Source organism: Terrabacter sp. Soil811, assembly GCF_001429655.1.
Classification (GTDB): Bacteria; Actinomycetota; Actinomycetes; order Actinomycetales; family Dermatophilaceae; genus Terrabacter.
Genome location: NZ_LMSX01000010.1, coordinates 319984 through 372277 on the forward strand (window position 1 = coordinate 319984; position 52294 = coordinate 372277).

Sequence of the window (52294 nt, forward strand, 5' to 3'; positions counted from 1 at the left end):
CGCACGACCTCGGACGGGCCGAGCTCGACGGCGTGGCCGCTGTCCATGAGCTCGGAGACGAGGTCGGAGACGGTCACCTTGCTCATCCCGAGGCGACGAGCGAGGTCGGCCCGGCTCATCGCGCCGACGGAGTAGAGCATCTGCAGCACGAGCGAGAGGTTGTGCCGCCGGCCGTGCGCAGGCAGTACGGCGGTGCGGGGGGAGACGCGGCGGGCTCGCGGCAGTGCGGTGGTCACGAGAGTTAGTAAAGTTTACTAACTCTCGATGTGGCAACCCCTTCGTCGAGAAAAGTTCACCGGCCCTCCGGCCGATCGAGGTGATGCTGACACGGAGGTGGGTAGCGCCATCACCTCGAACGAGGCGGTCTGGAGGGGCCCTGCGTGGGTGCCGCGACATACAGTCGAGGCATGTGCCGCAACATCCGACAGCTTCACAACTTCGAGCCCGCCGCGACGAGCGACGAGGTCCGTGCCGCCGCGCTGCAGTACGTCCGCAAGGTCAGCGGGAGCACCAAGCCCAGCCAGGCCAACCAGGCCGCGTTCGACGAGGCGGTCGAGGCGATCGCCCACGCGACGGCCCACCTCCTCGAGCACCTGACGACGACCGCGCCGCCCAAGGACCGCGAGATGGAGCGCCAGAAGGCGCGCGAGCGCAACGCCGTCCGCTTCGGCACCCCCGCCTGACCCGCGCCGGCTGACCTCCTTGTCGTTCTTCGTCGCTGCCGTCGCGGCGCTCCTCGCGCTGCTCACCCTCATCCTCCACCGTCGCCTCGCCGTCGCACCCGGCTGGCCCACGGCCGCCCGACGCGGCATCGCCGTCGTGCTGACGCTCGGTTGGGCCGCGACCCTCTGCGCCTTCGCCGTCCAGAGCGGCGTCATCGACCCGCGCGGCACCCGGTGGCTCGCCTGGGTGGGCATGACCTGGCTCGCGTTCGCGTGGTACCTCCTGCTCGGTGCGCTCGTCCTCGGGATCCTTGCTCTCGCAACGAGACTCGCCCACCGCCCGGACGCGCGCCGGTCGATCCTGCGCGGGGGCACGCCGCTGGTCGTCGTCGCGGCACTCGGCACGACGGCCTTCCGGAGTGATGTGCCGGAACTCGCAAGCTCGTGACGCCACATCCCCGGCTCCAGCCTCCACGAGGCGTCGGAGCCCACGGTCTCGACGGTCACGGTCACCGACGCCGACCTCCCGGCCGAGCTCGACGGCCTGCGCGTCGCGCTCGTCACCGACCTGCACGTCGGCCCGATCCGTGACGCGGGCTTCACCCGCCGCGTCGTCGACCAGGTCAACGCGCAGCACCCCGACGTCGTCGTGCTGGGCGGCGACCTCATCGACGGCAAGGTGAGCCAGGTGTCCGACGCACTCGCTCCGCTCGCCGACCTCGAGGCCCCGCTCGGGGTCTTCGCCGTCAGCGGCAACCACGAGTTCATCTCGCAGGAGGCCGATGCGTGGATGGACCACTGGGAGACCCTCGGCATCGACGTCCTGCGCAACGAGAACGTCACGCTGACAAGGGGATCCGCGACCATCCGGATGGCCGGCATCCACGACGAGACCGGCCGCGGACCCGACTCCCCCAACATCGACGACGCGCTCGCCGGCGTCCCCGCTGACACCTTCACGATGCTCGCCGCGCACCAGCCCAAGGCCGCCGAGTCGGGTCAGGGCAAGGGCGTCGACCTCCAGCTCTCCGGCCACACCCACGGCGGCCAGCTGTGGCCCTTCCGGTATGCCGTCCTGCTCCAGCAGCCGGTCGTCGACGGCCTCGGTGCGGTCGGCGACGTGCCGGTCCTGACGAGCCGCGGCGCCGGCGCCTGGGGTCCCCCAGTCCGGGTCCTCGCGCCGCCGGAGATCCCGGTCATCACCCTGCGCGCCGGCTGAGTCCCGCCCTAAGGTGGCCGCATGGGCATCTGGGCGACCCAGGTCACTCCGCGGCTCGTCGCGGCCGGCGGCGAGGACGAGAGGATCCGCGCCCTCCGGGCCCGGGCTTGCGAGGGGCTCCGTGGGGAGGTCGTCGAGCTGGGCTTCGGCAGCGGTCTCAACGTCGGTCTCTACCCCGCTGCCGTGACGCGCATCGTCGCCGTCGAGCCGTCCGACGTCGCGTGGGAGCTGGGGGCCCAGCGCCGCGCACGCAGCCCGATCCCCATCGACCGCGGCGACCTCGACGGCCAGTGGCTGAGCCTGCCGGACTCGAGCGCCGACGCCGTCCTGTCGACCTTCACGCTGTGCACCATCCCCGATGTCGACCGCGCGCTGGCCGAGGTCCGGCGGGTCCTGCGCCCGGGCGGCGCCCTCCACTTCCTCGAGCACGGCATCGCGCCGGAGGAGGGCGTGCAGCGGTGGCAGCGCCTCATCGAGCCCGTGCAGAAGCGGGTCTTCGACGGGTGCCACCTGACCCGCCCGATCGACCGTCTCGTCGAGCAGGCGGGTCTCTTCATCGAGGACATCGAGCGGGCCTACGCGCCGATGCCGAAGGTCATGAGGCCGTGGGTCTTCGGCTACCTCGGCCGGGCCGTGCGGCCGGCCTGACGGCGAGCGCGACCCAAACGTCCGGCACACCCCCTCGTCAAGGCAGAGACGGACGCTTCGGCGACGATCCACACGGACAGGGGACGGTGCAGCGGGCGGACGAGGTCCTCGCCGACCCCGCTCTCGACGTCGTGGTGCTCGACGGCTGACGGTCCCGTCCGCGGCGCCGACTACGGTTGGCACATGTCGATCGGCCCGCACCCCGACCTCGTGTCGGAGGTGCGGGCCGCTCTCGTCGCCCGGGCCGACCCGGAGCGGGCAGCCGGCCAGCAGCGCTACATGAAGTCGGCGATGCCGTACGTCGGCCTCACGTCCCCGCAGCTCAAGGCGGCCCTCGCTCCCCTGCTCCGCGACCCCGGCCTCGCCATGGAGTCACGGGAGCAGTGGGAGGCGACGATCCGGGCCCTGTGGGACGGTGCCACCCACCGGGAGCAGTGGTATGCCGCCATCGCCTTCGCGCGTCACCGCCCCTACCGCGCGTGGGTCGACAGCGACGCGATGCCCTTGTGGGAGAGCCTGATCCGGGCCGGTGCGTGGTGGGACGACATCGCGACCCACCTCGTCCGCGACACGGTGCTCGCCCACCCGACGGTCGAGGGGCTACGGATGCGCGACTGGGCCGGATCGGACTCGCTGTGGGTGCGCCGAGCGGCGATCATCTGCCAGGTCGGCGCGCGTGACCGACTCGACCAGTCGTTGCTCACCGACGTCGTCGGGCCCAACATCGACGACCCGGACTTCTTCAGCCGCAAGGCGATCGGCTGGGCGCTGCGCGACCATGCCCGCGTCGACCCGCAGTGGGTGCGCTCGTTCGTCGCCGCCCACCCCGACCTGTCCGGCCTGTCGCGACGCGAGGCGCTCAAGCACCTCGGACCGCTGTCGTGAGGCCGTCGTGAGCAACACCGCCCCCCTGCCCACGAACCACCGCCGCGAGATCGTCCGCCTGGCGGTCCCGGCCTTCCTCGCGCTCATCGCCGAGCCGCTCTTCCTCCTCGCCGACTCGGCGATCATCGGCCACCTCGGCACCGCCGAGCTCGCCGGGCTCGGGGTCGCGAGCGCGTCCCTCGTGACGGCAGCCGGCATCTTCGTCTTCCTCGCCTACGGCACGACGAGCGTCGTCGCGCGCCACCTCGGCGCCGGCGACGAGCGCTCCGCGGTGAGCGCCGGCCTCGACGGCTTCTGGCTGGCCCTCGGCCTCGGCGCCGTCACGGCCGCCGCGGTGGCTGTGTGGGCCAGACCGATCAGCGCTGCCTTCGGCGCCTCCCCCGCCGTCATCGAGCAGGCGACGACCTATCTGCGCATCTCCGCCCTCGGCATCCCCGCGATGCTCGTCATCCTGGCGGTCACGGGAGTGCTGCGTGGCCTCCAGGACACGACCACGCCCCTCGTCGCCTCGGTCGTGGGCTTCGGCGCCAACATCGTGCTCAACCTCGTCTTCGTCTACGGGTTGCACTGGGGCATCGCCGGATCCGCGTGGGGCACCGTCATCGCCCAGACCGGCATGGGCCTCGCGCTCGTCACCGTGCTGCTCGTCAAGGCCCGGGCCCGGCAGGCCCGGCTGCGCCCGCACCCGGCGCGCGTCCTCGCAGCCGCGCGGACCGGCATACCCCTGCTCGTGCGCACCGTCGCCCTGCGCGCGATCCTCATCGTCACGACGTGGGTCGCGGCCTCGCTCGGCGACGTGACCCTCGCGGCCCATCAGGTGGCGATGACGGTCTGGTCGTTCCTCGCCTTCGCGCTCGACGCCCTCGCGATCGCGGCGCAGGCCATCACCGGTCGCGCCCTCGGCGCCGGCGACCGGACGGCGGTTCGGGAGGCCATGGGCACGATGATCCGCTGGGGGGTGTGGGGTGGGCTGGCCCTCGGGCTCGTCATCGCCGGGCTCCACTCGGTCGTGCCGCCGCTCTTCACCCCGGACCCGGCCGTCCAGCAGGCGCTCGGTGCGGCCCTCGTCGTCGTCGGGCTCGGGCAGGCGGTCGCGGGCTACGTCTTCGTCCTCGACGGCGTGCTCATCGGTGCGGGCGACGGCCGGTGGCTCGCGTGGGGCATGGTCGTCACGTTCGTCGCCTACCTGCCGCTCATCCTCGCGGTGCGCGCCGCGGGGTCCAGCGGCTCCGCGACCCGGGACGTCGTCGTGCTCTGGCTCGCCTTCACCGGGTTCATGGTCATCCGCGGCGTCCTGCTCGGTTGGCGGGCCCGCCGTGACGACTGGATGGTCGTCGGCGCCCGCTGAGCGTCAGCCCGCCCGGACGGCACCGGCCACGAGGAGCCCCGCGGAGGCCAGCGACAGCGCGGCCCGCACGTGGTTCATCGCGACCCAGCCCGGCGCATACCCCTGCCAGGCCGCCGCCGCGGCGGCGGAGCCGGCGTCCACCCGGCCCAGCGCGTCGTTGCGCGGCACGTGGTAGGCCGCGGTGACCCCGAGGGCGACGACGCCGGTGAGCGCCCCGGCCACGAGCAGGGCCCGAGCGCTGCCGCTCGAGCGGGCGAACGCCCAGCCGCCGACGGCGAGCGACCCGAGACCCGAGACGACGAGGGGCACGGCGAGGCCGCGTGGCGCCGTGACGTTGATGGCCTGCATGGCGCGCACGGCGTCGCTCGCCGCCAACCGGTCGAGGCCAGGCATGACGAAGGTCGAGAAGCCGACGAAGACGCCCCCGAGCACGCCGGTGCCGAGGGCGGTCGCGAGGGTGACGGTGCGCATGAGAGTCGTGTCCATGCCTCCATGACACTGCGCCGGGGTGAGCAGATGAATGTCCTTTCGGCTCATCAACCTCAGCGATCGTCTCATCGGCGTACCGTGTGGCGATGGACACCCTCAGCGCCGTCATGGACGGCCACCGGGCCCGCGGCGCCTCGCTGCTGCGGTGCGAGATGCGTGCGCCGTGGGCTCTGCGGATCGAGGACGAGGCCGCCCTCGGGCTCGTCGTCATGGTGGCGGGGACGGCTGAGCTCCTGCCCCAGCGGGGCGAGGCGATCGCCCTCGGCACCGGCGACCTCGCGCTCGTCAAGGGCACCCACCCGTGGGTCTTCGCCGACGACGTCGCGACCGAGCCCGGCGTCGTCATCGAGCCCGGCAACGTCTGCCGGTCCCTGACGGGCGAGCACCTGGCCGTGTCGCTCGGGCTCGGCACACGCACGTGGGGCAACGCGGGTGACGAGCCGGGAGACACGACCTTCCTCACGGCGTCGTGGGAGCTCGCGAGCCAGGTGACGGGCCGGTTGCTCGACGCCCTGCCCGACGTGGCAGTCGTCCGTGCCGACGAGGCCGACCCGACCCTCTCGGGGCTGCTCGCCCGTGAGGTGCAGCGCGACCTCCCCGGCCAGGACGTCGTGCTCGACCGCCTCGTCGACCTCGTGCTCATCGGGGCCGTCCGCCAGTGGTTCTCGCGCGCCGAGGACTCGGCGCCCTCCTGGTGGCGGGCCGGGTCCGACCCGCTCGTCGGCCGCGCGCTCGCGGCGCTGCACGACGAGCCGGGGCAGCCCTGGACCCTCGACGTCCTCGCCGCCCACGTCCACGTGTCGCGCGCGACCCTCTCGCGCCGGTTCACCGAGCTCGTCGGCCAGTCGCCGATGGCCTACCTCACCCACTGGCGGCTGGCCCGCGCCGCCGACCTGCTGCGCACGGGCAGCCTCAGCGTCGAGCAGGTCGCACACGCCGTGGGCTATGCCAACGCGTTCGCCTTCAGCGCCGCCTTCAAGCGTGAGCACGGGTCGGCGCCGCGCGCCTTCCGGTCCGCGCCCGTCGTCCCGGGAGCCTCGAGCCCCGTCCCCGGCTGACCTTCCGGCGCCTCGGACAGCGCACCTATGCCGTCCCGCAGCGTCCCAGCGACCCTGACCGACGCGTGGGCTCGGTCAGGGCCAACTGCTACGGGTTTCCCAGAGTTCTTTAAGGTCGGGCGCTCATAGTCGATGTCGTGAGTTGCTCCTGTGCGACTCGGTGATCTCCTCCCCCTGTCGGATCACCGGGTCAAGGGCACCCGCCCCTGCTGGTCGAGTTCGGCGACGTGACCAGCAGGGGCGGGTTTTTCTCGTTTCCGGGCCTGCTCGCGCGCTCTCGACGGCACCCTCACACGGCGCCCTCACATGGCGCCGTCGGCGACCTCGACATCGGACAGCAGGGCCTGGACCTCGGCCGTCGTCGGCATCGCCGTCGAGCACCCGAGCCTGCCGGCGACGAGAGCACCGGCGACGTTGGCGAAGTGCAGGACGCGCTCGAGGTCCCACCCCTCGAGCAGGCCGTGCACGAGCGCCCCACCGAACGCGTCGCCCGCACCGAGGCCGTTGACGACCCTCACGGGGAAGGCGCCGACCCTCACCTGCTCGGAGGGCGTCATGGCGAGCACGCCGCGTGGTCCCTGCGTGACGACGGCGAGCTCGACGCCCGCCGCCAGGAGCGCGCGGGCCGCCCGCTCGGGGTCGGCCTCCCCCGTCGCGACCTCGCACTCCTCGATGTTGCCGACGGCGACGGTCGCGTGACCGACGGCCTCGCGCACCCGCCGACGGGCCTCGTCGGGGTCGCTCCAGAAGGCGGGCCGGTAGCCGAGGTCGAGGACGGTGAGCGGCGCCCGGCGGCGCTCCTCCCAGGCAGCGTGGTGGGCCGCTCGGCTCGGCTCCTGGCTGAGCCCGGTGACGGTCGACCAGTAGACCCGCGCCTCCCGGATCGCTTGCAGGGGAAGGGAGTCCGCCGTGATGAGAAGGTCTGGCGCGATCGGGTAGCGATAGGACCAGATCGGGAAGTGGTCAGGCGGGAACACCTCGCAGAAGGTGACCGGGGTCGGCGGCCCAGCGGTGATGGTCTGCACGTGGGCGTCGTCGACGCCGAGCTGCAGCAGCTCGCGATGGACGAAGCGTCCGAAGGCGTCGTCGGCCGTGGCGCTGACGAGCGTGGCGCGCCGACCGTGGCGGGCCGCGGCGACCGTGACGTTGGCCGCGCTGCCGCCGAGGAACTTCTCGAAGGTGCGCACCTCGTCGAGCGTGACGCCGTGCTGGAGGGGGTAGAGGTCGACGCCCACCCGACCCATCGCGACGAGGTCGTAGACGGTCATGGGAGCCTCCCACCGGTGCCGGGCCCACGCCGGCGTCTGGACCTCCACGCTAGCCGCGATCAGGTCACGGAATGGTCACGGCTCTTGACCGATGCCCTCCGGCACCCCCATTCTCCTCGTGAGAGCGCTCTCACGGCCACGTCTCACGCACGGAGAGCGCTCCCACACCCACACTGGGGATGAGACCAAAGGAGCTCTCCATGACATCCCGTTCCACCCGGATCGGCGCGCCCTCCGTGCGCTCACGCCACGCCGTACTCGCCACCCTCACCGTCGGCCTGCTGGCCCTCTCGGCCTGCAGCTCGGGTTCGGGTGCCGACAGCCCCTCCACCCAGGCCGGCAGCACCGGTGGCGGCGGACCCGTCACCCTGACGCTCGCCACCTTCAACCAGTTCGGCTACGAGGAGCTCATCCCCGAGTTCGAGAAGTCGCACCCGAACATCAAGGTCACCCACAAGAAGGCCGCGACCTCCAACGAGGCCCGCGACAACTTCTTCACCCGCCTCTCGGCCGGCAGCGGCATGGCCGACGTCGAGGCCGTCGAGGTCGACTGGCTCCCGGAGATGCTCCAGTACTCCGACAAGTTCACCGACCTCAACTCCGCCGACGTCCAGGGCCGCTGGCTCGACTGGAAGGCCAAGGCCGCCACGGATGCCGAGGGCCACCTCATCGGCTACGGCACGGACTCCGGCCCCGAGGCCATCTGCTACCGCAGCGACCTCTTCAAGGCCGCCGGCCTGCCGAGCGACCGCGAGTCGGTCGCCAAGATGTTCGGCAACACCTGGGAGAGCTACTTCGCCGCCGGCAAGCAGTTCAAGGCCAAGTCGAAGGTCCCCTTCTTCGACAGCATCGGCGCCACCTACCAGGGCATGGTCAACCAGCTGGAGGCCGCCTACGAGAACCCGAGCGACGACGCGATCACCGCGACGGACAACGCCGCCGTCAAGAAGATCTACGACCAGGTCATCCAGGCCGGCATCACCGACGGTCTCTCGGCCAAGCTCCAGCAGTGGGGCGACGACTGGACCGCGAGCTACCAGAAGAACGGCTTCGCGACGATGCTCTGCCCCGGCTGGATGGTCGGAGTCATCGAGGGCAACGCCAAGGGCGTCAAGGGCTGGGACGTCGCCAACACCTTCCCCGGTGGCGGTGGCAACTGGGGCGGTTCGTACCTGACCGTGCCGAAGCAGAGCGCCCACCCGAAGGAGGCCCAGGAGCTCGCCGCGTGGCTGACCGCGCCCGAGCAGCAGATCAAGGCCTTCAAGAAGGTCGGTGCCTTCCCGAGCCAGAAGCAGGCCCTCGAGAGCCAGGACCTGCTCTCCTTCACGGTCGCGTCCTTCAACAACGCGCCGACCGGCCAGATCTTCGCCGACCGCGCCAAGGCCGTCACCATCACGCCGTACAAGGGCACCCACTACTTCGCGATCAACGACGCCATGCAGCAGGCCCTGACCCGCGTCGAGCAGGGCAGCTCCCCGCAGGAGTCGTGGGACAAGTGGGTCGGCGACGTCAAGGCCCTCGGCTGACCTGATCCCGCCGGTCGACGGGTCGAACGCCCGACCCGTCGACCAGCCGACCGCGGACGGCCCGGTGCACCCCTCACCGTTCACCCGGGCACCGGGCCGTCCGCCCGACCATCGGAAGCGCCATGACCGTTCAGTCCCCCACCCGCACGACGCAGCCGGACCCGCCCGGCGCCGCGGCGATCGTGCAGCGCACGCCCCTGCCGCCCCGCTCGGGATGGCGGCGCCGCCTGACGAAGCTCGACGAGAAGGCCGCGCCCTACGCATACGTCTCGCCGTTCTTCATCCTCTTCGGCATCGTCGGGCTCTTCCCGCTGCTCTACACCGCGTGGGTCTCGCTCCACAAGTGGAGCCTCATCGGGGGCCAGGGCGACTTCGTCGGGCTCAAGAACTACGCGGACGTGCTCGCGCAGCCCTACTTCTGGAACGCGCTGAAGAACACCGTCAGCATCTTCCTGCTCTCGAGCGTGCCGCAGGTCATCGCCGCGCTGCTCATCGCGGCCGCCCTCGACAGCGGGCTGCGGGCCCGCACGTTCTGGCGGATGGGGGTGCTGCTGCCCTACGTCGTGGCCCCCGTGGCCGTCGCCCTCATCTTCAGCGACCTCTTCGGCGACAAGTTCGGCCTCGTCAACCACCTGCTCGGCCTCGTCGGCATCGACCCGATCCAGTGGCACAAGGAGGTCCTGCCCAGCCACGTGGCCATCGCGACGATGGTCAACTTCCGGTGGACCGGCTACAACGCCCTGATCTTCCTCGCCGCCATGCAGGCCATCCCCCGCGACTACTACGAGGCGGCCATGATCGACGGCGCGGGCCGCATCCGCACCTTCTTCTCGATCACCATCCCGCAGCTTCGCGCGACGATCATCTTCGTCGTCATCACCTCGACGATCGGCGGCCTGCAGATCTTCGACGAGCCGCGGATGTACGACCAGTACGGCCTCGGCGGCGCCGACCGCCAGTGGCAGACGCTGACCCTCTACCTCTACCAGCTCGGCTGGACGCAGAAGAACTTCGGCCGCGCGGCCGCCGTGGCGTGGATGCTCTTCCTCATCGTCATCGTCTTCGCGGTCGTCAACTTCCTCGTCACCCGCCGGATCGCCTCGAAGGGACAGCGATGACCGCCCCGACCCTGACCCCTGCGCCCGTGGTCAAGCCCCGACGGGGCACGAAGCTCGTGCGCCGCACCCAGGCCAGCCCGACGGCATACGTCTTCCTCGCGATCGTCCTCGTCGGCTCGGCGTTCCCGCTCTGGTGGTCCTACGTCATCGGCAGCAAGGACTCCGCGGCCATCGTGCAGGACCCGTTCTCGTTCGTCCCCGGCGGGCACTTCCTGCAGAACGCGAGCACCGTCGTCACGACGATCCCGTTCTGGAAGGCCCTCGGCAACAGCATCCTCGTCAGCTCCACGGTGGCCGTGCTCGTCGTGCTCTTCTCGGCGATGGCCGGCTTCGCCTTCGCCAAGCTGCGCTTCCGGGGTCGCAACGGTCTGCTCGTCTTCGTCATCGCGACGATGGCCGTGCCGACCCAGCTCGGCATCGTGCCGCTCTTCATCGTCATGAGCAAGCTCGGCTGGATCGGCAGCCTCTGGGCCGTCATCCTGCCCAGCGCCGTCAGCGCGTTCGGCGTCTTCTGGATGACGCAGTACCTCCAGGAGGCGCTGCCCGACGAGCTCATCGAGGCCTCGCGCGTCGACGGCGCGTCGACGCTGCGGACGTTCTGGTCCATCGCGCTGCCTGCCGCCCGCCCGGGTGCGGCGATGCTCGGCCTGTTCACCTTCATCGCGACGTGGACGAACTTCTTCTGGCCGTTCATCATCCTCGACCCCGGCAACCCGACGCTGCCCGTCGCCCTGCAGCAGCTGCAGGCCGCCTACTTCGTCGACTACTCCCTCGTGCTCAACGGGGTCGTGCTCATGGCGCTGCCCCTCATCGTCCTGTTCGTCTTCGCCGGGAGGCAGCTCGTCTCCGGCATCATGCAAGGAGCCGTCAAGGGATGACCGCCCAGACGCGTACCCACCAGACCCTCATCACGCCGGGCACGACGCCCGCGACTAATCTCCTCGTCGCACAAGGACGCCCGGTGCCGCAGGACTTCCGCCTCGGCGCCGCGACCGCGGCCTTCCAGATCGAAGGGGCCCGTCACGAGGACGGCCGCACCGACTCGATCTGGGACACCTTCTCGCACACCCCCGGCGCCGTCGTCGACGGTGACACCGGTGACGTCGCGTGCGAGCACTACCACCGGTATGCCGCCGACGTGGATCTCATGAGGTCGCTCGGCCTGCAGTCCTACCGCTTCTCGACGTCCTGGGGACGCATCTGCCCCGACGGCGGACCGGTCAACGCGAAGGGGCTCGACTTCTACGAGCGGCTCGTCGACTCGCTCATCGAGTCGGGCATCGCGCCGTGGCTCACGCTCTACCACTGGGACCTGCCGCAGACCCTCGAGGACCGCGGCGGCTGGACCTCGCGCGAGACCGTCGACCGCTTCGTCGACTACGCGCTGGCCGTGCACGACCGGCTCGGCGACCGGGTGCGCACGTGGACGACCCTCAACGAGCCGTTCTGCTCGGCCTTCCTCGGCTACACCGCCGGCATGCACGCGCCGGGCCGCACCTCACCCGCCGACGGTCTCGCCGCCGCGCACCACCTCCTGCTCGGCCACGGCCGGGTCGTGCAGGAGCTGCGGGCCCGCGACGCCTCGCTCGAGCTGGGGCTGACCCTCAACTTCACCGTCGCCGACCCGCTCGACCCCTCGGACCCGCGCGACGTCGACGCCGCGCGCCGGGTCGACGCGCAGATGAACCGGATCTTCCTCGACCCGATCTTCCGCCGAGAGTACCCCGCCGACCTCCTCGAGGACGTCCGCCACCTGGGACTGACCGACCACGTCATGGACGGCGACCTCGAGGTGATCTCCACGCCCATCGACGTGCTCGGCGTCAACTACTACAACGGCGAGGCCATCGGCCACGAGGCGCCTGCCGACGCCCTCGACGACAGCGTGAACGGCGGCCGCACCACCCGATCGCCGTTCCCCGCCGCCGATGACGCCCACCGCCACCCGCGCGGGCTCCCCGTCACCGCGATGGACTGGGAGATCCAGCCCGAGGGGCTGACCCGCCTGCTCGTCCGGCTCCACGAGGAGTATGCCGGCCCGGCCGGGGTCGCCCTGCACGTGACGGAGAACGGCGCCGCCTTCGACGACACCCCCGACGAGGACGGCTTCGTCGACGACCGCGGCCGGACGGCATACGTCCGCTCGCACCTCGGTGCGATCCTCGACGCCGTCGACGCGGGGGTCCCCGTGCGCGGCTACTTCTACTGGTCGCTGCTCGACAACTTCGAGTGGGCGTGGGGCTACGCCAAGCGCTTCGGTATCGTCCGAGTCGACTACGACACCCAGGTGCGCACGCCCAAGGCGAGCGCGCTCGACTTCGCCCGCATCATCTCGACGCGGAGGCTGCCCAGCCCGTGGGACGCCCCGGCCACGAGCGGTGACGGCGACGACCCTGCAGGAGAATCGACACCATGAGCGACGGGACGCTGGCCACCCCCGTCGGACGACCCACCCTCGAGGAGGTCGCCCGGGTGGCCGGCGTGTCCCGGGCCACGGTCTCGCGCGTCATCAACGGCTCGCCCCGGGTCAGCCCGGACGTGCTCGTCGTCGTCGAGAAGGCCATCGCCGAGCTCGACTACGTGCCCAACCGGGCCGCACGGTCACTCGTCGCCCGCGCGACGATGTCGATCGCGCTCGTCGTGCCCGAGGACACGCACCGCTTCTTCGGCGACCCGTACTTCGCGGACGTCGTCCAGGGCATCAGCGACCGGCTCGACGACAGCGACTACGTGCTCAACCTCCAGCTGACGCACCCGAGCTCGCCGTCGGAGAAGACGAAGCGCTACCTGCTCGGCGGCAACGTCGACGGCGCCATCGTCGTCTCGCACCACTCCGGCGACCACTTCCTCACCTCGCTCAGCCGGTCGCTGCCCGTGGTCTTCGGCGGCCGACCGATCGGCGAGGCCAAGGACCGCGACTACTACATCGACGTCGACAACCGGCTCGGCGGCGTCCGGGGCACCCGGCACCTCATCGACCGGGGGCGCACCGCCATCGCGACGATCACCGGACCGGCCGACATGCCGGCCTCGGTCGACCGCGAACAGGGCTGGCGCGACGCCCTCGCCGAGGCCGGGCTGTCCGACCACCGCCTCGCGCGTGGCGACTTCACCGAGGCCGGCGGCATCCGCGCCGCGCTCGCCCTCATCGACGAGCACCCCGACCTCGACGCGCTCTTCGTCGCGAGCGACCTCATGGCGAGCGGGGCGCTGCTCGCGCTCGACGAGCGCGGGCTGCGGGTGCCTGACGACGTCGCGATCGTCGGTTTCGACAACAGCAAGTACGCCACGCGCGGCAAGGTGGGGCTGACCACCGTGGCCCAGCCCGCCCAGGAGATGGGCGTCGTCATGGCCGACACGCTGCTGCGCCTGCTCGCGGGCGAGTCCCCGCCCCGGGTCACGACGCTCGACACGGAGCTCGTCGTCCGCGACTCGAGCTGACGGGCAGCGGAAGTGCGGGGAACTCGTGTGCCCCCCGTGACAACCTCCCGCGGCACGCGAGCGTCCTGATCTGCATCGGCTCGACGAGCGAGCCCACCAGACAGGGGATCCGTCACATGTCCGTCAGGCGTACCCTCACCGCCATCGCCCTCGCCACCGCGACGACCATCGGCACGACCGCCCTCGTCGTCGCTCCGGCGCGGGCCGGGGGCGCACCCGATCTCGGCACCGTGGACGTCGACCGCCAGGCCCGCCTGCACGACGGCGTCGTCACCCTTCGAGGCACCTACACGTGCACCCTGCCCGACTCGCCGGCGCTCTCCGGTCCGGGGACGCTGGGCCTCGAGCTCGTGTCGCGGTCGGGGGCAGCCGCCACGACACCGCTCACGGTCTCGGTCCCGGTCACGTGCGACGGGACCGAGCGCAGCTGGACCGTCTCCACCGCCGCGGGTTCGCTGCGCCAGGGCCGGGCCCGGGTGCACGGCCACCTCGAGGTGCCCGATGCCGCCGGCAGCACGCCCTGGGAGCTCTTCGACACGACGGTCGCGGTGGTCGGCCGCCGCTGAAGGGCCCGCCTCACCGCGAGCCGGCGGCACACCTTGGGGTCAACGACAGCTTGGTGTCAGCGGCTCAAGGAGGACGGCGTGGGTCGACCCGAGCGTGTGCGCGCCGCCGCTCGGGGAGGTATGACGAAGGGCCGGGCTCCGCCTGTGCGGAGCCCGGCCCTTCGACGTGTCAGACCTCGACGGTCAGGCGGGGACGACCTCGAACTTGAGGGTCGCCGCGACCTCGGGGTGCAGACGGACGGTCGCCTCGTAGGAGCCGAGCGTCTTGATGGCCTGCTTGACCTCGATCTTGCGCTTGTCGAGCTCCGGGCCACCGGCAGCCTGGACGGCCGCGGCGATGTCGCCGTTGCTGACGGCACCGAAGAGGCGACCGGACTGGCCGGACTTGGCCGGGACCTTGACCGACGTGGCCTCGAGCTGGCCCTTGACACCCTTGGCGGTGTCGAGGTCCTTGATCTCGCGGACCGCACGGCCCTTGGTCAGGGCGTCGACCTGCTTCTGGCCGCCCTTGGTCCACGGGGTCGCGAGACCGCGCGGCATGAGGAAGTTCCGGCCGTAGCCGTCCTTGACCTCGACGATGTCACCAGCAGCACCGAGGCCGGTGACCTCGTGCGTGAGAATGAGCTTCATGGTGTTCTCCTCGTTCCCGAAACCGGCTCAGCGAGCCGAGCTCGAGTAGGGCAGCAGGGCCATCTCACGGGCGTTCTTGACGGCCGTGGCGATGAGACGCTGCTCCTGGGTGGACACACCGGTCACGCGACGCGCGCGGATCTTGCCGCGGTCGGAGATGAACTTGCGCAGGAGCGCAGTGTCCTTGTAGTCGATGTTCTCGACCTTCGCCGCCTTCAGCGGGTTGGCCTTCTTCTTGGGCTTGCGCACAACGGGCTTTGCCATCGTGGTGCTCTCCTTCTTGATGAGAGCCCGGGGTTTGGTGCCCCGGGATGGGTTAAAAGAACTACTGGGGTATGCCGTCCGGCTGCGTCACCGGACGGCGGTGCTGACCTGCTCGATCAGAAGGGGGGCTCGTCGTAGCTGGGGGCCGCGCCCCAACCACCACCCTGCTGGCCACCGGCAGCCGGCTGACCGCCACCGGAGCCACCGCTCCAGCCGCCGCCCTGCTGACCACCTGCGGCCGGGGCACCCTGGGCACCGCCGGCAGAGCCGCCGGTCGCCCACGGGTCCTCGGCCTGGCCGCCGCCGGAGCCACCGCTCCAGCCGCCACCCTGGCCCTGGCCGCCGCCGAAGCCGCCACCACCGCCGCCGGCACCGCGCTGGGTCTTGTTGACCTTGGCGGTGGCGCTGCGCAGGGACGGGCCGATCTCGTCGACGTCCATCTCCACGACGGTGCGCTTCTCGCCTTCCTTCGTCTCGTAGGAACGAGACTTCAGCCGGCCGGACACGATCACGCGCATGCCCCGCTGGCACGACTCGGCGACGTTCTCCGCCGCGTCGCGCCACACCGAGCAGCGCATGAACAGCGTCTCGCCGTCCTTCCACTCATTGCTCTGGCGGTCGAACTGCCGCGGCGTCGAGGCCACGGTGAAGTTCGCGACCGCAGCCCCGGACGGCGTGAAACGCAGCTCGGGGTCGGCGGTCAGGTTGCCGATGATCGTGATGACGGTGTCGCCTGCCATGGACCAGTCCTTCGTCGGTTGATCGAGCGGATCAGTAACTTCGCTGAATCAGGCGCCGGGGCGCAGCAGCTTGGTGCGCATGACCGACTCGCTGAGGTTCAGCTGGCGGTCGAGCTCCTGGGCGGTGGCCGGCTCGGTCGTCATGTTGACGACGACGTAGATGCCCTCGGACTTCTTCTTGATGTCGTAGGCAAGACGGCGGCGGCCCCAGATGTCGACGTTCTCGACGGTGCCCCCGTCGTTCTTCACGACGGTGAGGAACTTGTCCATCGTCTTGTCGACGGTGCGCTCTTCGGTCTCCGGGTCGAGGATGACCATGAGTTCGTACTGACGCATGCTTCTAACCCACCTCCTCTGGTCTCGGCGGTCACGAGTCTCTCTCGTGACAGGAGGGTTGCATTCGTCCCGCCGCGAGCCTGGGGCCCGGCCTGATCTTCCAGCCGGGTTCAGCCTCGCAGACCTCACCGACATCGGTCGGTTCGATCCACAGGCCACCGGGCACACGGCGAACTGGGCAAGACTACCGGCCCGGACGGCATACTCCGAAATCGGAGGGCCCTCGCCCGACCACGGCTCAGGAGAAGCGGACGATGAGCCGGTCCTCGGCGCCGCTCATCGGGCCCGCGAGGTCGTCGGGCTCACCCTTCGACCGGCTCCACCGGTCGCGGGCCCGCAGCCACACGACGGCCACGAGCCACAGCACGGCCACGACGCGCAGCATCGAGAAGAAGGCGTACCACGACGCCGGCAGACCACGATCGGGCACGGTCGTCGCCGCGATCGTCAGCCACACCGCGACGAAGTTGAGCGTCTCGGCGCCGGCCCAGATGAGGTGGTCGCGCCACTGGAGGGCGCACCACGCGATGAGCGGCAGCAGCCACAGCGAGCTCTGCACGGTGAACGACTTGCCGGTGACGAGCACGATGCCGACCATGACGAGCGACACCTCGGCGATCGTCGGGCGTCGGGCCGACGACAGCGCGAGCACCGCCCCGACCACGAGGGCGACGAGCCAGCCGACGACGGCGAGCGCCGTGACGGCCCCCGTGGGCAGGGGGTGCCCGGCGAGCTGCGGCAGCAGCCACGGTGAGCCGTAGCCGGCTCCGGCCGACGCCCACCCCTGGTAGGGGGAGGCGGCCGCCTCGCGGTTGAGCAGCCAGAGCCCGGAGAGCAGCGCGCCGAACGTCAGCAGCGCGTAGCCGACGACGCGACCCATCTCGCGCAGCCGACCGGACCGGACGCAGAGCAGCGCGATCGCGACGAGGATGAGCACGGGATAGGTCCGCGCCCCGATGGCGAGCCCGAGCAGAACTCCGGCGAGCGTCGGGTTGCGCCGCGACCACGCCCACATGCCGGCGCTGGCCAGCGCCACCCCGAGCAGGTCGGCCGAGATGAACCCGGCCAGCACGACGACGGGGGACAGCGCGACGTGCGCCGCCGAGATGGGTCGAGCGGCCGACGACGCGACGAGCCACACGATGACGAGCAGCAGCAGGGTCAGCAGCACCGACCACAGTGCGAAGTACCACGCGGCCCGCGTCTTGAGCGATCCGTCGTCGGGGCCGAGGCTCGCGACGGCCGTGAGCACGAGCCCGGTCAGGGGCGGCTGCCCGGTGACCGGCGCGCCGTCGCCGCCCTGGAGGTATGCCGCGAGGCCGGCCTTGAGGTTCGCGTCGCGGTACGCCGTGGGCAGGTCGGCGTAGCAGGCGCTCCAGAACTGGGTGTCGCCCGTGAAGCCGGTGCGCAGGCAGGGGGCGCGCAGCAGGATCGCGAGCCCGGCGGTGACGGCCGTCAGGGCCGACAGCAGCGCGGCCGTGAGCACCCACGGGAGCTCACGGGCTGCGGCATACCGTCCGCGGGGGCCTCCGATGATCTCGGAGGCCGCCCGCACGACGGGGTCGTCGACCTTCTCGGTCACCGGACGGTCACCCCGTCACCCCGTCACGGTCCCCGGCCCGCGCGCGCGTCATGGGGCGTTGCCGGGTTTGGTCGAGGTGGGCGACGGCCCTCCTCCCCCGGGCAGGGGAATCGTGATCGTCGGCTGCGTCGTCGTCGGCTGGGGCTTCCCGGTGCCGTTCGTCTTCGTCGGCTGCTGCGTCGTCGTCGGCGGTGCCGTCGTGGTGGTCGGCGCCTGTGTCGTCGTCGTCGCGGGCGCCTGGGTCGTCGTCTGCGGCGGCGGCGTGAACGTCGTCGTCGGGGTCGGGATCTTGTCGTCGCCGACACCAGCGCGGTTCGGGAAGTCCTGGACCTCCATGTTGTCCGTCACGACCTTCATGAAGTCGTAGAAGACGTCGGCCGGGATCGTGCCACCCGTGAGGTTGGTGTCCTCGGAGCTCGTCAGCGTCTGCGGGTTCCCGTTCGCGTCGGGCTTGTACATGCCGATGGACACCGCGAGCTGCGGGATGAACCCGGAGAACCAGATCGACTTCGCCTCTGAGGAGGTGCCCGTCTTGCCCGCGACCGGGCGGTTCAGGCGCTGGAGCTTCGTCGCGGTGCCGCCGTCCTTGACGGTGTAGGTCATGGCGTCGGTGGCGTCGGCGGTCACGTCCTTGTCGAAGGCGCGCTTCGTCTGCGGCTTGGCGTCGTAGGTGAAGTCACCGGTCGTCGAGGTGACCTTCTTGACGAAGTACGGCTTGGCCCGCACCCCCTGCGAGGCGATGGTCGAGTAGGCCGTGGCCATGTCGATGACGTGCGGCGAGGCGGTGCCGAGGACGTTGGTGAGGGTCTCGTCGAGACCCGGCGTCCGTGCCGGGATGCCGGCGTCGATCGCCGCCTGCCGGGTCAGGGCGGGCGTGATCGTGTTGTTGAGGTTGACGAAGGCCGTGTTGATCGAGCGACCGATCATCCGGCGCATGTCGACCATGCCGTAGGAGCGGTCGCCGAAGTTCGTGATCTTCGTGCCGTCGATCTCCTGGGGCTGGTCGCCGTCGAACTTCGTCTTCGTGGACACGCCGTCGCGGACCGCAGCGAGGACGGCGAACGGCTTGAAGTTCGAGGCGCCCTGCATGATCGCCTGGGTCGAGGTGTTGAACTGCGACTTGGCGTAGTCGGCGCCGCCGTACATCGCGACCACGGCACCGTCGCCGGGCCGGACCGCGACGAGTCCGCCCTGCACCTTCTTGGGCAGGTTGTCCTGCATCGCCGCGATCGCCGCGGTCTGGGCCTTCTTGTCGATCGTCGTGACGATGCGCAGGCCGCCGTTGTCGATGTCCTGCTCCGAGAGGCCGGTCGAGACGAGCTCGCGCTTGACCTGGGCGGTGATGAAGCCGTTGGGGCCCGACGAGAACTTGTTGCCCTTGTAGGCCTGGATCTTCGGCAGCTCGGTGTACTTGGCCCGCTCGGCCGCGCTGAGCCAGCCCTCCTGCACCATCCCGTCGAGGACGTACGCGTAGCGCTTGGTGAGGTTGGCCTCGGCCGTGTCACCGTTGGCCGGGTCGTAGAGGGAGGGCGCGTTGATGACGGACGCGAGCACGGCGCCCTCGCCGACGCTGAGCTTGGAGACGTCCTTGCCGAAGTACGCCTTGGCCGCGCTCTGGATGCCGTAGGCACCGCGGCCGTAGTAGATGGTGTTGAGGTACTTCTCGAGGATCTCGGCCTTGGAGAGCTGGCCGTCGATCTTGACCGCGATGAGGATCTCCTTGGCCTTGCGGGAGATCGTGCGGTCCTGGGTCAGGAAGTAGTTCTTGACGTACTGCTGGGTGATCGTGGAGCCACCGACCTGGGTCTCACCGGTGACGCTCGTCTTGACGGCGCGCAGGATGCCGCCGACCGAGATGCCGTTGTTCTGGTAGAACGTGCGGTCCTCGGCGGCGATGTGGGCGTCCTGGACGAACTTGGGCACCTGCTTGAGCTTGACCGACTCGCGGTTGCCGTCCTGGACGGCGATGCGGTCGAGCTCGGTCTTGCCGTCGCTGTAGTAGACGATCGAGACCTGCTTGTTGGCCAGCTCGTTGGGCTGCGGGATGGCGGTCTGGTTGTAGGCGATGACGACGCCGACGACGCCGAGCACGAGCAGCACCGCGGCGGCGATCGAGCCCCACTTGAGCGTGCCGATGGCCCACTTCTTCCAGCCGGTGCGGCCCTCGCCCTCACCGTCGGCGAAGCCGGCGGTCCCTGCGGACCGGCCGTTGCCGTTGCCATTCCCTGCGCGCTGGGGCCGGCCCTTGTCGGCCGCCAGCTGGGCAGCGCGGATGTCGCGCCTGCTCTGCGTCACAACCTGCTCCATTCACTGATCAGGCCCGAGAAACCGTCCCGGGCCGCCACTCAGTATGACCTGACCGGCGCCGTGACGACGAAACGACGGAGGCGGCTCACACGAGCGGCACAAGCACCCCACAGACTGTTTTCACATACCCGGGGGCGGCGTGCAACCTTTCTCCGGCCCCAGACGGTCCTGCAGGATGTGACGACAGTGACAGGCACCGACGCCGGGGCGAGCAGCCTCTCCGCCGGGCCGCTGACAGGGGGACGAGCCGTGGACCGAGGGTCCTTCGACGACTTCGTGGCGACGCGCTCGACCCGACTGCTGCGGACGGCATACCTGCTCACGCACGACCGCGCGCTCGCCGAGGACCTCGTGCAGACCTCGCTCGCCAAGGCGTGGTTCGCCTGGGGGCGCATCGACGGCCAGCCCGACGCGTACGTCCGCCGGGTCATGGTCAACACGTACTCGAGCTGGTGGCGGCGCCGCTGGAACGGCGAGGTGGCGACGGCTGAGCTGCCCGAGCGTGCTGCCGCTGCCGGTCACCGCCCCGAGGACGTACGCGTCGACGACCGCACCGACCTCTGGCGAGCCCTCGCTCGGCTGCCGAGGCGCCAGCGGGCCGTCGTCGTGCTCCGCTTCTACGAGGACCTGTCCGAGATCGAGACCGCCGAGATCCTGCAGTGCTCCGTCGGCACCGTGAAGAGCCAGGCGAGCCGCGCGCTGGCCAAGCTCCGCCTCGACCCCACCCTGAGCCCGACCTCCGACGAGGAGCGTGTCCGATGAACCTCACCGACCTGCGCGACGAGCTGACCACCCACGCCGACGACCTCGGCACCGCCCCTGACTTCACGGCCGGCGTCGCCGGCCGGGTGCGCACGACGAAGCGCCGTCGCGCCGTCGCCGCAGGCTCGGTCGCGACGCTCGCCGTCGCCGCCCTCGCCGTCGGGGTCGTGACCTCGCTCGGCCGTCCCGCGCCGACCGTCCCGGCCGGGCCGCCGTCGAGCGCTGCTCCGATGATCGGGGCCGACGGCATGCCGTTCCGGTCCGTCCCCGACGCGCCCGGCGACGTCGTCAAGGACGGCCTGCGCTACCGGGCCCGGGTCGGCGACGACACCCTCGTCGCCGGTTTCATCGGTGACCGCGGCCAGGGTCAGTTCTCGCTCGTCTGGGAGCCCACGACGACCCACGTCTCCATCGGCGCCGAGTGCTACCTGCCCGGCCTGACCGACGCCGAGGCCGCGACGTACATGGTCACGGTCAGCTTCGGGGGGACCGCGGGCTTCTTCGGCAGCTCGTGCGCGGCCGGCCGGCCCGCGGAGCGCGACCTCCCGGCTGGGGGAACCGTCCCCGGCGAGCCGGGCCAGGGCTGGACGGAGCTGACGGTCGGGCGCACCGCCTCGGTCCGCATCCAGCTCGTCGACGCGAAGACGCGCAAGCCGGCCTCGGTCGACGGCGCCCAGCTGACCGGAGCCATCTACGCGCAGGGCGCACGGAGCCTGATCAGGGACCTGTCCGGCACGCCGGTCGCGGCGCTCCCCGACGTCATCGAGCGTGAGGGCTACCGCTACCGCCTCACGGCTTCGATCGCCGGTCCGGTCGACGTCGCCGGTACGCCACTGGAGACGGCAGCCCCGCAGAGCGGGCCGTTCCTCGTCACGTCCGGCACGGTTGTCACCGGCTCCCCTCGCCGCGAGCCAGCCTATTTCCAGCTCGAGGGCCTGGTCGGGGAGCAGACGCAGTGGATGGAAGGCGGCTCGCAGACCGCACCCCAGCCGTCCGGCGACGGTCGGCCGCTGCAGCTCGTCGTCGCCGAGGGGTCGGCGCCGCCGCACGGCACGGGCTTCATCGCCATCTACACCCCAGAGCCCTGAGCCGCCCACGCGTCGCGTCGCCCAGCCGCTGAGCGCGACCGCAGGCCCGGGTCAACCAACAGGCACGAACCACCAGGACGTAGAACAGACGCCGAAACCTGGGTTCGGTCCTGTTGGTTGACCCGGCGTCGAGGGACGTGTCACACGATGCGTCGGCGTGATGTATCGCAGCGATATATCTGGGTGTACCGTAGTCACGTGCCGAAGTCCGAACGTCCTCAGAGCCGCCGCGCTGCGCTGCTCGAGTTCGCGGTCCTCGGCCTGCTCCACGACGGCCCGCTGCACGGCTACGAGCTGCGCAAGCGCCTCACCACCGCGCTCGGCATCTTCCGGGCGCTGTCCTACGGCTCGCTCTACCCGGCGCTGCGCCACCTCGTCGACTCGGGCTGGATCCACGAGACGACCGAGGCGGCGACGGGCAGCAGCAAGCGGCCCCGGATCACCTACGAGCTGACCGCCGACGGCAAGGAGCACTTCCAGGACCTCGTCGCGGCCAGCGGCCCCGACGCCTGGGACGACGACGACTTCGACGTCCGGTTCGCCTTCTTCTCGCGCACCGAGGCGCAGGTGCGCCTGCGCATCCTCGAGGGCCGGCGCTCCCGGCTCGAGGAGCGGCTCGCGAACATCCGCGACGCCTCCCAGGCCCGCCGCGAGCGGATGGACAGCTACACCCTGGCCCTCCAGCAGCACGGCGAGGAGCGCGCCGAGCGCGAGGTGCGCTGGCTCGAGGAGCTCATCGTCGCCGAACGCCGCGCGGCCCTCGACCCGGGCCCGGCGGCCTACGACGAGCCCGGCCTGGCCACCACAGACATCACCACCCCCCAGAGCACGACCACCAACAACAAGGAGTGATCCATGGGATCCGTACGCGTCGCCATCGTCGGCGTCGGCAACTGCGCGAGCTCGCTCGTGCAGGGCGTCGAGTACTACAAGGACGCTGACGCCACCACCGGCGTCCCCGGCCTCATGCACGTCAAGTTCGGCGAGTACCACGTCTCTGACGTCGAGTTCGTCGCCGCCTTCGACGTCGACGACAAGAAGGTCGGCAAGGACCTCTCCGAGGCCATCAACGCCTCCGAGAACAACACCATCAAGATCGCCGACGTCCCCACCACGGGTGTCGAGGTCCAGCGCGGCCACACGCTCGACGGTCTCGGCAAGTACTACCGCCAGACGATCGACGAGTCCGGCGCCGAGCCGGTCGACGTCGTGCAGATCCTCAAGGACCGCAAGGTCGACGTCCTCGTCTCCTACCTCCCGGTGGGCTCCGAGCAGGCCGACAAGTTCTACGCCCAGTGCGCCATCGACGCGAAGGTCGCCTTCGTCAACGCGCTCCCGGTCTTCATCGCCTCCGACCCCGAGTGGGCCGCGAAGTTCGAGGCCGCCGGCGTGCCGATCATCGGTGACGACATCAAGAGCCAGGTCGGCGCGACCATCACGCACCGCGTCATGGCCAAGCTCTTCGAGGACCGCGGCGTCGTGCTCGACCGGACGTACCAGCTCAACGTCGGCGGCAACATGGACTTCAAGAACATGCTCGAGCGCGAGCGCCTCGAGTCCAAGAAGGTCTCCAAGACCCAGGCCGTCACGAGCAACCTCACCGGTCCGCTCTCGGGTCTCGTCGACAGCAAGAACGTCCACATCGGCCCGTCCGACTACGTCGCGTGGCTCGACGACCGCAAGTGGGCCTATGTCCGCCTCGAGGGTCGCGCCTTCGGCGACGTGCCGCTGAACCTCGAGTACAAGCTCGAGGTGTGGGACTCCCCCAACTCGGCCGGCATCATCATCGACGCCATCCGTGCGGCGAAGATCGCCAAGGACCGTGGCATCGGCGGCGCCCTGCTGTCCGCCTCGTCCTACCTCATGAAGTCCCCGCCGGAGCAGCGTCCGGACGACCTCGGTCGCGCCAAGCTCGAGGCCTTCATCGCAGGCACCGAGGAGCGCTGACCCAACCGGTCAGTCCCGAGCCCGTATGCCATGAGGCCCCTCCCAGCCGGGAGGGGCCTCATGGCTGTCGCTCCTCGAGGGTCACTCCTGGCGCCGGACGCGGCTGGACTGGATGACTGCCGTGACTCCCAGGGCCACGAGCACCAGGGCCGGCAGCAGCGCCGGTGACCGCCAGGGCGTGAACTGCGGGTACGAGGCGACGGCGACGGCGGCACTGACGGCGCACACCAGCCCGGCGAGCACCTCGAGGAGGCCGAGCGCGCGCGAGAGGCCGGCGGCTCGGTGCGGGTGGTGGGGCGTGGAGCGAACGACGTTGACCGCGACCGCACCGAAGACCAGAGCGACGCCGCAGACCGCCACGCCGATGGGGGTGTAGAGCGTCTCCAGCTCGGCACCAGACCGCGTGCCAGCCACGACGAGGACGATCCCCGTGCCCAGTGCCGCCGTGGCGACGACGACGTGCCCCACCGCGATGGCCATGGCCTGAGCGGACGGTGCACGCCTGCGTGAACCGAGGTGCGTGGAGGTTGTCATGCTCCAGCACAGCACCGATCCGGCCGCTGCGGACGAGTATGTCGACTCAGTCGGAGCCGGTGACCAGGGCGCAGCGCTCGGGTCGCGGTGGAGACGAAGGCCGAGGAGCGACCCCGACGTGCGCGCTCAGCCCGCTGACGGCATACGCGAGGGGTTCTCGCCGCCCTCCGCGTCGGCACCTTCGGCAACCCCCGCACCCTCGGCACCCCCTGCGCCCTCGGCGCCCTCGGTGCCCTCGGCACGGTGGCGGCGCACCTGCCAGACGACGAGGGCCACCACGACGACGACACCCACGGCGACGGCGGCGCCGCGCCCGAGCCACGTCTCGACCCGGGCGTAGGAGCGGCCCGCGAGGTAGCCGGCCGTGACGACGACGCTCCCCCAGGCGATGCCGCCGGCGGCGTTCCAGACGAGGAAGGTCGGGTAGTGCATCTTCGACATCCCGGCCAGGGCCGGCATGACGGCGCGCAGGAACGCGGTCCAGCGGCCGAGGAAGACGGCGGCACCGCCGCGGCGGCCGAGGAAGCCCTGCGCCTGGTCGATGCGCCCGCGGTGCCGGTCGAAGGCGCGCAGGGCCACGACCCGGCCACCGAGATGACGGCCGACCTCGAAACCGACCGTGTCGCCGACGATCGCGGCCACGACGACGACGACGAGGACCGCGGCGAGCGGCACGTGCCCGAGCGAGGCGGCCACGCCACCGAGGATGGCGACGGTCTCACCGGGCACGACGAAGCCGACGAAGAGCGCGTCCTCGACGAAGACGATCCCACCGACGACGAGGAGCACGAGCCACACCGGTGCGTGGAGGACCTGGGTGGTGATGGTGTCGAGCAGGGCGCTCACGTCGGGGGCTCCTATGGGTGGCGACAGATTCCACGCGCAGTCTCGGTGAGTCGGCTGGGAGTCCACTGGATGCGCGTCACAACATTTGGACACCCATAACGTGATGCATGGTTCTGTGGTCAGAATGGCACGCAGACCGGGGCGCGCCGTGCGCCCGACCGCGAGAGGACGAGCCAATGGCAACACCGCGACTGGGCGAGATCGCCCCCGACTTCGAGGCCACGACGACCGAGGGCCCGATCCGCTTCCACGACTGGAAGGACGCCAGCTGGGCCGTCCTCTTCAGCCACCCGGCCGACTTCACGCCGGTCTGCACCACCGAGCTCGGCCGCGTCGCCGCCCTCGACGACGAGTGGAACAAGCGCGGCGTCAAGGTGCTCGCCGTCTCGGTCGACCCGATCGAGCAGCACGAGGAGTGGAAGGGCGACATCGAGGAGGTCAGCGGTGCGACGGTCGGCTACCCGATCATCGCCGACGACTCCCGCCAGGTCTCCGAGCTCTACGACATGATCCACCCCGGCGAGGGCGACACCTCGGGCGTGCGCTCCGTCTTCATCATCGACCCGGCCAACAAGGTCCGCCTGTCGCTGACCTACCCCAAGAGCGTCGGCCGCAACTTCGACGAGATCCTCCGCGCCGTCGACGCGCTCCAGCTCACCGACAGCGGCCCGTTCTCCACGCCGGCCGACTGGCGCGAGGGCCAGAAGGTCATCGTGGCCCCGACCGTGTCGACCGCCGACGCCCGCGAGCGCTTCGGTGCCGACGCCGTCGACGAGGTCAAGCCCTACCTTCGCTTCACGACGGCTCCGGCCTGAGCGGCGAGGGAGCGCCCGGGGTCACGTCCGCACCAACGTGACCCCGTGCGTCCTGCTGTCTGCACTTCCGGTCAGGGAGTTCAGCCGGCCGGCGGGTTGACGCCCCGGTCGGCATCACCGGGGCGCAGCGTGGCGAGGCCGTAGGGTGCCTGCGTTGCTGCGACGGCGCTCAGCGCCTCCCACGCCTGCCGGGGACTCTCTCCCGTCCACGACATGCGAGACGCGACGAGCCCGGCGACGAGCGGCGTCGCGAAGGACGTCCCGCTCCATTCGGCCAGTCCCGTCGTGAACTGGACCGTCTCGTCGGTCCGCGGGGACTCCTTGTACGTGTACGGCCCGTCGGGATAGGCGTTGACGACCTTCGAGCCGCGGGCGTAGACGTCGACCCACGTCCCCCGGTTGCTGTACTTCGCGAGTCGCCCCTGCTTCTTGAGAGCGCCGACGGCCACCTTGCACCGCGGGTCGTGGGTGTGCGGCAGCCGGATGCTGGCCGGCTCGAACGGCCCCTGCGTGCCGTCGTTGCCGGCCGCGCACACGAGCAGGGTCTTCGTCGGCTCGAGCGTGGCGACGAACTGCCGGAGCGCGAAGGCGGGTTCGGTCGAGGCCGCTGCCCGCCGCCGTCCGGCCGGCGGCTCCGCAACCGGGGTCGTGCCGCTCGCGCCTCCCGTGCCCGCCGACATGCTGATGATGTCCGGCTCCGTCTCGAGCACCCGCTGGAGGATCGGAGCGAGCTCGCTCTCGATCTGGCCGTACGTCGTCGGACCCCAGGCGTGCAGGGTCACCTGCGCGGCCGGCGCCATGGCGCGGACCACGCCCGCGACGAAGATCCCGTGGCCGCGGTAGTGCCCGTGCTCCACGGCTTGGACCGTCGTACCCGGGCGAGCGGTCTCGAGCTCGTCGTGGGTGATCCCGTCGAGCCAGGACCACCGGACGTCGCGCGCGGGGGTCGGTTCGACGTCCCGGTCCGTCGCGGCGAGCGGCCAGCCCGAGTCGATGACCGCGACCCGCACGCCCTGCCCCAGGGTGGCATCCGGGCGCAGGGCGGGGTCGGGACCGGTTGACGCCGGGACCGGCTCGGTCGCCGGGCAGCCGCTGTTGGACGTGAGGTGGACGACGCGGTCGAAGCCCGCGAGGTCGGCGCGGCCCGTCGCCGCCTCGATGGCGAGCAGCGCGGTCTCGGCCGGGGTCCCGGAGACGTCGTCCCCGGCCCACGGCTGACCCGGGGGCAGCGGCAGCACCCGGAGCCAGCCGACGGGCGGGGGTACGCGCCCGTCGTCGGCGTCGGACGGTGCCAGGCTGAGCCCCCCGAGCGCCTCGGAGATGCGGGCGAGGTCGTCGTCGTCGGTGCTGACGAGGATGGTGTCGGCGCGGTAGAGGAACTCGGTCGTCTCGAGGTTGTCAGGATCGGGGTAGGCGGTCACCAGGGCGGCATCGCCTCGTCCCTCGGCCTGAAGCGATGCGTTCAGCCCCTGGATCATGAGGCGCAGCTGGTCGGTGTAGCGGGCCTGCTGGGCCGGGTTGGGCAGTGCAGGTCGCCACCATCGAACGTCCGGCGCGTCGGGGGTGGGGCTGCCATCATCGTTGTTGGACATCGTCAACCTCCTGGCTGGTGTGGGGGTGGTTCATGAAGCCAGACGCACAACCCCTGCGCTCGGATACACGACCTCGCGCGCGCAGCGCTCCGCGTCGTCCACGAGACCCCCGCCCGACCGGCACCGAACTCGTGGACTCACTGCTCCCTCTTGCACTATCCCAGCCCGCTCGGGCTATGGACCTCGCCTCACGCATCCTTTCCGACTCGACCGACCCCCACGACCGGTCCGTCGCACACCAGACATCGGCGATCGTGCTCCGGGACAGTGGGCGGACCGACGAGGCCGTGGCCCACGGGTTCGCCGCCCTGCGCAACGCTCGACGCGTCGACGCCACCCGCCAGGCGGACGTCCTCGGGACCCTGGGGATCGTGCTGGCCTTCGCGGGACGCACCAGGGACGGGCTGCTCCGCTTCGACGAGGCCGTGCCACTGACGCCTCCAGCCATGCTGCCGCGCCTGCTCCATCGCCGGGCACACGTGCTGCACATGCTCGCCCGCAACGCCGAGGCGCTCGAGGACCTCGACCGCGCGATCGCCGGGAGCCGCCGCCTCGGAGACGACCTGTGGGAGGGACGCTCGCTCAACACGAGGTGCGACGTCCACCTGGCCCTGGGTCACGCCGACGCCGCGGAGGCCGACGCGCGTCGAGCCGAGGTGCTGCTCGACCGGGTGGGGCAGGAGTTCGAGGCGGTCCAGGCCGTGCACAACCGCGGACTCGCAGCCAATCTCCGAGGAGACGTCCCGACGGCCCTGCGACTGCTCGACGAGGCATCGGTCCGCGCTCACCGCCTGGGCAACGAACGGCACGACCTCGTCATCGAGCGGACCCAGGTCCTGCTCGGGGCAGGGCTCATCGACGAGGTGCGACACCTCTGCGCAGTCACGCTCCCGGGCACGGTCGGCGCGCCTGTGCGACGCGCCGAGCTGCTCCTCACGGACGCGCAGGCGGCCCTCGCCCAAGCCGACCTCGCCGCCGCGGAGGCGAGTGCGGCGGATGCCCAGCGGCTCTTCCGGTCGCAACGCCGCCCGGGGTGGGCCGACCGCGCCCGGCTGTTGCGGCTGCGTGCCGCGTACGTCTCCGTGCGACCCGAGCTGCGACCCTGGATGGTCGACGGCGAGGGGGCTGCCCCGCCTCCCGTCCCGGGTCGTTCGGCGACGGACCTGCTCGCCGAGGCCACCTCGCTCGTCGGATCGATGCAGGCCCGGCACGCGGTCGAGCTGCCCGTCGCGCTCGTGCTGCTCGGCCGGATCGCACACGACGCGGGCCGCGACGACACCGCGCGCCTGGCTCTGAGCGATGCTGCGCGAACGCGCTGGACCGGGCCGCCACTGGGGCGGGCGGCAGGTTGGCTCGCCGGCGCTTTGCTCGCCCAGCAGCTCGGCGACCGACGCGCGCTCCTGCTGGCCTGCCGGCACGGTCTCGACGCGGTCGACGAGCACCGCAACCTGCTCGGGGACGTCGAGCTGCGGGCTCTGGCCAGCGGGCACGGCATCGAGTTCACCCGGCTCGCCGTGGACGCCGCAGTGCGTGCGCGTCGGCCTCGTCGGCTGCTGTGGTGGGCCGAGCGCTGGCGGGCCATGGCCCTGGACGCGCCCCGCGCGAGCGTCACCGACCCGCTGCTCGTCGGTGACCTCGCGGCGCTCCGCGACGTGACGCGCCGTCTCGACGCCGTGGGCGCCGACGACCCCGGGTCGGTCGCCCTGACCCGGGACCGGGCCCGAATCGAGGCCGCCATCCGCCGCACCCACCGCCACCTCCGGTCCGGGGACGGCACGCCGCAGAAGGAGCCAGCAGATCGCCGCAGTTCCGACCGCACGGTTGGTGCCGACGGCGGGCCCCAGCTCGACCTCGACGCCGTGTTCGAGACCGTGGCCGACGAGGGTGCCGTCGTCAGCATCGTCCGCGACGGCGACACCCTGCACCGCCTCACCGTCCACCGAGGGGTCGTGCGGCACGTCGTCGTCGGTTCGTCTGTCCGGGCCGGGAGGGAAGCTGACTTCGCGCGACTCGCGTTGCGTCGCGCTGCTCTCGGTCGCCGGGTCGAGCTCGCCGCTGCGGGACGGCTGCTCCAGTCGGCTCTGCTGGGCGACGGTGCCGACCTGCCGGAGGGGTGTCGTCGCGTCGTCGTCGTGCCGCCCGCCGACCTGCTCACAGCGCCGTGGGGACTCCTCCCGTGCTTCGCCGACCGGCACCTCAGTGTCAGTCCGTCCATCGCCCAGTGGCTTCGGGCGACCCGGCGACTCGGCAGGGGAGCGGGTTCGCACGTGGCTCTCGTGACCGGGCCCGGCCTCAGCACCCGGGAGGCGGAGGTTGCGAGCCTGAGCCGGATCCACCGCCACGCCAAGGTGCTTCGTCCCGAGGACGCGACGGCAACGGCCGCTCTCGAAGCCGTCGACGGAGCGTCACTGGCCCACATCGCGGCTCACGGGACGTTCCGTGGCGACGCCCCGCTCTTCTCCGCCCTCCACCTGGCCGACGGACCGCTCACCGTCCACGACCTGCTGGGCCTGCACCGCTCGCCGGGTGCCATCGTCCTGTCCGCGTGCGACTCCGGAGGCGCGGCGCCCATCGGTCCGTTCGAAGCCCTCGGCCTCGTCTCGAGCCTGCTCGGGATGGGCACGGCGACCGTCCTCGCCAGCGTCGTCCCCGTCAACGACGCGGCCTGCCTCGGCGTGATGCGCGACGTCCACACCGCCGTGGCGAGAGACAGCAGCACGCTTTCCGAAGGGTGGCTGGCCGCACGTCGCGGTGCGCTGGGTGATGACCTCGCACTGGCGACCGCGGCCTCGTTCACGGCGTGGGGAGCGTGAGGCTAACCATCAACCCACGTCGAACCACGGCGTCACCAGCAGTCGGCTCCCGGCTCGCTCGAGGACGATGCGGGCGAGTCCGAGAGGCACGCGTTCGACGGTGAAACGTCCGCCGTCGAGGTCGACCGTGGTCGACGAGGACGTCGTCTCGACGCTGACGTGGGCTCCGGAGAGATCGACCCCGGAACCGTCGTCGACGATGCCGACCGCCCGCGCGAACTCGCCCCGCACGGTCACCTCGACCTCGATCGAGACCTCGCCGTGCTCGAACACGTGCAGCCGGCTCGAGCCCTGCTCGTCGGGCACGGCCCGGAGCTCGGCACCCGAGACCGCCTCGTCGGCCATGGTCATGACGACGGCGTCGGCGTGGCGCAGCTCGAAGGCGGCCCGGCCGAGCTCGATGACGGCATCGGGCACGGGGTCGACGACCGCCGCGATCCGTCCCAGACGGTCGAGGAGCTCGAGGTCGTCCGGGTGCAGCTCCTGGTCAGACATCAGGGCCTCCCCCTCGGGTCGAAGACGTAGCCGGAGGCGCCGATGAGGTCGCGCAGCTTGTCGAGGCACCGCATCCGGGTCGGCCCGATCGAGCCGACCGACATCCCGAGCGCGTCCGAGATGGAACGGTAGTTCGGGCGGTCGCTCGCCATGAGGGCCCGGAGAAGCACCTGACAGCGCTCGGGCAGGTGGCAGAAGCACGTCCAGAGCTCGCCGTCGCGCTCGTCGTCGAGCAGTGCGGCGTCGAGCGCCAGCACCTGGTCGTCGACGACACGCGTCGCGAGGTCGTCGTCGCGCACGAGGTGCTCGCGGCCTCTCTTGCGCAGGACGGCGAGGCACTCGTAGCGAGCCGTCGTCGAAAGCCAGCCCGCCAGGGCTTCGGGCTGCGCGATGGTGTCGAGGTGGTCGAGGAGCTTGAGCCACGTGTTCTGCACGACGTCGGCGGCGTCCTCCTGTCGGAGCCGGTGGCCGCGCGCGACGCCCCACAGCAGTGACGAGAAGCGCTCGACGACGGTGTTCCACGCGGCGGCGTCTCCCTGCGAGGCGCGGGCGACCAGCTCGGTGAGTTCACCAGGTTCGCCCATGCGTCGCCCCTCCTCTGGGTGCTCAGTCTAGGTCTCACACCGGGCAGACGCGGCTGTCAAGCGAATTGATACGTCCCAGGGGGCACGCGTGGCCCGGGCATGCGAAAGGGTGGCCGCTCCTCCCCTGTCCGGGAGCGACCACCCTTCGCGTCGGGTGCTGCGGAGCCGTGCTCACGCGGCAGCCGGGCTCACTTCGACGACGTCTGCTTCTGCGACTCGGCGTTGGTCTTGCACTTCTTGCCCATGGCGTCGAGCTTGTCGCCGGCGGCCGAGACGACCTGGCGCTGGCCGTGCCAGTCGCTCTGGAAGCGGTCGGCGTCGGTGCCGCCCCAGTTGCCCTTGATCGTGGAGACGGCGCCGTTGACGGCCTCGACGATGCCGTCGAGCTCGCCCTTGTAGCCGACGAGCTTGTCACCGGACGCGGACACCGCGTCGGCGTTCATACCCTTCTTGTAAACAGCCATGTCAGTTCCCCTTCAGGAGTGAAGCGTGTGTAGGTCGTGGTGAGATGAGGTGGATCAGTACTGCGACGAGGTGCTGCGCTGCTGCTGGACCTCGTGATCGATCGTCGACTTCATCTCGGTGAGCAGCTTCTGGGCCCTCTGGAGCTCGGGACGGTGCGTGCCGGTCCACTCCTGCTCGAACTGCTTGGAGTCGTCACCCTGCCAGTTCTGCTTCAGGGACTCGACCTCCTGGTCGACCTTCGTGATGAGCTTCTGGATGGCCTCCGCCTGCTGCTGCAGGACGTTGCCCTGAGCGTTGACCTCATCGTCGTTCATTCCGAGCCAAGCCATGACCTTCTCCTTTGCCTGTGTTCCCCCGACTGATTCGGGAAGTTCTCTTCCGGACCAACCGTGCAGGCCCGCGCTGTGCCAACTCCTCGACGTCCGCTGGGCCCTTCGGGCAGTTCGTCCCGATGGGCGGCATTCGTCGACATGCAGAAACCTATGTCAGCCCTCGGGGGGTGTCGATGGGGAGCACTCCCCATGATTCGTGACCCTGTCGGGCACCGATGGCGTATGCCGTGTCGTGGCGCGAGTTCGCCTGTGCCCCAAAGCGTCTCCCCCGCAACACACCGTGAAGGTCGCAACTCACCGGCATCCGATCCCGGTGTGTCGTGACCTACTCGGTGTGTTGCGGGGGGAAGGGTCACGGGCGGGCCACCTGGAGCAGCTCGAACTTGCCCTTCTCGATGATGAAACCGCGGCCCGGGGGGAGCTCTGCCCGGTTGAGGGCGGGGAGGTTGGCCTTGAAGACGGAGAGCCCCTCGTTGCCGTCGGGGTGCAGGGCGAGGCCGGAGCGCGACGTCTTGAGCAGGGCCTGGAGGCCGAAGTTGCTGCTGAAGAACGCTGCCTCACCCTCGGCGACGACGAGCTGGTCGTTGTCGACGCAGGCCTTGGCGAGGGTCGTCAGGGCGTTCTCGGCGCCCGACGGCGCGAGGTCGTCGATGCGCTCGACGAAGACGGCGATCGGCCTCGTGACGCGCCCCTCCTCGATCTCGGCAGCGAGCCGGCTCGCGAGCGCCGACGTGGCCTCGCCGCCGACGGCGGTCTCGGCCCAGATGCCGAGGTCGAGCAGCTCCGAGGTGCGGCGCGGGGTCATGAGGTAGAGCGCCGAGCCGGAGCTGAACCGGAAGAGGCCGGCGGCGGTCGTCGCGACGGCGGTCGTGCGTCCCGACCCGGACGGGCCGGTGATGATGAACGTGCCCTTCGGGTCGAAGCCGATCGGCTCGAGCGTCGAGGACGCGACCCCGACGACGGGACGCCCGCCGAACTCCGACGGGAGGTCGCCGAGGGGGATGACCTCGGCGAGGCTCTCGATCGGCGGGGCCTGGCTGACGCCGGCCTTGCGGGTCGCGTCGGCGAAGGCCTCGATCGCGGCGGCCTGCACGGTGACGTCGGACGAGCCGCCGAGCACCGCGACCTGCACCTCGGATCCGGACATGAGCCCGCGCCCCGGGGGTGAGGCCATCGTCAGGACGTCACCCGGCACGCCGAAGACGGAGTAGTCGTCGACGTTGCTCATGCGCAGGATGATCCGGCCCTGCACGGCCGCGGCGAGGTTCGTCGGCAGGCCGGTGCGCTGGTCGGACGCGATGATGAAGTGGACCCCGACCGGTCGGCCGTCCGCGGCGAGGCCGGCGAGCAGGTCGAGCCACTGGAAGCGGCCGCCGACCTCGTAGGCCTGGCGGAACGCCGTCATGTTGTCGATGAGGACGATGACGCGTGGCTCGTCGGGGCGGCCGGCGAGGCGGCGGTAGTCGGTGATCGTCGCGGCACTGACGGCCGAGTAGCGCGAGGCGCGCTCGTCGATCGTGGACCGGAGCGTGCGGAGGAGGCGGATGACGCGCTCGTGGTCGCCGCCGGGAATGATCGAGCCGACGTGCGGCAGGGCCTCGAGCATCGCGAGACCACGGTTGCCGAAGTCGAGGCCGTAGACGTGGCAGGGACCGCCGCGCACCGTGTAGCCGGCCGCGACCGCCATCGAGCGGAGGAAGACGGACTTGCCGGAGCCCGACGTGCCGTAGATCGCGATGTTGCCCTCCTTGTCGGGGCGGAACGCGATCTCGGGCTGGGCCTGGTTGTCGGGGTCGTCGGCGACGCCGAAGACGAGCTCGTCGTCGCGGCGCTGCGTCGGGAGGGTCGCGAGGTCGTAGACCGAGCGCATGTCCGGCAGCCACGGCTTGCGCGGCCTGGGCAGCTCGGCCACGCGGGCGGCCCGACCGAGCGTGCTGACGAGACGTTGGATGTCGGTGGGCCCGAGGTCCGCGGCGTCGTCGGCGCCCTCGACGCGCGGCGGCTCCCACTCGACGCCTCGGCCGAAGGTGAGCGTCTCGACCTTCATGTCGGGGGGCGGCGGGACGTCGGAGGTCCACCCACCGGCATACCCCGTCTGGAAGGGGACGAGCCGGCCGGGGCCGGTCTTGGACACGGCACGGCCGGGCAGCGCAGGGTCGAAGAAGGCGGCCTCCTTGGAACCGAGCACGTCGTCGGAGTCGTTCTCGTCGGCCATCCGCAGCGCCATGCGGAGGTTGGTGTTGGCGCGGAGGTTGTCCTTGATGACACCCGCGGGACGCTGCGTCGCGAGGATGAGGTGCAGCCCGAGCGAACGACCGCGCTGCGCGACGTTGACGACGCCGTCGACGAACTCCGGCACCTCCTGGACGAGCGCGGCGAACTCGTCGACGACGAGGATGAGCGACGGCGGTGCGTCCACCTCTCCGCGACGCTCGAGCTCGAGGAGGTCCTTGGCCTTGTGCCGGGCGAGCAGGTGCTCGCGGTAGTGCAGCTCGGCCGCGAGGGAGGCGAGAGCGCGGCGGACGAGGTGCGGCGAGAGGTCGGTGACGAGACCGACGGTGTGCGGCAGCTTGACGCAGTCGCGGAAGGCCGAGCCACCCTTGTAGTCGACGAGCAGGAAGGTGACGCGCTGCGGCGAGTGGGCCGCGGCCATGCCGAGGATCCAGGCCTGGAGCAGCTCGGACTTGCCGGCACCGGTCGTGCCGCCGACGAGGGCGTGCGGGCCGTCGGAGCGGATGTCGACGGAGAAGGTGCCCTGGCTCGACTGGCCGACGATGGCACGCAGGTTGCCGGGCTTGCGGGGCAGCACTGCGGGCGCGTAGGGACCGGTGAGGATCGAGCGCGACTCGCCCCACTTCTCGATGACGGCCTCCTCGGAGCTCGCGAGGTCGGTGCCGGCGAGGGTGAGGAGCGAGACGGCACGCGGCAGGTCGCTCGCGTCGTCGACGGGGACGCCGGCGTCGACGACCGGTGCGAGCTGGCGGGCGCAGGCCATCGCCTCGTCGTAGCCGATGCGGTCGACGGCGACGGGCTGGACCTCCTCGCCGGCGTGGACGTAGCCGGCGAGCGAGCTCTGGTCGTCGCTGACGACGAGGAAGGTGTGGCAGGCCGCCGGGAGCAGCTGCTGGGTCTCGGCGACCCAGAGCACGAGCACGCCCTGGCGGTGGCCGCGCTCAGCGATGGCGACGAGGCGGCTGCGGTCGATGGGCGCGTCGCTCTCGACGAGCACGAGGACGGTCGGGCGCTCGGCGCTGGCCTGCTCACGCTCCTTCGCGGTGCCCTTGGCCTCGATGATGTCCTCGAGGGCGTCGGCGAGCGCCGAGCAGGCCGGGGCGCTGGCAGCGAGGTGGTCGGTGCCGATCGGGCTGTGCGGCGACGTCGTGTGCGGCAGCCACTTGAGGAAGTCCCAGTCGCGGGCCGAGCTGCCCGAGGCGAAGGAGCAGACGGCGAGCTCGGCGGGCGAGTGCAGCGCGGCGGTCTGGAGCACGACCGAGCGCGCTGCGCCGAGGGCGTTGGCGCGCTGGCCGGCGACGCCGATGGCCCCGTCGGCGAGCGGGCTCGCGACGATCGGCACGTCGTGCACGACCTCGAGGCCGTGCAGCTGCTCGGAGACCTCGAGCCAGGCCTCGGCCTTGGAGCGGCCGACGGCCGGCATCTTGATCGCCGAGCGGGACGGACGGGTGCCGAGGCCGAGCCGGAGCTCGGCGTAGCCGTTGCCGTCGCGACGACGGGTCCAGAGCAGGGCGCTCCGGTCGCGCACCGCGGTCAGGCAGTCGACGCCGCTCGGGTGCTCGCCGCGACGGGTGTGGCCCTCGACCTCGAGGGAGCCGCGGATGCGCTGCGAGAGCAGGGCGAGGTCCTCCTTGAAGTCCTCCATCGCCTGCGTGAAGTCCTTCTTCTGCTGGCGGCGGGCCTCGTAGTAGGTGCCCGCCATCATCATCGGCATCATCAGCATGAAGATGATCGAGAAGGCGCTGCGGGTGATGAGGTACATGACGATGCCCATGAGCAGCGGCACGATCATCGCGACGAGCGGCATCGGGTTGGGCTTGCCGCGCTCGGGCAGGTCCGGGACCTGGAACTCCTGGCCGGAGAAGAGCGGCGCCACGCGCGGAGAGCGCGAGAAGGCCACGGTGCCGGCGTCGCCCGACAGCACGCCGCTGCCGGGACGGCTCACGACGCCGTCGCCCTGCAGGTGCACCTCGAGCTCGGTGTCGCCGACCCGCACGACGTCGCCGCTCTTGAGGTGGGCGCGGGTCACCTGCTGCCCGCCGGCGGTGATGCCGTTGGCCGAGCCGAGGTCGACGACCTCGACGACCTCCTGGACCACGAGCTTGGCGTGCTTGCGCGAGACCGACTCGTCGGACAGCTGCACCTCGCAGCCGCGGCCGCGGCCGATGTATGCCGTCCCGCGGGCGAGCGGGAACTCGCGCCCCGCGTCGGGGCCCGAGCGGATGTAGGCGACGGCGGCGGGTCGGCCACGGTCGACGAAGCCCTCGCCGGCGCGGGTCGTCGAGACCCGCATGCCGGACTGGAGGCCGCTCTCGGCGACCGTTGCGCGCGGGTCGAGGCCGCGCATGTCCTGGTCGACGAGGGCCAGCGTCATCGACGTGTCGACGCCGAGCACGGTCGAGCGGTGCGGGTCGGCCGCGGCGAGGTAGGCGGCGAGGTCCCCGACCGTGGTCGCGGAGTCCGTCGTCGCGACGAGGTCGGTCTCACGGTCTCCCGACCGGAGGACGAACTTCAGCTTCACGCGTCACCCTTCGTGCTGTTCGAGGCGTTCGAGGTCGAGCCCGCTCCGCGACGGCTGCCGCCCCGGCGTCCTGCGTCCCCGGTGGTCGGCGCGGTCGTGCCGATCCCGGCCTTGGTTGACTTGCCCCGACGGGTGGGCTGCTGGGGCCGACCCTGGCGACGGGACGTGCGCGTGAGGGCGGGGCCGAGTCCGGCCCCGGTGGGCAGGTGGTCTCGGAAGGTGCGCAGCGACACGTCGCCCCGCAGCTTCTGCCAGAAGCCCTGCCCGCTGCGGATCCGCTTGCGCGCCGTCTCGACGTCGGCCCAGAAGGCCTCGACCTCCTCGGGCGTCGGCTCGGCGACGTCGAAGACGTGGCCGTTGGCGGCGGCCGCGAGCGGCACGAGCGCCAAGTTCGGCGCCGGGGCCCCGTCCGGGGTCGCCCCCGTCTGCGAGGGCTCGCCGGGGCGGAGGGGCTCGGTGCGCCCGGGGTCGGCCGGCTCCGAGACCGAGGAGGTCACGCGGACCGGGGCGCCCATGAGGGCGCCGTCGACGACCGGGCTCGGCTTCTCGGGCGGCGGCCCGAAGACGTGCTCCTCGAGGGCGCGCGCCTGTTCGAGGCGAGTTCCCTTGACCGGCAGCGGCATCCGCAGGTCGCGGGCCGTGTCGACGACCTCGCGCCACCCGCCGCTGACACGGCTCGCCGTCTCGCCGGTCGTGCGCCGTCGACGACGCCGCAGCCACTTGGCGAGTCGGATCGCGCCGTAGACGAGGAGCAGGACGAGCAGCGGCACGGCGACGAAGAAGATGAGCCAGCGCAGCCAGTCGGGCCAGTTGTCGGGGTCGAGCGGGTTCTTGTCGTCCTTGGGCGGGTTCTTCAGCTGCGTCGCGTTCTGCGCCTGGTCGGGACCCTGGAGGACGCTCGGTGGGTTGTTGGCCGCGGGCGGCGGCACCTGGGCGCCGGTCTTCTTCTCCTCGGACTTCTGGATCAGCTGCTGCGGCTTCTTGTTGCGGTCTGGGACGAACTGCTTCCAGTAGATCGGCTGCCACGAGCCGTCTGTCTTGGCGACCTCGACCCAGGCATGGACGTCCTTGCCCTTGATCGCGCCGGTCGCGTCGGGCTCGGCGCCGAGCACGACGCGGGCCGGCACGCCGAGGCGGTTGGCCGCGAGGGCGAGCGCCGACGCGTACTGCTCGTCGTTGCCGGCCAGCTGGGTGGCCTTCATGAACTGGGTCATCCGCCGGAGGCTGTGGCCGGGGAGGAAGACGTTCTGGTAGTCGCCCGGGGCGCCGCCGTCCGTGTAGGCGCCGTCCTGCATGGCCTTGGCCACGGCGACGACCTTCTGCCACTGGCCGTCGACGCGCTCGGTCCACGGCGAGATCTTGTCGTCGATGAAGGTGAGGTTCTGGCTATCGACGACGGTGCCGTCGGCCACGTCGACGTCCTTGGGCAGCTGCGCGTCGACCTTCTGCGCCAGGGCGCTGACGGAGTACGTGTCGCCGGCCTGCAGCTTCTCGGGCAGGACGCCGGTGTCGGTGTCGACGTTGAAGCGCAGGTCGTCGGCGAGCTGGTCCCCCCGGGATCCACCGAAGTCGAGACCCGTGACGGTGCCGAAGGTCGGCAGCCACACGTCGCTGTAGCCACCGGCCGGCACGCCGACGGTCGCGGTGACCGGGTCACCGGCCGCCTCCGCGGCGATGTGGCTGCCGACCTTGCGGAAGCTCGTGCCCTCCGGGTCCTCGCCCGTGCCGCGGTTGGCGATGTTGCCGGCGCCCCACACGAAGTCGTCGTAGGAGTCGAGCGCCGCGATGCGCACCGGGACACCGGCCGGCAGTCCCTTGACCGTGAGCAGCGTCTTGTCGAAGAGCTCGGAGCCGTTGGGCTCGGTGTACTGGCGGAAGCCGGCGAGCGGGGAGGCGTACTGCGTCACGTCGAAGGGCGGCTGGAGGCCCGTGCGGAACACCGTGCGGTCACCGGGATCGGCACCCGGCAGCATCGGACCGACGAAGAAGCCACCCACGGTCGCGACGGCGAGCAGGGCCGCGGTGGTGACCGCGCGCGTCGCACGGCCCGCGCCGTTCTGCAGCGCGGGTCGGTTGCGGTTGCTGCGCAACGCCGTCCACCCGATGGCGACGAGGGCGAAGAGGGCGCCCTGGAGCAGCACGCCTGCCGGCGTCAGCGTGCCGAGCACGATCGACGCGACGAGCAGCACCACCGGTGCGACGAGCGCCGTCACCGCGCCCGTCCACCGGCGCGCGACGCCGTAGGTCAGCGACCCACCGACGAGCGCGAAGAGGAACGGCAGGGCCATGTAGGGGCCCTCGGAGTCGACGGGCGGGAGCGCGGTGAGCAGCTCCTTCCAGCCGGGCACGGCCATGTGCACGAGGGTCGCGAACGTCTCGCCCGACGGGATGAACCCGGCGATGAGGTCCTCGCGGACCGCGAGCGGACCACCGAGGAGGAGGTATGCCGCCGCGACCGCGAGCAGCGTGAGCACCCCGGGTGCCCGGAAGGTCGCGGTCACGTGGGCGACGAGCAGGCCGATGACGAGACCGACCAGGCCGACCCAGAGCCAGCCGAGGCCGAAGAACGTCGTGCGGAATCCGACGAGCGCCAGGCCGACGAGCACGACGGTGAAGCCGGCGTCGACGAGGTGGGCGGTGCTGGGCCGCAGGCGGGCCAGCTGGGCGCGCGCTCGCTCGCCCGCGGTCGGCGGCGTGACCAGCGCGGAGGGCGGCGGGGCCGGGATCGAGCCGGCAGCCCCGGCGGACGTCGGAGAGCTCATCGGGCCACCCCTGAGACGAGAAGTGTGCGGAGGTCCTCGAGCGCGGTGAGCGTGAGGATGACGAGGCCGCCGCCTCGACGGATGCCGTGGTCGGCCTGCGGGTCGAGGACGACGATGACGCGCGTCACCTCGGGCGGGAACTGCCCGGCCGCGCGCTGCAGCTCGATGAACGGCCGGTGCGGACCGGTGACGATGAAGCACGTGCTCGTGTCGGGCGCGAGGTCGGCGGCGTCGAGCGAGGTGGTGAAGAGGTCGACGGGCCCGGGCTCGACCCGGGACATCGCGTCAAGGCCGACCTGCGGCACCGACTTCGTGACCTTCTGCGACCCGCAGACGATGGTGCAGTCCTGCTCGTCGAGCATGACGCGGACCATGATCGAGGAGCCGACCGAGATGGCCGTCTCGACGTCGGCCTGGATCGCCGTCGGCGCGTTCGCCGCCATGACGTCCCGCTCGACGTCGCGGTCGCTCCGGCCGGTCTTGCCGTGACCCGAGCGGTACTGCTCCGGGTCGGGGTCGACGATGATCGTCACGTGCGACCGGCGCGTGTCGAGGAACTGGCGCACGAGGAGCTTGCCGGCCTTGGCCGAGCTGCGCCAGTGGATGTATCGGCGGTCGTCGCCGGGCTGGTACTCGCGCAACGCGTGGAAGGCGAGGTCGCTCATCGACACGTCCTCGGTGGTGCTGCCCTCGAGGTCGCGCAGCAGACCGGCGCCGAGCGACTCGAGCGCGACGGTGCGGGGGTGGACGAAGAGCTCGGTGCGCTCGGTCCACGTCAGGGTGCGGCGCATGAGACCGAGCGGGTCACCCTGGACCGTCGTCGCGGGACCGACCTGGATGACGCCGCGGCGCGACGTCGGCACGACGAAGAGCTCCTCGTGGGCGTTGCCCGGGGTCAGGGCCGGGAGCACGAATCGCGCCGCCGACAGACCCACCGGCAGCTCGACGAGGATCGGCAGCATGGGGGTGCGGGCCTCGTTGGTGACGAGGATGCGCCCGGTCGCGGGGTCGCCGACGACGACGCGGCGCGGGTCGACCTCGGCGAGGATGCGCACCTTGGTGCGACCGAGGGCAAGGACGAAGCAGATCGCGAAGAGGAGCAGGGCCGCCGCGGCCACCATGAGCAGCTCGGTCCAGCCCCAGCGCGCCCCGACGAACCAGCAGACGAGGCCGAGCGCGAGGATCGTCCAGCCGAGCGGTGAGATCCACCGGAGGATGCCGGCGACCGGGCGCCACACGCCCTCGGTCTGACCCGCGACCTGCTCGATGGATCGCGTGATCGGCTGGGTGATCTGACGGATCCCCCGGCTCGTCGTGCCCGGGACGGCGCGCGCCCGACCGCCGGTCGTGGCCGCCGTGGGGGCGGACGCCGCCACGGGCGCACCGGCACGGGCCGGCGCTCCCTTGCGTGACGGCATACGGAAGCGGCCGCCGCGACGCGACGACGTGGCCCCCTGGTCCTGCTGGGTCATGCGGTCCCCTTGGTTGCTTCTGCGGTTCGCGGTCAGGCCGAGGCGCGCTCGGCCGGCGGCGCGATGTCGCCGAGGATCTGGTCGACGCACTGCTCGACGGTCGTCCCGGCGAACTGCGCCTCGGCGTTGAGCAGGAGGCGATGGCTGAGGATCGGCTCGGCGAGCAGCTTGATGTCGTCGGGCACGACGTAGGTGCGGCCCTGGCTCGCGGCCCACGTCTTGGCGCAGCGGACGTAGGCGAGGCAGCCACGGACCGAGAGGCCGAGCTTGAGCGACGGGTGACGGCGCGACTCCTCGGCGATCCGGCTGACGTAGCCGAGGATCGCCGGGTCGACGTGCACCTCGTCGGCGAGCTTGGACATCTCGACGATGACGTTGCTCGCGATGAGCGGGCTCAGCGTCTTGGCGCGGTCACGCGTCTTGGCGTCGGCGAGGACGGCGATCGTCGCCTCGTGGTCGGGGTAGCCGACGCTCGCCTTCATGAGGAAGCGGTCGAGCTGCGCCTCGGGCAGGCGATAGGTGCCGGCCTGCTCGATGGGGTTCTGGGTCGCGATGACCATGAACGGCTCACCGACGGAGTGGGGCTTGCCGTCGATGGTGACCCGTCCCTCCTCCATGACCTCGAGCAGCGCCGACTGCGTCTTCGGCGAGGCGCGGTTGATCTCGTCGGCGAGCACGATGGTCGCGAAGATCGGGCCCGGGTGGAACTCGAAGCTCTGCTTGGTCGGCTCGTAGATCGTGACGCCCGTGACGTCGCTCGGGAGCAGGTCGGGCGTGAACTGGATGCGGCTGTGCGTGCCCTGCACCGTGGCCGAGAGGGCGCGGGCGAGCTGCGTCTTGCCGGTGCCCGGGAAGTCCTCGAGGAGCATGTGGCCCTCGGAGAGCAGGCAGGTCAGCGCGAGCCGCGTCACGTGCTGCTTGCCGAGGACGGCCTTCTCGATGTTGCCGACGAGCTGGTCGAAGGTGTGCGCGAACCAGGTGACCTGCTCCTGCGTGATGCGACCTGTGGTGGGAGTGGCCGTCATGGGTGTCGTTCTCCTGTCATGTGTTTCATCGATCGTGGGGTATGCCGTGTGGCTGGGTCGGGGCGCGGCCGGCTCCCTCGCGGGAGCGGACCGTCACCCCCAGGGATTGCGTTGCGCGGAGTCGGACCCGTTCGACGACGAGCAGGTCACGCGGACCCAGCCGTTGGGGAACCCGAAGAACTTGTTGGAGTCGTTGCCGCCGTTGCTCGGGCGGTGCGACCCGCCGGAGCCGTTGTCGGGGTTGGACCAGCCGCCGTCGGAGCTGTCGACGGTGCAGCTGATGGCGCCGGTGTAGTTCGACAGGTTGTAGCCGATGTGGTTGCAGTTGGAGCCGCACTGGGTGCCGTCCGGCTTCAGACACCCGGTCGCGCCGCAGCCGCTGCCCTTGTAGACCGAGTTCACCTTGGGCTTGGGCGCGGCGTTCGTCGTGCCCGAGATCGAGGTGTACGGACCCCAGCCCGAGTCGGTCGCGAAGGCGCGGACCCGGATGGTGCGGGTGTCGCTGTAGCCGAGGCCACCGATCGTCGTCGACTCCCGGCCGGCGCCGAACGTCTCGTTCTTGTCGCCGGTCACCTGGTACTGCGTGATCGGGCGGCCGTTGTTGGTCGGCGCGTTCCACGTGAACGTGATGCTGTTGTTGTCGTGGTTCTCGCCCGGGTTGCGGATGGCGTTGGTCGGCCCGTAGGGGTGCACCCGGATCGCGTTGGACATCGGCGAGCAGTAGCCGGCGGAGTTGCAGGCCCGGATGGCGATGGTCCTCGACGTCGTGTCGAGCGGCCGTGTCGTCCCGGCAGTCGGGCAGCTGGTGCCCGAGCAGGGGAACGAGCCGGTGACCCCGTCGGTCGTCCAGTGGATCCGGTCGTAGCCGCCGGCGTGCGCGCTCCCGACCCGGAAGGTGACGTCGATCGTCTTGTCGGCGCGGGGGGTCGTGGCCGTGAGGAGGGTCGGGGTGTCCGGGTAGCCGTTGGCCGTGTAGCTCGAGAAGTTGGCCTTGTCGGAGGTTGCCGGACCGCCGTTGGTGGCGGTCACGACGTACTGCACCGTCTGGCCCTCGTAGGGGATCGTGTCGCTCGCGACGCGCGAGTCACCACCGGAGCGGGTCGCGATGAGGCTCCAGGCGCCACCACCGGTGCGACGGAACACGTCGTACTTCGTGATGGGCGGACCGTTCGGGTCCGTCGCCTCCCAGGCGATGGAGACCTGGGCGTTGGTCTCGCCGGGCACCGGGTCGCGCGGGCTCAGCGTCGGAGCGGGCACGGCAGCCGGCTTGCCGAAGGACTGGGCCTTGACCTGGGCCCCGAAGGGACCCCAGCCGGCCTCGTTGTTGGCCTGGACGCGGACGTTGTAGGCGTCGTTGTTGATCAGGCCGCTGATGACCTTGGTCAGACCAGGGGCCGCGACCTCCGCCTGTCCGGTGGCGCCGGCGCTGCCGCCGATGTTGACCCACTGGACGCGGTACTTGAGCACCTTGCTGCCCTCGTTGGGCGGCTCGCTCCAGCGCACCGTCAGCTTGCGGTCGCCCGGCGTGATGTCGGTGATCGACGTCGCCTTCGGCTTGGTGTCGGGCCGCACCGTGTTGCTGCGCGGGCTCTGGTCGGACCAGCCGACCGGGTTGCGGCTGCGGACGGTGAACGAGTAGTCCTGACCGTTGGTCAGACCCGTGATGGTGCACGGTGACGACGAGCAGGCCTTGGTGCCGCCGCCCGGTCCGATGGTTGTGACCTCGTAGGCCTGGATCGGCAGGCCGCCGTCGTAGGCCGGCGGGCGGAAGTCGACCCGCGCGCTGCTGCCGAGGATGCGGTCGGCGACCGCGGTCGGGGCAGCCATGGGGTCGGGCTTGCTGCGGACGCTGACGGAGACCTGGCCGAGCGCCGAGGGTCGACCGGGAGCGTCGACGGCCTGCACCGTGATGCGGGCGTCACCGCGACCCTTGTCGGAGGCCGAGACCGTGAGCTGGCACCCGCTCTGGGTGACGCTGACGCCCGTGCCCGAGACGACCCGGGCCGACTGCACCTGGCAGCGAGGGGCCGTCAGCGGGCTGTCGAGGTACTGCGAGAGGTTCACCGTGCGGCTCGTCCCGGCGATGAGGCCCTCGATCCGGACCGGACGCAGGGTCGCGGCGGGCGGGGCGCTGACGACCCGGACCTTGATCTTGTAGGACTCCGCCCCGCCCTTGGCCTTGACGGTGACCGCACCGGTGGAGCCCTCCTGGGCGGCCGGCTGGGCCCTGAGCACGACCTGGCGCCCACCGGCGCCCGCCTGGTTCAGGTCGACGCGGTCGATGGCCGGGTCCCACGTCGCTTCGTACTGCGCGGTGTTGGCGTCCATCCCGGTGGGCAGCCACGCGTGGCAGAGCCTCGGGATGTCGAAGGTGCGGGCCGGGCCGTCGGCGACGAGGCGGACCTCGTGGTCGGGGCAGCGCAGCACCGGCACGTCGGGCCCGATCTGGACCGGGATCGTGACGTAGGTCGTCTGGGCCGTCTTGTCGGCCGGACCTGTCGCGTTCGTGACCTCGAGCATGAGCGCGGCCGGACCGACGTAGCCGTTGGTCGCGGTCAGCTTGAGTGCGGTGGCCGACGTCACCGACGACTGGAGGTCATCTTCCGGCGACGTCGAGACCGTCTCGGGCGAGGTGACCGCGATCCTGCCGCCGCGCGGGTCGACGACGTAGTCGGCAAGGTCGACGTCGACCGTCGAGTCGGCGCCCATCTTGATGGTCTTGCCGTCGACGACGTAGGGCACACCGTTGGTGCCGGCCGGCACGTAGATGAGGGCCATCGCCGAGGCGCCGTCGGCGTCCTCGATGACGTACGGGACGACGCGGGCCTGCGGTCGCAGCTGGATGCGCAGCTTGCGGCCCTCGCGGGCGACGCCGTCGCCGATGAACTTCGTGATCTTGAGACTCGCCTGGTCACCGTCGAGGTCGCGGTCGTTGGCGAGCGCGTCGACGAGGATCGAGGTCTCGCCCTGCTTGGCGAGGCCGGTGTCGTCGACGGCGATCGGCGGGTTGTTGAAGTCCTTCTGGCCGCGGACGGTCAACGTCGACTTCGACGCGTCGAAGAGCCCGTCGGTGATGCCGTAGGTCAGCACCTTGGCCGGGCCGTCCTCGGGGGCGACGACCTTGAAGGTGTCGTCCTTCTGCTTCTGGAAGTCCTTGAGCACGTCGGCGTCGTTGAGCGTCGACAGGTCGACGAACGACACCGAGTCACCCGCCGCGATGAGGTCGTTGGACAGGACGTCGGCGTGGACCGTGCGCCCAGGGGCGGCGACGACGTCGTCCTCGACGGCGACCGGCGGCTGCGGGTCGCCCGGCTGGACGACGCCGACGCGCACGAAGCCCTCGCTCGTCAGGCCGAAGCGGTCGCGCAGCTGGTAGCGGATGACCTCCGTGCCGGCGCTGCGGGGGTAGGCCTCGTAGCGGATCGTCGCGGCACCGAAGCCGAGGACACGACCGAGCTTGAGGTCGACGGCCTTGCCGTCCTCGCCGACGATCCCGCTGACGAAGGTGAGGTCACCGTCGGGGTCGACGCCGCTCGTCGGCACCGTGATGGCCAGGGTGTCACCGGCCGTCACGCTGGCCGAGAAGCTGCGCGCCGAGGGGGGCTGGTTGGGGTACTTCACCGCATCGGGCAGCGGGTTGATCGTGACGTTGATGCGCCCGGTCACCGCCCGGGCGCGCAGGCCCTCCGGGTAGGTGGCGTACTCGAGGATGGCCGACGTCGGGCCCTTGAGGGTCTCCTGGTCGGGGACGTAGCGCACGACGGTGCCGGAGGCGAAGGCCTGACCGCCGCCGGAGAGCACCTTGACGCCGGCGGGGTCGAGCTTGAGCGGGATGCCCTCGCTCATGGAGTCGTTGTCGAGCGCCGGGATCGTCACGGCGTCACCGACGCGCACGGTCGCGACGTCGTCGACGACCGTCGGGAGCACCTTGTCCTTGGGCTCCGGCTTCTGCACGACCGACAGCTGTCCGACCGCGGTCTTCGTGCCGTCGCTGATCGTGTAGCTGACGGTGCCGCGGCGCGGCGTGTCACCGTCGAGCGGGGCCGTGGCCTCGGCGCGGACCCACCGGCCCTGCACGACCGAGACGCGCAGCCACGCGTCACCGGTGACGACGCGCTGGACCACGAGGACGTCGCTGCGCGGGCTGTAGTCGTTGGAGAGCACGTCGGCGATGACCGGCGTCTGACCACGGAGCCCGGCGGCGTCCGGCGTCGCGACGGGCGGCAGGTCGACCGACGGGTTCGGCAGGATGTCGACGCGGATCCGGCCGACGCTGACGCCGGAACCGACCTGGGCGGCATACGTCACCGTCGAGGTGCCGGGGGTCTGCCCCGTCACCGTGAGGACGCTCGTGTCGAGGTTGGTGTCGAGCTTGAGCTGGCCCGGGCCCTTGACCGACTGCGCGAGGCGCATGCGGGCCTGCGGGTCGGTCGGGTCGGCGCCGGCGATGTCGTTGCCGAGCGGCTGGAGCTGCACCGGCTTGCCGACGACCGCGCGCACGGCGTCGGGCTGCGTCTTCGGCGGGACGGCCTTGCTGCCCTGCTCGCTCAGCACGTCGAGCGTGACCGACGCCTTCTGGGTGCCGCCGCGGCCGTCGTCGACGACGTAGTCGACGACCTGGTCGCCCTTGTCGCCCTGGGCCTTGACCGTGAGCGCGCCGGAGCCGTCGACGCCCGTGGTCGTCGGGTCGACCGCCGAGACCTGGATCGGGTCGTTCTCGGCGTCGCGCCAGTCGGCGATGACGCCGATGCGCACCGAGCCACTCGCCACGACGGGGTACTTCGCCTGGGCGAGCTTGGCCTGACCCGTACGGATCTTCGGCGGGGTGTTGGTGTCGGCGCCGACGATGCGGACGTTGACCTTGGCCGTGGCCCGGCCGTTCTTGGCGGTCGTGCCGTTGTTGACGGTGTAGTCGAAGGAGAACGAGCCGCTGGCCTCCTCCGGCACGGTCACCTGGACGGTCTGGCCGTCGGCCGAGGCGCTCGAGGAGATGCCCTCGACGCCGGGCTGGGTGACGTCCCCCGGGGAGATCGCGAGGATCGAGCCCTGCGAGTCGGAGTCGTTGTCGAGCACGTGCAGGGTCGAGGTGCGCCCGGCACGGACCTGGAGGTTGTCCGGCTGCGCCTTGGGCGGCGTGCGGCTCACCTCGTCGTCGACGAGGTTCTCGTCCTTCTTCTTGTTCTTGTCGTCGGTCTGCGGCGGCGGGATGACCGAGTTCCAGTTGTCGATCTTGACGCGGTTGCGGTCGATGTCCCAGACGTCACCGGAGTCGAGGTCGTTGAGGACGATGAGCCCACGGTTGACGCGCAGCTTGACGCCGTCGGTGCGCACGCCCTTCTTCATCGCTCCGAGGTCGACCGTGTCGGCGTCGGTGGGCGACCCGCAGTTGCGGCCGTAGTAGACGTTGGAGGCCCCCGCCCACGCCGCGTGGATGCAGCTCGCGAGACGCACGGGCGCGGAGAGGAAGAGCCGCTGGCCCGGAGCGCCCTGGCTCAGCTTCACGCCACCGGTCGTCGGGCTGTCGCCGGTCAGGGAGACCTGCGTCAGCTGCGCCTCGTCCTGGATGAGGACGGACGCCGCGTCGGGGCCCGGCTGCTGGAGGGCGGCGAAGGCGGGGTTGCCGGGCTCGGCGTTGCCGAGCGAGAGCTGCTCCGGCTCGGTGAGCGCGTCGGAGTAGAGCTTGCCGGTGGCGGAGTCCCAGACGACCCAGTGGCTGCCGACCGCCGTCACCTGCGCCGACTTCGACGTGAAGCCGAGCTTCGTCGTGACCGGCTTGGCGAAGGCGTTGCCCTCGGGCCTCAGCAGGGTGACCGTGCCCACCTCGGCGGACACGGCATACACCGTGCCGTCGACGCCGACGGCGACGGCGGAGTTGCCGCCCACCTTCGCGAGCGGCTTGGCCTGGGTCTGGAGGGCGTCGAGGCCGGTGATGCCGCTCCGGTCGTCGACCCGCTGGGCCCGCAGCTCGCCCTTGGCCGCGTCGATCATCGCGATCGTCCCGCCGCGCACGTCGACGAGGGGGGTGGTGAAGACGCGGTTGCCGGTGGCCGTGCTCGGCTTCGGCACGACGATCGACTGCTCAGGAGCGAGGGTGCCCTCGGCCGGGTTGATCGGGACGATCTGGTTGCTCGCCTTGGAGTAGCCGACGATCGCGGCGCCGTCCTGGAAGATGTCGAGACCCGAGCCGGTCGAGCCGTCGGACAGGACGCCGGCGTCGAGCTGCCCCGCCGGCTTGTTGATGCGGCCGAAACGCGCCTGCTCGGAGTTGGTGACCCAGATGCCACCGTCGTTGAGGTCGGCCTTGCGTGCCACCTCGCCCTCGCTGCGGGCGGCGAGCCACACGAGCAGGCTCGCGACGAGGGCGACGACGACGGTGGAGATGACTCCGACCCGTCGCTTGGTGGCGGCGGTGCTCATGCGTTCCCCTGTTCGGCGACGACCATGCGGTCCTCGGGCCGGTTCTCTTCAGCTGGCGTGGTGTCGGTGGTGGCCGGGTCGTCGATGAGGGCGAGGTCGTCCTCGGTGACGAGCTTCGTCGAGAGCGCGTGCTCGACGAGTCGGGCCTTGCGGTTGGTCGCGAGCTTGCCGACGCCGCCGTGCAGGCCGCGCGTGCCGGCGTCGGCGAGCTTCTGGCAGACGTTGTCGAGCTTGCGGTTGAAACGGGTGATGGTCCAGCCGAGCCGGTCGGCGGCAGCGGCCGAGGAGGGTATCTGGCTCGTACCCGCTTCCCGGCGGCGGAGGAACGGCTCGCAGAGCGCGACGATGAGCAGCTTCTGGTCGGGGGTGAACGAGACGCGCCCGACCGTGGCCGCGCCGACCTCCTCGTCGTCGGAGTCGGCGGGTGGGTCGGCCGTCACCGACGTGAAGGCGGGGCTCGCGACGTGGATCTCGAAGTCGTAGGTCGTGGGGCCGGCCGTGAACCAGACGATGAGCTGCTTCATCGCGAGCGGGATCTTCGCGCCCGGGTTGAGCCACGCCTGGAAGAGGCCCTGCTCGTCGGCGACCGTGGCCGTCAGCGTCGAGCCGGTGTTGCTCAGCCACCAGAAGCCGTTCTCGAAGGACACGACGAGGAAGGTGCGGTGCAGGTAGGGGTTGTCGTCCACCTCGATGTCGCCGGTGCGACCGATGGTCAGGCCGGTGTCGGGTGACACGGAGTACTCCTCGCCGCAGAACACGACGGTCACCTTGCTGTGGATCACGATCAGGTCCCCTAATCCCTGTCGACACGCTCTCGCGCGGGTGCTCGCGGCTAACGATGTCCGGCCGCGCGGCGTTACGGACGTCTGTGGTGGTTTGGTGGTGTCTGCGTCGAGGTTGCCGGTCCGACCGTTTCGTGTCCACCCGCCGGCATACTCAGCAGCTGGTGCCGCCCGCCCTCACTGCGCGGTCTCGCACTGGACGTCGGCCCCCGGGGAGGCCTGGCCAGCGCGGGCCACGACGACGGTGGCACACACCTTGGTGCCCTTCGGTGCCTTGACGGTGTAGGTCCTGGCCGTGACGGAGACGAGTCTGGCCCGCTCCGGGTTCCCCGCGTCGGACGGCGTCGGTCCGTAGGACACCCGGAAGGTGTCCTTCGTGGAGGGCTGCGGGTAGTTCCACGTGAAACGGACACTGCCCCGGCCCGACGTCGCCGAGATGGTGGGCTTGTCGAAGACACCGTCGCCGATCGCGCTGTCGTCACCGGGCATCGAGACGGTGGCGCTCGGCGTGGGCGTCGCCGGAGTCGGGTCACCGGACCCGGACCGGAGCACGAGGAAGATGACGAGACCGACGAGCACGACGACCGAGGCGGCCAGACCCCAGAGCACCGCGGGCTTCGCGAGCGGGGACGTCGGTGCCGGCGCGGAAGCCGGACGTGCTTGTGTCCCTTGCGTGCTCGCGGCGCGACGGACCGTCGCCTCCTCGGCGGAGTCGCTCCCGAGCGGAGCGGTCTGGCTCCTCACCGGGTCGGTCACGGCGGCCGGACGAACCGGGGCCGCTGCGGCCGCGACGCTCGGGCTCGGCATCGGTGCGGGCGACCACCGCTGCCCGCCGGCCTCGGAGCGGCGGCGCGTCTCGTCGTCGAGCATCGTCGGCGACGGACCGACGGGTTGGGCGACCACGGTCTGCGGCGCCTTGATCCGGGTCCGGTCGTCGTCGTCACCGCCGCGGCCGGTCGGCGAGCCCTGGGTCTGGCTGACGAGCGTCGTGTGACCCTGCTCGTCGAGGACGACGATCGGCGTGCGGCCCAACCGCTGCTGCTGCTCGACCGCCTGCAGCGCCCGGGCGAACTCGAGCGCCGACGCCGGTCGGTGCGCGGGGTCCTTGGCCATCGCCTGGGCCAGCAGGCGCTCGAGACCGGCCGGCACGTCCTGGCGACCCGTCGCGGGCGGCGCGGTGCTCCGGATCCGCGGCATCAACGCATACGCCGAGTTGTCACCGCCCGGGATCTCGAACGGCGAACGGCCGACGAGCAGCTGCCACAGCGTCGCGGCGAGCGAGTAGACGTCGGAGCGCTCGTCGCCGTCGCTCTGGCCGTAGAGCACCTCCGGCGGGGCCCACGGCACCGAGACGCCGACGTCGTCGGTGGTCTCGGCCGGGGCGTCGCCCTCGCGGGCGCCGCGACCGGCGATGCCGAAGTCGGTCAGGCCAGGAGCGCCGTAGGCGCTGATGAGGACGTTGGCCGGCTTGATGTCGCGGTGCGTGATGTGGGCGCGGTGCGCCGTCTCGACGGCACTCGCGAGCTGGATGCCGGTGCGCAGGACGTCCTCGACGGAGAAGCGCTCGGCCCGGGCCCGCATCGCCAGGTTGGGCGGCGGGTAGTACTTCATGACGAGGTAGGGCCGGCCGTCGTCGGACGCACCGGAACGGAAGACCTGCACGATGTACGGGTGGTCGCCCAGGGCGGCCATGGTGTCGGCCTCCTCGACGAACTGCTGGCGCAGCGCGTCGGTCAGGCCCTCGGACTTGAGCACCTTGACCGCGACCGGCATGCGGGGGCTCTGCTGCTCGTAGAGGAAGACGTCGGCGTAGCCGCCGGAGCCGAGCGGCTGGACGAAGACGAGACCCGGGATCTTCGGGGGCGCACCCTTCTTCACGAGGCACCTCCGTCCGCGGCCGGCAGGTGGTCGGGCGTGCGGGTCACGACGCCGCCTCGAAGGTGAAGGAGACCTCGTCGGCCATGGACACGAGCGACCCGGGCTCGAGGACCTGCTGGTCGTTGGCACGCAGGCGGAGCGGGCTCTCGCCGGGCAGCGTCACCGTCGTGCCGTTCGTCGTCCCGAGGTCGCGGATGAGCACGTGCCAGCCCTCGAGGATGACCTCGACGTGGTTGCGCGAGACGTCACGCTCGGGGCTCGGGACCTTGACCACGTGCGGTCGGTCGTGGACGGCCAGGCCGTCGCCGAGCTTCGGCGCGCGGCCGAGCAGCACGCTGCGGTCGAGGGTCACGACGTCACCCGTCGACAGGCGGAGCACGCCCAGCGGCGGTCGCGGCATCGTGAACGGCTCCTGCGGCGGGATGCTCGAGCCGCACACCCGGCAGCGATCACTGTGCGGAGGCGTCGGGTGGCCCGCTGAGCAGAGGACGGCGAGGACGCTGGGTCCGGAGAAGGTCTGGTTCTGCGCGGCGTTGCGTGCCTCGAGGAGGGCGCTTCGGTCGACGGTCAGCTCCGTCTCGTCGTCGTCCGTCCCCGCGCCGAGGTCGGCGGTGTGTGCGGGCGGGTCCGCGACGGGTTCCGTGCCCGTGGCCGCCGGGGGGACCGGGGGCAGGGCGACGGGGAGCGAGACGGGCACGTCGAAGGTGGGCTCGGCAGGCGGCTGCGCCGCGCTCGCGTATGCCGTCGCGGCCGTCGGTGCGGATGGCGCGGTCTGAATCCGGGCCAACGCCTCGAGCATGACCTCCGGCGCCATCTGGAAGTCCATCCGTCCGACCGTGCCGACG

The 52294-nt window shown here is 71.3% G+C and carries 43 protein-coding genes (1 of these 43 cut by a window edge); 19 read left to right on the forward strand and 24 right to left on the reverse strand.

The window, feature by feature from the left end; all coding sequences use genetic code 11:
- Positions 1 to 236, reverse strand: partial view of an ROK family transcriptional regulator gene (locus tag ASH01_RS18830; RefSeq protein ID WP_200961823.1) — the 5' portion only. The gene continues 901 nt to the left of window position 1, outside the view; 236 of the gene's 1137 nt are visible here — the first part of the coding sequence; its start codon is at positions 234 to 236; its stop codon lies off the left edge, out of view.
- A gap of 171 nt (positions 237 to 407) precedes the next feature.
- Between ASH01_RS18830 and ASH01_RS18835 the strand changes: the two genes are divergently transcribed.
- The 6 genes from ASH01_RS18835 to ASH01_RS18855 all read left to right on the forward strand — a co-directional run bounded on the left by ASH01_RS18835 (position 408) and on the right by ASH01_RS18855 (position 4762).
- A complete protein-coding gene (locus tag ASH01_RS18835; RefSeq protein WP_056779582.1) occupies positions 408 to 683 on the forward strand; it encodes a DUF2277 domain-containing protein in 276 nt (91 codons plus the stop codon).
- 19 nt (positions 684 to 702) lie between these two features.
- Entirely contained in the window at positions 703 to 1110 is a 408-nt protein-coding gene (locus ASH01_RS23755) for a hypothetical protein (RefSeq protein ID WP_235508544.1), read from the forward strand.
- Between the two features lie 96 nt (positions 1111 to 1206).
- Positions 1207 to 1881: a metallophosphoesterase gene (locus ASH01_RS23760; RefSeq protein WP_268807412.1), complete on the forward strand. Its 675-nt coding sequence runs from the start codon at positions 1207 to 1209 to the stop codon at positions 1879 to 1881.
- Between the two features lie 21 nt (positions 1882 to 1902).
- On the forward strand, positions 1903 to 2529 hold the full coding sequence (locus ASH01_RS18845) for a class I SAM-dependent methyltransferase (protein ID WP_056779586.1): 627 nt from the start codon (positions 1903 to 1905) through the stop codon (positions 2527 to 2529).
- A 183-nt stretch (positions 2530 to 2712) separates the two neighbouring features.
- The gene (locus tag ASH01_RS18850) at positions 2713 to 3414 is read left to right on the forward strand and encodes a DNA alkylation repair protein (RefSeq protein WP_056779589.1); all 702 of its coding nucleotides are present in this window, start codon (positions 2713 to 2715) and stop codon (positions 3412 to 3414) included.
- 7 nt (positions 3415 to 3421) lie between these two features.
- A complete protein-coding gene (locus ASH01_RS18855; RefSeq protein WP_056779592.1) occupies positions 3422 to 4762 on the forward strand; it encodes an MATE family efflux transporter in 1341 nt (446 codons plus the stop codon).
- A 3-nt stretch (positions 4763 to 4765) separates the two neighbouring features.
- On the opposite strand, the gene ASH01_RS18860 is transcribed toward ASH01_RS18855, so the two are convergent.
- Positions 4766 to 5248, reverse strand: a complete 483-nt coding sequence (locus ASH01_RS18860; protein WP_056779595.1) for an anthrone oxygenase family protein — start codon at positions 5246 to 5248, stop codon at positions 4766 to 4768.
- Positions 5249 to 5337: 89 nt separating this feature from the next.
- On the opposite strand from ASH01_RS18860, the gene ASH01_RS18865 reads away from it, so the two are divergent.
- Positions 5338 to 6309 (forward strand): AraC family transcriptional regulator, encoded by a 972-nt coding sequence (locus ASH01_RS18865; RefSeq protein WP_056779597.1) that lies wholly within the window; start codon positions 5338 to 5340, stop codon positions 6307 to 6309.
- Positions 6310 to 6611: 302 nt separating this feature from the next.
- Here ASH01_RS18865 and iolC read toward each other — a convergent pair whose 3' ends face one another.
- Complete coding sequence (iolC, locus tag ASH01_RS18870) at positions 6612 to 7577, reverse strand: 5-dehydro-2-deoxygluconokinase (RefSeq protein WP_056779780.1); 966 nt, start codon at positions 7575 to 7577, stop codon at positions 6612 to 6614.
- 200 nt (positions 7578 to 7777) lie between these two features.
- Here iolC and ASH01_RS18875 point away from each other — a divergent pair, with 200 nt between their 5' ends.
- The 6 genes from ASH01_RS18875 (at position 7778) to ASH01_RS18900 (ending at position 14228) form a co-directional block, all read left to right on the forward strand.
- Positions 7778 to 9103: an ABC transporter substrate-binding protein gene (locus tag ASH01_RS18875; protein WP_056779600.1), complete on the forward strand. Its 1326-nt coding sequence runs from the start codon at positions 7778 to 7780 to the stop codon at positions 9101 to 9103.
- A 122-nt stretch (positions 9104 to 9225) separates the two neighbouring features.
- Positions 9226 to 10221: a carbohydrate ABC transporter permease gene (locus ASH01_RS18880; protein WP_156415665.1), complete on the forward strand. Its 996-nt coding sequence runs from the start codon at positions 9226 to 9228 to the stop codon at positions 10219 to 10221.
- Positions 10218 to 11099 carry a carbohydrate ABC transporter permease gene (locus ASH01_RS18885; RefSeq protein WP_056779603.1) on the forward strand — a complete coding sequence of 294 codons (882 nt, stop codon included), beginning with the start codon at positions 10218 to 10220 and terminating at the stop codon, positions 11097 to 11099. Before ASH01_RS18880 ends, ASH01_RS18885 begins: the two co-directional genes overlap by 4 nt.
- The gene (locus tag ASH01_RS18890; RefSeq protein ID WP_082619986.1) at positions 11096 to 12637 is read left to right on the forward strand and encodes a GH1 family beta-glucosidase; all 1542 of its coding nucleotides are present in this window, start codon (positions 11096 to 11098) and stop codon (positions 12635 to 12637) included. Before ASH01_RS18885 ends, ASH01_RS18890 begins: the two co-directional genes overlap by 4 nt.
- The gene (locus ASH01_RS18895; RefSeq protein WP_056779605.1) at positions 12634 to 13662 is read left to right on the forward strand and encodes a LacI family DNA-binding transcriptional regulator; all 1029 of its coding nucleotides are present in this window, start codon (positions 12634 to 12636) and stop codon (positions 13660 to 13662) included. Before ASH01_RS18890 ends, ASH01_RS18895 begins: the two co-directional genes overlap by 4 nt.
- Before the next feature lie 116 nt (positions 13663 to 13778).
- Positions 13779 to 14228 (forward strand): DUF6299 family protein, encoded by a 450-nt coding sequence (locus tag ASH01_RS18900; RefSeq protein WP_056779608.1) that lies wholly within the window; start codon positions 13779 to 13781, stop codon positions 14226 to 14228.
- A gap of 183 nt (positions 14229 to 14411) precedes the next feature.
- Here ASH01_RS18900 and rplI read toward each other — a convergent pair whose 3' ends face one another.
- The 6 genes from rplI to ASH01_RS18930 all read right to left on the reverse strand — a co-directional run bounded on the left by rplI (position 14412) and on the right by ASH01_RS18930 (position 20075).
- Entirely contained in the window at positions 14412 to 14858 is a 447-nt protein-coding gene (gene rplI, locus ASH01_RS18905) for a 50S ribosomal protein L9 (protein ID WP_056779611.1), read from the reverse strand.
- 27 nt (positions 14859 to 14885) lie between these two features.
- Positions 14886 to 15122 (reverse strand): 30S ribosomal protein S18, encoded by a 237-nt coding sequence (gene rpsR, locus ASH01_RS18910; RefSeq protein ID WP_056779614.1) that lies wholly within the window; start codon positions 15120 to 15122, stop codon positions 14886 to 14888.
- Positions 15123 to 15238: 116 nt separating this feature from the next.
- Complete coding sequence (locus tag ASH01_RS18915) at positions 15239 to 15862, reverse strand: single-stranded DNA-binding protein (protein WP_056779617.1); 624 nt, start codon at positions 15860 to 15862, stop codon at positions 15239 to 15241.
- Positions 15863 to 15910: 48 nt separating this feature from the next.
- Entirely contained in the window at positions 15911 to 16198 is a 288-nt protein-coding gene (gene rpsF, locus ASH01_RS18920; protein WP_028785248.1) for a 30S ribosomal protein S6, read from the reverse strand.
- Between the two features lie 238 nt (positions 16199 to 16436).
- Positions 16437 to 17780, reverse strand: coding sequence for a glycosyltransferase 87 family protein (locus ASH01_RS18925; RefSeq protein WP_056779620.1), 1344 nt, complete (start codon positions 17778 to 17780; stop codon positions 16437 to 16439).
- 48 nt (positions 17781 to 17828) lie between these two features.
- Positions 17829 to 20075 carry a transglycosylase domain-containing protein gene (locus ASH01_RS18930; protein ID WP_056779623.1) on the reverse strand — a complete coding sequence of 749 codons (2247 nt, stop codon included), beginning with the start codon at positions 20073 to 20075 and terminating at the stop codon, positions 17829 to 17831.
- Between the two features lie 261 nt (positions 20076 to 20336).
- On the opposite strand from ASH01_RS18930, the gene ASH01_RS18935 reads away from it, so the two are divergent.
- The 4 genes from ASH01_RS18935 (at position 20337) to ASH01_RS18950 (ending at position 23884) form a co-directional block, all read left to right on the forward strand.
- The gene (locus ASH01_RS18935) at positions 20337 to 20849 is read left to right on the forward strand and encodes a SigE family RNA polymerase sigma factor (RefSeq protein ID WP_056779625.1); all 513 of its coding nucleotides are present in this window, start codon (positions 20337 to 20339) and stop codon (positions 20847 to 20849) included.
- Positions 20846 to 21937 (forward strand): hypothetical protein, encoded by a 1092-nt coding sequence (locus ASH01_RS18940; protein WP_056779629.1) that lies wholly within the window; start codon positions 20846 to 20848, stop codon positions 21935 to 21937. The genes ASH01_RS18935 and ASH01_RS18940 overlap by 4 nt, the downstream gene beginning before the upstream one ends.
- Positions 21938 to 22135: 198 nt before the next feature.
- Complete coding sequence (locus ASH01_RS18945; RefSeq protein WP_056779632.1) at positions 22136 to 22789, forward strand: PadR family transcriptional regulator; 654 nt, start codon at positions 22136 to 22138, stop codon at positions 22787 to 22789.
- A 3-nt stretch (positions 22790 to 22792) separates the two neighbouring features.
- Positions 22793 to 23884 (forward strand): inositol-3-phosphate synthase, encoded by a 1092-nt coding sequence (locus ASH01_RS18950; RefSeq protein WP_056779634.1) that lies wholly within the window; start codon positions 22793 to 22795, stop codon positions 23882 to 23884.
- Positions 23885 to 23965: 81 nt separating this feature from the next.
- Here the strand turns inward: ASH01_RS18950 and ASH01_RS18955 are convergent, their stop codons facing one another.
- Both ASH01_RS18955 and ASH01_RS18960 read right to left on the reverse strand, forming a co-directional pair.
- On the reverse strand, positions 23966 to 24364 hold the full coding sequence (locus ASH01_RS18955) for a hypothetical protein (RefSeq protein ID WP_056779637.1): 399 nt from the start codon (positions 24362 to 24364) through the stop codon (positions 23966 to 23968).
- A 180-nt stretch (positions 24365 to 24544) separates the two neighbouring features.
- Entirely contained in the window at positions 24545 to 25264 is a 720-nt protein-coding gene (locus tag ASH01_RS18960; RefSeq protein WP_056779641.1) for a DedA family protein, read from the reverse strand.
- A 176-nt stretch (positions 25265 to 25440) separates the two neighbouring features.
- Between ASH01_RS18960 and ASH01_RS18965 the strand changes: the two genes are divergently transcribed.
- Positions 25441 to 26079, forward strand: a complete 639-nt coding sequence (locus tag ASH01_RS18965; RefSeq protein ID WP_056779644.1) for a peroxiredoxin — start codon at positions 25441 to 25443, stop codon at positions 26077 to 26079.
- A gap of 80 nt (positions 26080 to 26159) precedes the next feature.
- On the opposite strand, the gene ASH01_RS18970 is transcribed toward ASH01_RS18965, so the two are convergent.
- Positions 26160 to 27671 (reverse strand): S8 family serine peptidase, encoded by a 1512-nt coding sequence (locus ASH01_RS18970; RefSeq protein WP_056779647.1) that lies wholly within the window; start codon positions 27669 to 27671, stop codon positions 26160 to 26162.
- A gap of 176 nt (positions 27672 to 27847) precedes the next feature.
- Here ASH01_RS18970 and ASH01_RS18975 point away from each other — a divergent pair, with 176 nt between their 5' ends.
- Positions 27848 to 30484 carry a CHAT domain-containing protein gene (locus tag ASH01_RS18975; protein ID WP_056779650.1) on the forward strand — a complete coding sequence of 879 codons (2637 nt, stop codon included), beginning with the start codon at positions 27848 to 27850 and terminating at the stop codon, positions 30482 to 30484.
- 9 nt (positions 30485 to 30493) lie between these two features.
- Here ASH01_RS18975 and ASH01_RS18980 read toward each other — a convergent pair whose 3' ends face one another.
- From ASH01_RS18980 to ASH01_RS19035, 12 genes are all read right to left on the reverse strand, one after another.
- Positions 30494 to 30979: a hypothetical protein gene (locus tag ASH01_RS18980; RefSeq protein ID WP_056779653.1), complete on the reverse strand. Its 486-nt coding sequence runs from the start codon at positions 30977 to 30979 to the stop codon at positions 30494 to 30496.
- Positions 30979 to 31563 (reverse strand): RNA polymerase sigma factor, encoded by a 585-nt coding sequence (locus ASH01_RS18985; RefSeq protein ID WP_056779656.1) that lies wholly within the window; start codon positions 31561 to 31563, stop codon positions 30979 to 30981. Before ASH01_RS18985 ends, ASH01_RS18980 begins: the two co-directional genes overlap by 1 nt.
- A 188-nt stretch (positions 31564 to 31751) precedes the next feature.
- A complete protein-coding gene (locus ASH01_RS18990; protein ID WP_156022898.1) occupies positions 31752 to 32027 on the reverse strand; it encodes a WXG100 family type VII secretion target in 276 nt (91 codons plus the stop codon).
- 54 nt (positions 32028 to 32081) lie between these two features.
- Complete coding sequence (locus ASH01_RS18995) at positions 32082 to 32357, reverse strand: WXG100 family type VII secretion target (protein ID WP_082619987.1); 276 nt, start codon at positions 32355 to 32357, stop codon at positions 32082 to 32084.
- A gap of 355 nt (positions 32358 to 32712) precedes the next feature.
- The gene (locus ASH01_RS19000) at positions 32713 to 37113 is read right to left on the reverse strand and encodes an FtsK/SpoIIIE domain-containing protein (RefSeq protein ID WP_056779660.1); all 4401 of its coding nucleotides are present in this window, start codon (positions 37111 to 37113) and stop codon (positions 32713 to 32715) included.
- Positions 37110 to 39875: a transglutaminase domain-containing protein gene (locus tag ASH01_RS19005; protein WP_056779663.1), complete on the reverse strand. Its 2766-nt coding sequence runs from the start codon at positions 39873 to 39875 to the stop codon at positions 37110 to 37112. Before ASH01_RS19005 ends, ASH01_RS19000 begins: the two co-directional genes overlap by 4 nt.
- On the reverse strand, positions 39872 to 41347 hold the full coding sequence (locus ASH01_RS19010) for a DUF58 domain-containing protein (protein WP_056779666.1): 1476 nt from the start codon (positions 41345 to 41347) through the stop codon (positions 39872 to 39874). The genes ASH01_RS19005 and ASH01_RS19010 overlap by 4 nt, the downstream gene beginning before the upstream one ends.
- A gap of 32 nt (positions 41348 to 41379) precedes the next feature.
- A complete protein-coding gene (locus ASH01_RS19015) occupies positions 41380 to 42372 on the reverse strand; it encodes an AAA family ATPase (protein ID WP_056779668.1) in 993 nt (330 codons plus the stop codon).
- A gap of 93 nt (positions 42373 to 42465) precedes the next feature.
- Complete coding sequence (locus tag ASH01_RS19020) at positions 42466 to 48789, reverse strand: Ig-like domain-containing protein (protein WP_056779669.1); 6324 nt, start codon at positions 48787 to 48789, stop codon at positions 42466 to 42468.
- Positions 48786 to 49571 (reverse strand): hypothetical protein, encoded by a 786-nt coding sequence (locus ASH01_RS19025; RefSeq protein WP_056779672.1) that lies wholly within the window; start codon positions 49569 to 49571, stop codon positions 48786 to 48788. Before ASH01_RS19025 ends, ASH01_RS19020 begins: the two co-directional genes overlap by 4 nt.
- 177 nt (positions 49572 to 49748) lie before the next feature.
- Positions 49749 to 51449 (reverse strand): serine/threonine-protein kinase, encoded by a 1701-nt coding sequence (locus ASH01_RS19030; protein ID WP_056779674.1) that lies wholly within the window; start codon positions 51447 to 51449, stop codon positions 49749 to 49751.
- Between the two features lie 43 nt (positions 51450 to 51492).
- Positions 51493 to 52294: FHA domain-containing protein (locus tag ASH01_RS19035; RefSeq protein WP_235509668.1), on the reverse strand; the 802-nt coding region annotated here is incomplete at its 5' end.

What these genes read in the sequence shown, in the direction of transcription:
- ASH01_RS18835 (WP_056779582.1), top strand. Translation starts at nt 408, where the DNA reads ATGTGCCGCAACATCCGACAGCTTCACAACTTCGAGCCCGCCGCGACG.
- ASH01_RS18845 (WP_056779586.1), top strand. Translation starts at nt 1,903, where the DNA reads ATGGGCATCTGGGCGACCCAGGTCACTCCGCGGCTCGTCGCGGCCGGC.
- ASH01_RS18850 (WP_056779589.1), top strand. Translation starts at nt 2,713, where the DNA reads ATGTCGATCGGCCCGCACCCCGACCTCGTGTCGGAGGTGCGGGCCGCT.
- ASH01_RS18860 (WP_056779595.1), bottom strand. Translation starts at nt 5,248, where the DNA reads ATGGACACGACTCTCATGCGCACCGTCACCCTCGCGACCGCCCTCGGC.
- ASH01_RS18865 (WP_056779597.1), top strand. Translation starts at nt 5,338, where the DNA reads ATGGACACCCTCAGCGCCGTCATGGACGGCCACCGGGCCCGCGGCGCC.
- iolC (WP_056779780.1), bottom strand. Translation starts at nt 7,577, where the DNA reads ATGACCGTCTACGACCTCGTCGCGATGGGTCGGGTGGGCGTCGACCTC.
- ASH01_RS18875 (WP_056779600.1), top strand. Translation starts at nt 7,778, where the DNA reads ATGACATCCCGTTCCACCCGGATCGGCGCGCCCTCCGTGCGCTCACGC.
- ASH01_RS18880 (WP_156415665.1), top strand. Translation starts at nt 9,226, where the DNA reads ATGACCGTTCAGTCCCCCACCCGCACGACGCAGCCGGACCCGCCCGGC.
- ASH01_RS18885 (WP_056779603.1), top strand. Translation starts at nt 10,218, where the DNA reads ATGACCGCCCCGACCCTGACCCCTGCGCCCGTGGTCAAGCCCCGACGG.
- ASH01_RS18890 (WP_082619986.1), top strand. Translation starts at nt 11,096, where the DNA reads ATGACCGCCCAGACGCGTACCCACCAGACCCTCATCACGCCGGGCACG.
- ASH01_RS18895 (WP_056779605.1), top strand. Translation starts at nt 12,634, where the DNA reads ATGAGCGACGGGACGCTGGCCACCCCCGTCGGACGACCCACCCTCGAG.
- ASH01_RS18900 (WP_056779608.1), top strand. Translation starts at nt 13,779, where the DNA reads ATGTCCGTCAGGCGTACCCTCACCGCCATCGCCCTCGCCACCGCGACG.
- rplI (WP_056779611.1), bottom strand. Translation starts at nt 14,858, where the DNA reads ATGAAGCTCATTCTCACGCACGAGGTCACCGGCCTCGGTGCTGCTGGT.
- rpsR (WP_056779614.1), bottom strand. Translation starts at nt 15,122, where the DNA reads ATGGCAAAGCCCGTTGTGCGCAAGCCCAAGAAGAAGGCCAACCCGCTG.
- ASH01_RS18915 (WP_056779617.1), bottom strand. Translation starts at nt 15,862, where the DNA reads ATGGCAGGCGACACCGTCATCACGATCATCGGCAACCTGACCGCCGAC.
- rpsF (WP_028785248.1), bottom strand. Translation starts at nt 16,198, where the DNA reads ATGCGTCAGTACGAACTCATGGTCATCCTCGACCCGGAGACCGAAGAG.
- ASH01_RS18940 (WP_056779629.1), top strand. Translation starts at nt 20,846, where the DNA reads ATGAACCTCACCGACCTGCGCGACGAGCTGACCACCCACGCCGACGAC.
- ASH01_RS18950 (WP_056779634.1), top strand. Translation starts at nt 22,793, where the DNA reads ATGGGATCCGTACGCGTCGCCATCGTCGGCGTCGGCAACTGCGCGAGC.
- ASH01_RS18955 (WP_056779637.1), bottom strand. Translation starts at nt 24,364, where the DNA reads ATGGCCATCGCGGTGGGGCACGTCGTCGTCGCCACGGCGGCACTGGGC.
- ASH01_RS18965 (WP_056779644.1), top strand. Translation starts at nt 25,441, where the DNA reads ATGGCAACACCGCGACTGGGCGAGATCGCCCCCGACTTCGAGGCCACG.
- ASH01_RS18970 (WP_056779647.1), bottom strand. Translation starts at nt 27,671, where the DNA reads ATGTCCAACAACGATGATGGCAGCCCCACCCCCGACGCGCCGGACGTT.
- ASH01_RS18975 (WP_056779650.1), top strand. Translation starts at nt 27,848, where the DNA reads ATGGACCTCGCCTCACGCATCCTTTCCGACTCGACCGACCCCCACGAC.
- ASH01_RS18980 (WP_056779653.1), bottom strand. Translation starts at nt 30,979, where the DNA reads ATGTCTGACCAGGAGCTGCACCCGGACGACCTCGAGCTCCTCGACCGT.
- ASH01_RS18985 (WP_056779656.1), bottom strand. Translation starts at nt 31,563, where the DNA reads ATGGGCGAACCTGGTGAACTCACCGAGCTGGTCGCCCGCGCCTCGCAG.
- ASH01_RS18990 (WP_156022898.1), bottom strand. Translation starts at nt 32,027, where the DNA reads ATGGCTGTTTACAAGAAGGGTATGAACGCCGACGCGGTGTCCGCGTCC.
- ASH01_RS18995 (WP_082619987.1), bottom strand. Translation starts at nt 32,357, where the DNA reads ATGGCTTGGCTCGGAATGAACGACGATGAGGTCAACGCTCAGGGCAAC.
- ASH01_RS19005 (WP_056779663.1), bottom strand. Translation starts at nt 39,875, where the DNA reads ATGAGCTCTCCGACGTCCGCCGGGGCTGCCGGCTCGATCCCGGCCCCG.
- ASH01_RS19010 (WP_056779666.1), bottom strand. Translation starts at nt 41,347, where the DNA reads ATGACCCAGCAGGACCAGGGGGCCACGTCGTCGCGTCGCGGCGGCCGC.
- ASH01_RS19015 (WP_056779668.1), bottom strand. Translation starts at nt 42,372, where the DNA reads ATGACGGCCACTCCCACCACAGGTCGCATCACGCAGGAGCAGGTCACC.
- ASH01_RS19020 (WP_056779669.1), bottom strand. Translation starts at nt 48,789, where the DNA reads ATGAGCACCGCCGCCACCAAGCGACGGGTCGGAGTCATCTCCACCGTC.